The sequence below is a fragment of the Salmonella sp. A1325 genome, assembly GCF_056991255.1.
Genome location: NZ_JAMLWO010000001.1, coordinates 143300 through 200970 on the forward strand (window position 1 = coordinate 143300; position 57671 = coordinate 200970).

A 57671-nucleotide genomic window follows, 5' to 3' on the forward strand; every position below is an offset into this window, starting at 1 on the left:
CGGGCAATAATGCTGCGGGTTTCCATGCGAACTTCCGCAATAGTGACATCAATGACATCCGTCACTTTATAAACCGTCTCACCTTTAATCTGTACCGTACCGTTTTCCTGGCTGCATACCAGTTCATCGCGAACGGCGTGCAGGAACGGGGCAGGGATAAAGGCGATAGCGCCGTTATCGACCAGTCGCACACGCATACCACCGCGGCTGACGTCAATAATTTCTGCCGCAAAACGGGTATTTGTCCCCGCCTTATCGTTAAGGAAGCGTGCATATAACCAGTCGCCGACATCACGCTCCGCCATACGGTTCAGGCGACGGCGTTCCGCCATTTGCTGGGTGATATCTTCCTGCGGACGCGCAATAGCTTCCCCCTTGATGACCGCTTTCAGCAGGCGATGGTTAATCATATCGCCATACTTACGGATGGGAGAGGTCCAGGTGGCATAAGCCTCAAGACCAAGACCGAAATGCGGCCCCGGCTCGGTGCTGATTTCCGCAAAAGACTGGAAGCGACGAATGCGGCTGTCAAGGAAACCGGAGGGCTGCGCATCCAGTTCGCGACGCAGTTTACAGAAGCCTTCCAGCGTCAGCACCTCTTCGGCATCGACATGCAGACCATGCGTTTTCAGCAGCGCGGCAAGCGCGTCGGCATTCGCGGGATCGAAGCCCGTATGTACGTTGTAAATACCGAAACCGAGCTTATCGCGCAGTACGCGCGCGGCGCAAAGGTTAGCGGCGATCATCGACTCTTCTACGATACGGTTAGCGATACGGCGCGGTTCCGCCACAATATCCAGTACTTCGCCTTTTTCGCCAAGCACAAAGCGGTAATCCGGGCGGTCTTTAAAGACTAACGCATGATGATGACGCCACTCACTGCGGCTTAAACAAATACGGTGCAACAGACGAATTTGCTGGGCAATGCCTTCGTTATCCGGCTGCCAGGTGCCATTATTTTCCAGCCAGTCGGAGACATTGTCGTACGCCAGCTTGGCTTTCGATTCGATCGTGGCCGCAAAAAAGGCGATATCATCGTCAATGGTGCCGTCTGCGGCGATTATCATGCGACAGGCGAGCGCCGGACGCACTTCGTTGGCGCGCAGTGAGCACAGATCGTCAGACAGCTCACGCGGCAGCATAGGAATATTGAAGCCCGGCAGGTAGTTGGTGAAGGCGCGAATTTTCGCGGCGTTATCCAGCTTACTGCCTTCGGCAATCCAGGCGGTAGGATCGGCGATAGCCACCGTAAGCTGGAGTCTGCCGTCCGCTAATTCCTCAGCATAAAGCGCGTCATCCATATCTTCAGTGCTGGCGCTATCGATAGTGACGAAATTCAGCGCGGTAAGATCCTGGCGCTCCAGCCCTTCGTCCAGCATCTCCGTCGCTACGCCGTTCGGCGCTTCTTTTTCCAGGTTATGGCGGGCAAGCGTAACCCACCAGGGAACAAAGTGATCGTCGGCAAAGGTGATGTACTGCGTTAAATCGGCGTAAAACGAACGGTCGCCTTTAAGCGGATGGCGGCGCATTTCGGCAACCGCCCAGTCACCTTCTTTGAACTCATGCTGAACGCCGCGCGCGGCGCGGCAGGGAATCGCGTCTTTCAGCAACGGATGATCCGGCACGATGGACAGGCGGTCATTTTTACCCTGAACTTTTCCCACAAAACGCGTCAGGAACGGTTCGATCAGTTCTTCCGGCTCGGCAGACTCCCGTTCTTTTTCCGTGTGGATGACCGCGACGATACGATCGCCATGCATCACTTTTTTCATCTGCGGCGGAGGAATGAAATAGCTTTTTTGCGCGTCAACTTCAAGGAAGCCAAAGCCTTTTTCCGTGGCTTTTACGACCCCTTCAGCGCGCGGCGTCTGGGAATGCAGTTGCTGTTTAAGCTGCGCTAGCAGCGGGTTGTCCTGAAACATATTCGTCTATTTTCGTAGCCAAAAGAGCGGCTGACAGTTTTACGCGATTCTGCCTGGCGCAGCAAGCGCTCTTTCAGTAATGGATGAGTTAATAGGTTTCGCCCAACGCGATTTTTAAACGATTTAACCATCCGCACACGCCGCACCAGCCTAACATATTAATGGCCTGCTCCGATGAAACTCCCCTGGTGAGTAGCGGGAAAAAATGCGCGGCGCTAAAGCGATCGGGCGCTCTGGTGAGCCATTGTATCGCCTGTGTCAGCGCAGGCTCAAGCTCCCAACGAGCGATATCGTCGTCTTCCTGGCGTAACGTGATGACAGCGCGACGCCACGCGCCAGGTTGGGTTGCCTGTTCGTTAAAGCAGGCGGCGCTGCCGTTGATACGTGATGTGAGGAGCGTGATAAGTGGAAGTAAAGAAGGGGGCGATGCAGTGTGTAATGTGCTGGTCAGTATGCGTTCGAGTAACGCGAATGAAGACGGATCGCGCATGAGTACCGGCGCCATCATTTGGCATTGTGAAGACGAATATTGCCGCCGAACTTTGGTATGGGCTGGAGGATATTCTACCAGACTGGCGGCGGGCCGCCATATCGTCTGGGGGTTTTGAAACCGCGCGGCCCTGGCAAAGCGCTGCATCTCCTGGCCGGGCAGTTCGCGCACGGGCAGACGGCAAAACGCCTGAAATATCGCCGCTACCCGCGCCTGAAAACCGATAAACCCAATGATCTGATTGATGAGTACGGTATCCCGGGCGGTTAATCCCACCTCTGCAAGCTGTTCGCGGGCCCGCGTATTGATAACGGAGGGGGAGCCGGCAAGCTGACGAGCGTATTGCGTAATTTGCGCCAGCCGTTGATTGCTCTCTCTTGAGGCGTCAGGGCCAGGTAGCGGCGCCAGACGCGCGGCATAATGGCGGCACAAACGCTGAACCCCAAATACCTGAGCGGCGGTCAGCGCGGTGCTCATACGTTCATAGGCGCTAAACGTATGAAGCCGGTCGTTGAGAACCGTGTGGGGAAATAAGACATCCGCCAACTGGCGAGCGGGCTTTAACCATGATTCAAAAGGCGTCAACGCGGTTTCCGATACCGCTAAATCCAGTAAAAAACGATCGTTAACATACGCGGCTTCCGGCATCAGCGAAAGCGGGGTTTGTGACGACATAGTAGATTGTGTTTCATGATACCAGTGGCTTTTACCCGCTTTTCGGCATTGTTCCATAGGGTTTCCCGAGGATGAAATGGCGATCGATAATGATTCGGCGTCGGATCGTTTATGCTGGATTATCCTGGCGTATGCGGGAAAGGGATGAAAGATTGTTAGGTGATAACAAATATCAGAACGCTATATAACGAGATGAGTGGTGAGTGAGGGGAATGGGGCAGCACAGCCGTGCCGCCCGCTAATAAACTTAATGCGCTTACTTCAGTTCCAGTTCATTCATTGCCGCAATGCTGAACCCGCCGTCAACATGGACGACTTCGCCAGAAATGCCTGCCGAGAGATCGGAGCACAGAAACGCCGCTGAGTTACCCACATCTTCAATGGTCACGGTGCGACGAATTGGCGTAACGGCTTCACAATGCGCCAGCATTTTACGGAAGTCTTTAATACCGGACGCCGCCAGCGTGCGGATTGGACCCGCAGAGATGGCGTTGACGCGAACCCCTTCCGGTCCCATAGCGTTTGCCATATAACGCACGTTGGCTTCCAGAGAGGCTTTCGCCAGACCCATGACATTGTAGTTCGGGATGGCGCGCTCCGCTCCCAGATAAGACAAGGTCAACAGCGCAGAACCCGGATTCAGCATGGTGCGGCAGGCTTTCGCCATGGCAACAAAGCTGTAAGAGCTAATATCGTGAGCGATTTTAAAGCCTTCGCGGGTAACCGCATTAACATAATCGCCGTCCAGCTGATCGCCAGGCGCGAAACCGATCGAGTGTACGAAACCGTCAAATTTCGGCCAAACGTTACCCAGCTCTGCAAACATAGCGTCAATGCTGGCATCTTCAGCGACATCACACGGTAAAACGATGCTGGAACCCAGCTGGGCAGCAAATTCTTCTACGCGGCCTTTCAGTTTGTCGTTCTGGTAGGTGAACGCCAGTTCAGCTCCTTCGCGGTGCATCGCCTGTGCGATACCGTAGGCGATGGACAGTTTACTGGCCACGCCAGTGACCAGAATGCGCTTACCGGAAAGAAAACCCATAGCTTTAATCCTTATAGTCATTGCTTATTTTTTGCTTTTACGAACAATGGTTAACAGCAACTTTTCAACATTATTCGAAATTAGTCTGAAATTATATCCCACTCCTGACCCCGTGTGTCACGCTATTTTTCCGCCGCTATCTCCGGCAGGTGACGTTCTAAAACCACACGGTAGCGGAGTCCCTGAGGATTTTGAGCACTCCCCAGGGCCAAACTGGCAAATCAAAGAGTCTAATGGGACAGGCCCTACGGTGCAGTATACCAGCTGGTGTAAGGTTCGCCTCATCCAACCAGAGACACCGGGACGGATAGCAAGTACGATAGCGATGCGCCTTCCACCAGACAAATAAAGGTTCTGTAGGAAGCCTGAATATTCATCCGAATGGTTTACCTCACCTATTAGCAATGTTATGGACATGTAATTTTAACCAGCAAATGCTTAACAAAAATAATTTCTTTTTTTAGGTGCTGTAGGTTTTCTCTATTTATTGATACAGAGTAATACTGAATATGAAAAATTTTTGAAATCAGGTGATTACAGTAGTTACAAATCAGGTTTTTATATGTTTGCATGTGTATTATAATAAATTTCAGAGGATGATATATATGCCGTTTACATTTCATATCGGAAATCATAGTTGCCAGATATCAGAAAGGTATTTAAGAGATATCATCGATAATAAAAGAGAGCATGTTTTTTCAACGTGTGAGAAATTCATAGATTTTTTTCAGGAATATATTCACCAATCGAAGTTTAATTTCCGATTATAGAGAGATATATAATCTACTGTGCCAAAAAAAAGAGCATCCCGATATTAAGGGGCCTTTCTCTCCAGGGCCATTTTCGAAGCGAGATGAAGACTGTACACGATGGCGCCCCCTTATTGGATATATTAAACTTATTGATGCCTCCAGGCCTGAAACAAGAGATAAATACACTGTAGAAGTATTAGCACATCAAGAAAATATGTTACTACTACAGATGTTTTACGATGGAGTATTAGTGACTGAGACGGAGTGTTCTGAGCGTTGCGTCGATTTTTTAAAAGAAACGATGTTTAATTATAATACCGGGGAAATTACGCTTGCCGCTTTGGATAATGATAACCAGCCGCCGAGCGAAGCAGGTAGTGATGGGATCTATGAGGCTTTTGAGCAACGTTTGATAGACTTCCTGACCACGCCCGCCACGGCGTCTGGTGATGAGAGCGGCGCTATTGATCAGACGGATACATCACAACCAGCGGCAATAGAGGCGTTTATTAATTCGCCGGAGTTTCAGAAAAATATTCGCATGCGTGATATTGAAAAAAATAAAATAGGTAGCGGAAGTTATGGGACAGTCTATCTGTTAAATGAAGAATTTGTTGTTAAGATTCCAATTAATGAGCGGGGAATAAAAGTGGATGTTAACTCTCCGGAACATCGTAATTGTCATCCTGATCGTGTCAGTAAGTATTTGAACATGGCCAATGGCGACAAGGATTTTTCTCGTTCGGCCATCATGAATATTAATGGTAAAGACGTTACGGTTTTAGTTTCAAAATATATTCAAGGTCAGGAGTTAGATGTTGAAGATGAAGATAAAGATAACTATCGAATGGCGGAGGCGCTTCTTAAATCCCGAGGGGTTTATATGCATGATATAAATATCTTAGGTAATATTCTGGTTAAAGGAGGGGTTCTTTTCTTTGTGGATGGCGATCAAATCGTGCTGTCACAAGAATCCCGGCAACAGCGAAGCGTTTCTCTTGCAACAAGGCAACTGGAAGAGCAAATTAAGGCCCATCACATGATAAAATTAAAGCGGGCCGAGACCGAAGAAAATACTGAAGATATTGAATATTATAAGTCACTTATTGCGGATCTTGATGCGTTAATCGGAGAGGAAGAACAGACACCTGCGCCAGGAAGACGTTTTAAACTAGCCGCGCCTGAGGAAGGGACTCTTGTGGCTAAGGTATTAAAGAATGAATTAAAAAAATAGCATTTAGTTCGTTCTTTTCTGCGAATCGCCGGGGCTCATTCGCTACAGATTTACCGATCAATTATTGAGAGTTGCTATTCGTTTAAAGGTCGTTCGGGGGATCTGGACAGCCTGCAACGGAGATGCAACTCGCCATTAGGGTTGGCGATGCCGCGCTGCCATAGTGGGTGAAATGCCTCGCAATGGTGCAACACCATTAACTCGCCTTGATTTTTCCCCTCTGCCTGACAAGAAAAACTTGGCTTTACGGATGGTCTCATGCCGTCGTATTAGCGTTGTTCGGCGTAGTATGTAAATTTCCTTATAGCAATAGAAGAACATTCTCAAAACATAAAATTAGCAAGTTATCATGAAGTTAACATATATTGTTTTTTTCGATCATTTTTTATATATTGATCGTTTTTATTGATTGATTTGCGTTAAAAGCGCATTATCAGGGAGTTAAGATCAAGTGGAGTGGTCACATGCGCTATTTTTTTATGGCAGAGCCGATAAGGGCAATGGAGGGGGATTTACTGGGTGTCGAAATCACTACCCATTTTGCATCGTCGCCCGCTCGTCCGCTACACCCTGAGTTTGTTATCTCGTCATGGGACAATTCGCAGAAGCGCCGTTTTCTGCTTGATCTGTTGCGGACAATCGCGGCCAAACATGGCTGGTTTCTACGCCACGGCCTGTTCTGTATCATAAATATCGATCGGGGTATGGCGCAGTTTGTCCTTCAGGACAAAGATATTCGCGCATTACTACACGCCATGCTATTTGTGGAGCTGCAGGTCGCTGAACATTTTTCATGTCAAGATAACGCCTTAATCGATCCTTTAATACACGCGCTTCATAAGCAACCTAATCCATTATGGCTGGGCGACCTGGGCGTAGGGAACGCAACCGCTGCGCCATTAGTTTGCGGGTGTTTTAGCGGCGTAAAACTTGACCGCAGCTTTTTTGTCTCACAAATTGAAAAAATGACGTTTCCGCTGCTCGTCAAACATATCCGGCATTATTGTGACAAGATTGTGGTGGGTGGCCAGGAAAACGCACGCCATTTGTCGGCGTTAAAAACGGCAGGCATTTGGGCAAACCAGGGCACGTTATTTCCTTCCGTTGCGTTAGAAGAGGTTGAAACATTGCTGTTGGGCAGTCGCATGAACACCCTCAGAGAATCGAACTGAGGGTATTTGTTTCGCTTAGCGATCCTTTCGCCATGCGTCAGCGGTCAGCGCCTCGCCAAAATGGCCTGCGATTAAACGGCGGGTAAGCTCATGTAGCGGAGAGGCGAGCACATCGGCGGTGCTGCCGCGTTCAACCACTTCCCCCTGATGCATCACTAATACCTGATCGCTAATATGCTTCATCATGCCGATATGCTGCGTGACATAGATATAGGAGATGCCTTGCTTTTCCTGCAATTCAAGCATCAGATTGATGAGCTGCGAGCGCATGGACATATCAAGCGAAGCCAGCGCTTCGTCCGCGATAATGACTTTAGGGCGTAAAATCAGCGCGCGGGCCAGGCCCAGACGCTGTTTCTGCCCCGGCGCCAGCATATGCGGGTAGTAGCTCACGTGATCGGGCAATAGCCCCACCATACGCATCGTCTCGACAATCTGTTTGCGCCGCTGTTCCGGCTCCAGATCGGTATTAAGGCGCAGGGGGAAGTCAAGGATCTGCGAAATACGTTGACGTGGATTCAGTGACGTTGAGGGGTCCTGAAAAATCATTCGAATACGTTGGCTTCGAAACGAATAGTCGCCGTAATGCAGGGGATGATCGTCAATGAGAAGCTCGCCGCTGGTGGGTTCAATCATGCCGGCCAGCATCTTTGCCAGCGTGGATTTGCCGGAACCGTTTTCGCCGATAATGGCCAGAGTCTGACGCTCACGAAGCGTAAAGCTTAATGGTTTCACGGCGTCGACGGTCTGGCGGCGAAACCATCCTGTCCGGTAGCGAAAGGTTTTACTCAGGTTGCGCACTTCAAGCAGAGTTTCCACCATATCACTCTCTCTCCATATTCAGCGGAAAATGACAGGCATAGAGATGATTTTTCGCGCCGGTTAAGCGTGGCGTGATAATGCATTCTCGTTGCGCGTAAGGGCAGCGCGGCCCCAGACGACAACCTATCGGTAACTGTTCCAGTAGCGGGATCGCACCCGGCAGCGTATTCAGACGGCTTTTATGCGGCATCGCGCTGCCAAAATCCGGAATCGCGCGGATAAGCGCCTGCGTATAAGGATGATGTGGCGTCGTCACCAGATCTTTACTTGGCGCGGTTTCTACCGTCTGGCCGCAGTATAAGACGTTGATTTTGTCAGCCCACTGACTCAGCATTTGCAGGTCGTGGCTAATCAACAGAATGGTGGTATTACTGTTTTGATTCAGTCGGGTCAACAGGCGAAAAATTTGCGCCTGCGTCGTCGGTTCCATTGAGTTGGTGGGTTCATCAGCGATCAGGAGTCGCGGTTGATTCGCCAGCGCGATAGCGATCATGACTTTCTGACACTCGCCATCGGTCAGTTCATAGGGAAAACTGCGCATCGCGTCTTTATGATCTTTAATTCCCACCCGGTGCAGTAATTCAATTGCACGCCGTTTACGCCAGCCTAAACGCTGCCACCAGCGGCCTTTATAGGTCCAGGCGGGAATATTTTGCATTAACTGGCGGCCGACGCGTTCGGAAGGATCAAGGCACGACTGCGGCTCCTGGAAGATCATCGACACATTATGCCCGACCAGCTTACGCCGTTCACGAGAGGAGAGGCGCAGCAGATCGATATCATCAAAACGCATACGGTCGGCAGTGACTCGCCAGTTGTCTTTCGCGACGCCGCAAATAGCTTTAGCAATCAAGCTCTTTCCGGAACCCGATTCACCTACCAGGCCGCGAATTTCTCCTTCGCTTAATGTCATACTGACGCGATCGACCGCTTTTACCCAACCTTCGCTGGTTTTAAATTCAATGGTGAGATTGCGGATATCCAGTAACGGCATTATTCCACCCCCGCAATAATCGCACGACGAATCCCATCTCCGAGCAGGTTTACCAGTAAAACACTGAGCGTTATCGCCGCGCCGGGTAGCATAACGGTCCACGGCGCGACATAGATTAGCTCCAGCGCATCCCCCAACATGGCCCCCCATTCGGGAGAGGGAAGCTGCGCGCCAAGATCTAAAAATCCCAGCGCGGCGATGTCCAGAATCGCCATCGACAGCGCCCGGGTAATTTCGGTGACCAGACCGGCGGTAATATTCGGTAAAATGGCGAACCACAGAATATTCAGCGTTGTCGCGCCATCCAGACGGGCGGCAATGACGTACTCTTTTTCCAGTTCATCATGCACCATGCTATAGACGGAACGTACCATTCGCGGCAACAGGGCCAGCCAGACGGCAAACATCGCGTGTGACAGATGTGGGCCGGCAAATGCCACGACGATAATCGCCAGCAAGAGCGAAGGGATGGAAAGCAGCGTGTCCAGAATATGGTTCAGTACGGCAGAGCGTAAACCGTGCGTCGCGCCTGCCACTACGCCGAGGACTAATCCACATAGCGTAGCCGCCAGCGTTACGATAAACGCGCCGCCGACTGTGGGCGCCGCGCCGCTTAACAGGCGGCTCAGCACATCGCGCCCCAGATCGTCAGTCCCCAGAAAAAAGGAGACTTCGCCATAGCGTGACCAGGAGGGCGGCAGTAGCTGATAGCCCAAAAATTGCTGATCGATACCATAGGGCGCGATCCAGCCGCCAAAAATACACAGCAACGCCAGACCGGCGCATCCATACAGGCCCACCATCGCAGGCGCGTCGCTATAAAATTTGCGCCAGGCAGTACGCAGGGCGCCTGGCGGGCGCTTTTCGCTGTAGACGCTATCGTAAGGCATATTTACTCGTTTTATTTTTGTTTACCATGCTTTATGTCTTTTGAAATTTTCAAGTACTATCAATTTGTTATAGATTGTAAGCGTCTCAATTTTGTGTACTTTGCATTAAGGTGAAGGTTATCAATTTATGCAAAATGTATACACAGATGTATATATCCTCTCATGGAGTGTACACATTGCTTGCCGATACAAAATTAAGAAAGGCTCCTGGCAAAAAAAGAGACCAAATCAAGGTCATCTCAGACGCTCATGGTCTCAATGTCAGGCTCTCTACATCCGGCAGTATAACATTCTTTTACCGATACAGATGGAACGGGAACGCTGCTCAACTGACGATTGGCGATTATCCAACCATATCACTATCTCATGCAGGGAACGCCGTCAGTACTTTAGATCATGGTTAACTGAGGGACTCGATCCTCGTCACCAGATGGTACTGGAGAAGAAGAAAAAAACAGAAGCGTTAACCGTAAAAGAACATACGACTCCTGGGAGAAGTTTTAGCACTGTACGGAATTTGGGCCAGGGTCATTAAGACCGACAGTGGCGGCTGGCGCCAGTTTGGAGTATGGCGCGATCAGGATGTTGCGGTATTTGTAGAAGCGGCGCGCGGCGGCATCCGGGGAATAGTCCGGCTTAAAGTATCTGGCGGAGTTTGTGTTCAGTTGCGGCATTAGTCTCTGGGAGGTTCACAATAAGACAGATCGGAATACTCCGGCATGAGGTGTTGCGTCTTAAACCGCTGCAGCGGGTCAGCAGGGGGAATTATATTTATTAGCTCAGATGTGAGCTGACAGTTACCGATTATTTATGCAGTAACTGTCAGTTTACAATATCGTAAAAACCTTAACAAAAATATAATTTTGATGATAACCCCTTGATCTACCCAAAAGTAATAGAGCTGAGTTTATGATTTAATCTATAGGACTTTCCAGCGTTACTCTTACGGACTTTCTTTTTATAGTGATAGTTGGCGGGATCGTCGTGCTTCTAAGATGTGTAAATGGGATTTCACCAGCATAAAATACACCAGCACCATGATAACCAGAAACTTTGACATCTGTGTAGCCTCGACTCCAGATCTCATTAGCAACCCTCTCTATAAAAGTATCACGTTCTCCAAACACCATTCGCTCAAAGAAACCAGCATTTCTATTCGCTTTATCTATATCCTCCTTTCTAAAACTATTAGGTTCTCTTTTATCTGCGGAATAACAACTACTAATCCTTATATTCTTTATAACCTCTAAAACTTTATTAGCAACCAGAATATCAACCAGTTGTTTTGCAGAAAAAACAGAGTCGCCACTGGCTAGAACATTAGTGCCTGCTGCACCATGACCGGTAATATAGACCTTTTTAAACGCACTTAATGTGATCTCATCTAGTATGAGGTTTTCTTGCTGTCGTGCAACAATACCTACAGCTGCTCCGCAATTTACATCATTAGTGTATTGTTGCAGATCAATGTGACCCGAAAGAGTTTTATAATGAGTGCTGATTGTTTTTTCAAATTCGGACGCTGCGTCTTTACTTATAAAAACACCAGGATATAAGTGCTTCCCAGAAAAAACTCTGGATATTTGTTGTCCCAGCATATGCAGGCAAGCCGATTTGTTGAAGCCTTCTCTCCCGTTACTAACAAGAAACCACTTTTTTTCTCAACCTGTGAAATATCATAAGCAATATTAGCTACACTAATAATATCTTTGGCTAGGTTAGTTGCGCCATTTCCGATAGTGGCAGTGCCGGGGGCTGCCCCTCTAATATTGAGGATCGCGGCAGAAATATGTTTCATCATATTCACCTCTCATGTAGTGATAATGGTTATTATGTGATATTTACTTTTTAATATTTATTTGTTATCATTTACCTGCTGTCCAGTCAATATTAATACATGATTACGCCTATTTTTACATTAATTTTACTGGTGCGGGATTGTATGATCTTGTTATTACTCAATGTAAGCCTCTGTTTATATATAATAAAATTGGAGAAATCTGTTGACTGTATTTTATTTACATTAATATAGATATGCTATGAATTATTACACATGCATAATCTAACGTTATTAGATGCTATATCCGTAACCGGGTCTGAGGTGAGCATGGCTAACTTACCGCGCCGTAAATACAAAGTTTGCCGGGAATGGTTTTCTCCTGCTTACAGCAACGTTGTCTGGTGCTGTCCTGAACATGGCGCTATCTACGCGCTGGAACTGCGTGCCAGGCGTATCAGGGATAAACACCAGGCGGATAAAGCCGAACGCCAGGCGAACGGTTGCATGCTTAGAGAGCGTCAGGCAGTGTTGTATACACTCAGCAGGAAGATGTTCCGCAAACATCTGCGCTGAAGGCGGTGGCATAAGGGGATGGTCGCTGAAATCGAGCAGGTCATTGAGAAGTGGCATAACAAAACGGCTCCCTGTAGGGGAAGCCGTTATAGTGCCGCAGTTTAAGGATAGGCATTGTGTGATTACGGGGATTTTCGTGCCCGTAAACCAGGGAGATTTGTTTTTCTAATTTTATCCAGCGAGACGTAAAGTATGACTGAGCTATGGTTAGCACTCGGCTTAACACATTAGGTGGTTTGCCTGATAGTTTCTGTGGGAGAGGGTATGATAAAAAAGTAATATTATTTTTAGTGTTTTTCTGATTATGCAAGTGCCGTTGATTTTGTATATCGTGTTGACTCGAGACCTTCAGATGTGATTTTTCGGGATGGTTTTGCTTCTCACGGTAATAACAGGAATCTTCAGCAACATATAAGAGATGACTCCTGTGCATCCGGTAGTCGAGACAGTACTATATTGCGACTATCTCAGATATTAATGAGTCTTATAATATAGCACGATTATATTACTCCAGAGCAACATTTAGCGGCAGGTTGTACAGATACAGAATCCGTGCAGACAATAGTTTCTACAGCCTTCCGCCGTCTGTTGCTTATATTGAGTTATGTGGTATCCAGTTTGGTCATTTTGAGCGAGTGATGATGCGGTTACAAAGTGAGTATGTATCTGTAAATTCTATCCCAATTGAAAATATCCATGAAGCAGCTGAGCTTGTTTACGAGAGAAAGACAAGTATGGTAAATATTGTTGGAGTGGATTATGAAAAAGAAATTAAAGGTTTTGACTCTTGCTCTTGCGTCATTATCCAGTGTTTGTTATGCAGTTATGGCTGATTATGATACGTATGTGAGTAATGTTCAGATTAACAACCTGTCTTATGGTGTGTATACGTCAGGGGGTAAGGAAACTCAGTTTTTTTGTATCGGACTGAAGCGCGGGAGTGAAGCTATTAGTGTCAATGCCGTGTGTAAAGTGGATGTGTACGGGAATCATAAACAGGGGTTTGATAACATGCTAAATATAGCAAAGTATTATTATACAACAGGGGGGGATGTAAGGATATATTATAAAGAGAATGTTTGGCGCGACCCCGATTTCAAAAGTGCATTCTCTTCCAGGGAATTAATTGCGATAACTACTTGTAGCTCATCAAGTTATTGTATGGGGCCTGCGTCGACAAATTAAATGTTGCTGGGTATTAAACGCTCTAAAGAACAGGCTTAATCTTGTTGGTGAGACGATTATGTCTGAACCTTTATCAGGTTCCTGTATGGCTGTATCGCTCTGTGGGGCAACGATATTCAGACTGTTTACTGGAGCGGATTTTGGGATTGTATTTTGAGCATTTGCGGGAACGTTGTTCGTGGCAACAATGCCGCAGATACTGTCACCCCAAAGCACTCCTTCAAGCTTCTGACAATTGTGGGTGGTTTGTTTGATGGAGTGCCTCTTAAGATTAGAACTCTCACCATAAAGGCTACGCATTTACGTGGCCTTTTTCGTATTCAGCCTCACGGGAAACACTCACTACGCGCTTTGTTGGATAAATCCAGCCCGTGAAGCCTGCTCCTTTTAGTCAGGACGTTATCAGAAGGGGACACACTGGTTGTATGGAAGCTTGATCGCCTTGGTCACAGTATGCGTCATCTGGTCGTTCTGGTAGAAGAATTGCGCGAACGCAGCGTTAATTTCCGCAGCCTGACCGACAGCATAGACTCGTCGACGCCAATGGGGCGATTCTTCTTTCATGTCATGGGCACACTCGCTGAAATGGAACGTGCATTGATTGTGAAAAGAACCCGCGCTGGACTGGAAGCGACAAGGGCGAGGGGGTGTAATGGTGGCCGACGACCGAAACTAACATTGGAACAATAGGCGCAGGTCGGGCGTTTGATTGGGGCAGGAGTACCGCGACAGCAGGTAGCGATACGCAGTGAAACCCGGAGGCGCTGATAGAGAAGATAAATCTCCGGCAATCATCATCGAAGCATGGACTGCCGGAGAAAATAGAAAACAATATGTATATATTTGTGTACTAAAAAACGAACTTATCACAAAAATAAAAGCATAACTTTTTGATTTAATGATATTTTTTATTGTTTCTTATCGTAAGGCATACCATTCCTTATGTTTCAGAGGGTTAGCCATAGCACCCAAAATATCGGAAATCACATTGACCACAATAACCAGCGACCCAATGACCATCACGCCAGCGGAAATAGCGGCATAGTCCTGCTGACGAATGGCGTGAATTAACCATCGTCCCAGCCCTGGCCAGCTGAAAACCATTTCGGTAATCATCGCCAGCGTTAACATGGTTGAAAACTGCAGACCAAGACGGGGAATGACCGGCGGCAGCGCATTATGCAACACGTGGCGACGTAAAATCGTAAAGCGCGACAAGCCGCGCGTGGCCGCCGCTTTAACGTAGTTCTGATCGTAGACCTCAATAGTGCTGATTCGCATCAGGCGGATCACTTCTGTGGTCGGCGCGACGGAAAGCGTGAGCACCGGTAAAACCATATGCCGTATGGCGCTCATCACCATTTCATCGCGCCACGGCGAATCTGAAATCCAGGCATCAATGATGGCGAAACCGGTAACCGGTTTAACTTCATAAAGCAGGTCAAATCGCCCGGATACCGGCAGCCACCCCAGCGTGAGCGAAAAGAACAGTGTGAGCAGAAGGGCCAGCCAGAAAACCGGAATTGAGAAACCTAATAGCGCCAGCGCGCTGATAAAACGATCCGGCCATTTGCTACGCGTCACGCCAGCCAGCATCCCGACCGGGATGCCGACCATTAGCGCAAAACCAAAGGCGAGAATGCACAGCTCCATCGTGGCGGGAAACACCTCTTTAAGCTGTTCGGAGATCAGTTGGCCGTTAATGCTGGACACGCCAAAGTCCCAGTGCAGCAGACCGTTGAACCAGAAAACCCAGGCATTCCATAATGATGCGCCTTGTAGCGGCGCGTGCGGCGTAAAATAGCTCAGGCTAAAGCCGATAAAGGTCAGGAAGAATAGCGTCACCAGCAACAGCAATAACCGACGCAGGGTGAAGATAATCATGGTTTTTTCACCTCTTCGTGTTTTTCGCGGGAGACGCCGGCAAAAGACGCATTGCCGAAAGGGCTTAACACCAGCCCTTTAATATCGTAGCGGTAAGCCTGCAGGCGTAGTGATGATGCCAGCGGCAGTATCGGCAGCTCTTTCTCCAGGATATTCTGCGCTTCCTCATACGCTTCTATGCGCGAAGCCAACTGCTGCGACGACAGTGCCTTACGCAGCACGCTGTCAAATTCAGGGTTACACCAGTGGGCGAAATTGGTTTGCGAATTGATGGCTGCACAGCTTAACAGCGGTCTGAAAAAGCTATCCGGATCGTTGCTGTCCGTGGCCCAGCCGGATAAGGTCAGATCGTGATTCATATCCATCAGGCGCGCCTCCTGAAAACGACCTTCAACCGGCACAATGACCACTTTTACGCCAACCTGCGCCATATCCGCCTGAATAAGCTCCGCCGTTTTTAGCGGACTTGGGTTCCAGGCCTGAGAACTGGTCGGCACCCAGAGATGCAGCGTAAGATTCTCAATGCCCAGCGCTTTTAGCTGTTCGCGCGATTTTTCCGGATTGTACTCCGTAATTTTGGCATCGTTATCGTAAGCCCATGAGGCTCTCGGTAAAATGGAGGCTGCGGTTTCCGCCGTGCCGTAATAAATCGATTGCATCAGACGCTGGTTGTTGATCGATAAGGCCAGCGCATGGCGCACTGCGGGATTATTCAACGGCGGCTTATCGGTGTTAAAGGCCAGATAGGCGATATTCATCCCCGGGCGCAACGTCAGGCGCAAACGCGGATCGTCGCGTAAAATAGTTAGCTGGCTGGCGGCGGGCCAGGCCAGAACATCGCATTCACCGGTCAGTAATTTCGATAAACGCCCGGTACCGCCGGAGCCTAAATCCACCACCACTTGCGGCATCAGCGGTTTGCCGCGCCAAAACCCATCGTGGCGCTGGAGACGAATAAACTGCCCGGCACGGTACTCCGAAAGCTGGAAAGGCCCGGTGCCGACCGGTTGGCGGTCTAGCAGTTCCTGACGATCTTTTCGGCTAAGCTGCGCGGCGTACTCAGCGGACATGACGGAAGCGTAGTGTGTGGCCAGATGCCATAAAAAGGAGGCGTCTGGCTGCGTCAGGCGAAACTCAACGGTGTTATTGTCCAGCTTACGCACGCTTTTTACATTGTCGGCGAACTGTAGGCTATCAAAGTAGGGGAAGCTACTGCCGTTGATGTTATGCCACGGATGCCGACGATCGAAAATCCGCTGAAAGGTAAAGACGACATCATCAGCATTGAGTTTTCGGGTCGGCGTAAACCAGGCGGTTTTTTGAAAGGAAACGTCGCGGCGCAGGTGAAAACGGTACGTTGCCCCGTTATCCAGCACTTCCCAGCTTTCTGCCAGCTCTGGGACTAAACGATAAGTATAGGGATCGACATCCAACAGGCGGTCATATAACTGGGCTGCCAGGGTATCGACGATGAGGCCGCTGCTCGCTTTTTGCGGATTAAAGGTGTTGACCTGCCCGCTAACACAATACACAAAGCCGCTATCGCGAATATCTGCACTCGCAGTTTGTTCGGGCGCAGCCGCAGCCGTAGCCTGACTACTCAGTAGACCCGCTATCACGATCAGAGACGATAAAACCAGGCGCATAATAGTTAAGTTTTTGAAGTTCAATTTGCAAAGTGTATCGCACTTCGGCCCGCCACGTAAAAATGTCGGTGGATAACTGGCGTAAATGTCGTCAATTAGTCGGAGAAATAGCTAAAGCTGATGCTTTTTAAGCAAGGCGCGAAACTGGTGGTAGGTGAGCGCCAGCAAATCGGCGGCTCGTTTCTGGTTAAATTTCGCCTGCTGTAAGCTACGTTGCAGCAGCGCTTTTTCCTGTTGCAGTTGAAACTCACGTAATTTGAGCGGCAGGTCAGGCGTGACGGATGCCGCTGGCAGGGCGGGCGCGGGCGGTTCAGCGGGATGGCGTTGAAAAGGATCGATAACAATTTCATCCAAAGGATGTTCACTGCTGCCGTGGCGATACACTGAACGTTCGACTACGTTTTTCAGCTCGCGGACATTACCCGGCCAGGCGTAATGCAACAACGTTTCTTTTGCCCGATCGGTAAAACCGGGAAATAAGGGCAGACGTAGCTCACGACACATCTGAATAGCAAAATGCTCGGCCATCAGCATGATATCGCTCTGGCGTTCGCGCAGCGGCGGCAGTTGTACAACATCAAAAGCCAGCCTGTCGAGCAGATCGGCACGAAATGTCCCTTCCTTCACCATGGCGGGTAAATCGGCATTAGTGGCGCATACTAATCGCACATTAACCTGTAACGGCTGGCTGCCGCCGACGCGCTCTAGCTCGCCATATTCAATCACCCGCAGCAGCTTTTCCTGTACCAGCATCGGCGCTGTCGCCAGTTCATCCAAAAACAGCGTGCCGCCATCGGCGCGTTCAAAGCGACCGGGATGGCGTTTTTGCGCCCCGGTAAAAGCACCCGCTTCATGACCAAACAGTTCGGAGTCCAGCAGGTTTTCGTTAAGCGCCGCGCAGTTAAGCGAGATAAGCGGCCCCTGCCAGCGTGAAGAGAGATAGTGCAGGCGATTGGCGATAAGTTCTTTACCCGTCCCGCGTTCGCCAATAATCAGCACTAGCTTATCCAGCGGCGCGAGCCGGGAGACTTGTTCCAGTACTTCAAGAAAACGGTTTGCCTCGCCGAGCAGGTTATCTTTAAATTCAGCCATGATGAAAATCGCCACTTGTTAGTGTTTTTCACCACTTTATCCTTTTTTGCTGGCGAGGTAAAACGAAACAATTTCTTTATTATCAGTGATATGAAAAGTTGGCACGCAAATTGTATTAATCATGTAGCAGGGCATCGCCCGTTATCAGAACATTATGTGAGGATTGAATTATGGGTATTTTTTCTCGTTTTGCCGACATCGTGAACGCCAATATCAATGCGTTGTTGGAAAAAGCGGAAGATCCGCAGAAGCTGGTGCGCCTGATGATTCAGGAGATGGAAGATACGCTGGTGGAGGTTCGCTCGAACTCCGCGCGTGCTTTAGCGGAAAAGAAACAGTTATCCCGTCGTATTGAACAGGCTACGGCTCAGCAGATCGAGTGGCAGGAAAAAGCGGAACTGGCTCTGCGCAAAGATAAAGACGATCTGGCGCGCGCCGCATTGATTGAAAAACAAAAGCTGACCGATTTAATTGCTACGCTTGAACAGGAAGTCACGCTGGTGGATGACACGCTGGCGCGCATGAAGAAAGAGATTGGCGAGCTGGAAAACAAACTCAGCGAAACACGCGCTCGCCAGCAGGCGCTGATGCTGCGCCATCAGGCGGCAAGTTCTTCCCGCGATGTCCGTCGTCAGCTTGACAGCGGCAAACTGGATGAAGCCATGGCGCGGTTTGAATCCTTTGAACGTCGTATCGATCAAATGGAAGCGGAAGCGGAAAGCCATCGTTTTGGTAAGCAGCAATCGCTGGACCAACAGTTTGCCAACCTGAAAGCCGATGATGAAATCAGCGAGCAGCTGGCGCAGTTGAAAGCCAAAATGAAGCAAGATAATCAATAATGACAATGGCGGCGCCGGTACGCGCCGTCGCTCATCAGCTTTAGGTGTAAGGAGAACGCATGAGCGCGCTATTTCTGGCCATCCCGTTAACCATTTTTGTGTTGTTTGTGTTACCGATTTGGCTGTGGCTGCATTACAGCAACCGCGCCGGTCGGGGAGAACTGTCGCAAAGCGAGCAGCAACGCTTACTGCAACTCACAGACGACGCGCAACGTATGCGCGAGCGCATTCAGGCGCTGGAAGACATTCTTGATGCAGAGCATCCGAACTGGAGAGAGCGCTAATGGGTGGAATCAATCTGAATAAAAAACTATGGCGTATGCCGCAAAAGGGCATGGTACGTGGCGTTTGCGCCGGGATCGCCGACTACCTTGATGTACCGGTAAAACTGGTGCGTATTCTGGTCGTGCTGTCGATTTTCTTTGGGCTGGCGTTTTTTACCGTAGTGGCCTATATCGTTCTGTCTTTTGTACTGGACCCTATGCCGGATAATCTGGCCGCAGGCAAACCGCAGCCGACCAGCGGCGAACTGCTGGATACCGTAGACAGAGAGCTTGCCGCAGGCGAAAAGCGTTTGCGAGAAATGGAACGCTACGTCACGTCAGATACGTTCACATTGCGTAGTCGTTTCCGTCAACTGTAAGTGATATATCGGGAAGGTGAAGATGAATACTCGCTGGCAACGCGCCGGGCAGAAGGTGAAGCCCGGCTTCAAAATAGCAGGTAAGCTGGTTCTGTTGACCGCGTTACGCTACGGGCCTGCCGGCGTGGCGGGATGGGCGGTAAAATCCGTCGCCCGTCGTCCGCTAAAAATGTTGCTGGCGTTTGCGCTGGAGCCAGTACTTCGTAAGGCGGCGAATAAAATTTCGCAGCGTTACAAATAGCGAGTCTGGTCATAATATTTCGCAGCGTTACAAATAGCGAGTCTGGTCATAATATTTCGTTAAGCTCTGGCGTATAGTGTGTGCGAAATACATTACGTGTCAGGACGGAAGTATGTTGAAAAAAGGAATATTTGCGTTAGCGTTATTCATAGCCATGCCGCTTTATGCCGCAGAATACTGGATAGATGTCCGCATTCCGGAACAATATCAGCGTGAGCATATTCAGGGCGCGATTAATATCCCATTGAAGGAGATTAAATCTCATATCGAAACGGTAGTTCCAGACAGGAACGATACGGTAAAGTTATATTGCAACTCCGGGCGACAGTCGGGCATGGCAAAACAAATGTTGCTTGATATGGGGTATACGCACGCGATGAATATGGGCGGCATCAGTCGTCTTGATATGCCGAAAGTAAAAAAATAGATAATCTATTGCTCAATACTCATACTAACCGCGGCGCTTAATGCGCCGTTGTTGATCTCTCCGGGTAGTTGATAATAACGTTTTTGCACATATCTATAACGCAGGCTCGTTATTATTTTTTCTTCTCTTCAGACTCAACAGGATGTCAATGAAGCGACTTAAAACTGAACTCAACGCTCTGGTCAATCGTGGGGTAGACAGGCATTTGCGTCTTGCCGTAACCGGGTTGAGCCGCAGCGGTAAAACAGCGTTTATCACGGCGATGGTTAACCAGTTGCTTAATGTCCACGCGGGCGCGCGCTTACCGTTGCTCAGCGCGGTACGCGAAGAACGCCTGCTTGGCGTAAAGCGCGTGCCTCAACGTGATTTTGGTATTCCCCGTTTTACCTACGACGAGGGGATACTTCAGCTTTATGGCAATCCTCCCGCCTGGCCCACACCGACGCGCGGCGTCAGTGAGATTCGGCTGGCGTTGCGCTATCGCTCAAACGACTCGCTGCTGCGCCATTTTAAAGATACCTCGACATTGTATCTGGAGATTGTGGACTATCCAGGGGAATGGTTACTCGATCTGCCCATGCTGGCTCAGGATTATTTAAGCTGGTCCCGTCAGATGAACGGCTTGTTACAAGGACAACGCGCTGAGTGGGCCGCAAAATGGCGGCAACTTTGCGACGGGCTCGATCCGCTGGCGCCCGCCGATGAAAACCGGCTGGCGGAGATTGCCGCCGCCTGGACGGATTATTTGCATCAGTGTAAATCGCAGGGATTGCATTTTATTCAGCCTGGACGGTTTGTTTTGCCGGGCGATATGGCGGGTGCGCCAGCGTTGCAGTTTTTCCCGTGGCCGGATGTGGACGCCTTCGGCGAGTCAAAACTGGCGCAGGCGGATAAGCAGACCAACGCTGGAATGCTGCGCGAACGCTTTAACTACTATTGCGAAAAAGTGGTCAAAGGGTTCTATAAAAATCATTTTCTACGCTTTGATCGCCAGATTGTACTGGTCGACTGTCTGCAACCGCTTAATAGCGGGCCGCAGGCGTTTAATGATATGCATCTCGCCTTAACGCAGTTGATGCAAAGTTTTCACTATGGCCAGCGGACTCTGTTTCGCCGCTTGTTTTCGCCGGTGATTGATAAATTGCTGTTCGCCGCGACGAAAGCCGACCATGTCACCCTCGACCAACATGCCAATATGGTGGCCTTGCTCCAGCAGCTTATTCAGGATGCCTGGCAAAATGCCGCGTTTGAAGGCATTAGTATGGATTGCCTGGGGCTGGCGTCGGTACAGGCGACCACCAGCGGCGTGATTGAGGTCAACGGTGAAAAAATCCCGGCTTTACGTGGAAACCGTTTGAGTGACGGCGCGCCGTTAACCGTGTACCCCGGCGAAGTGCCTTCGCGTTTGCCGGGACAAGCGTTTTGGGATAGTCAGGGTTTTCAGTTCGAAGCCTTTCGTCCGCAGGTGATGGATGTTGATAAACCGTTACCACATATTCGTCTGGACGCTGCTCTGGAGTTTTTAATAGGAGATAAGCTGCGATGAGCGAACCGTTAAAACCGCGTATTGATTTTGCAGAACCGCTAAAGGAGGAACCTACGTCGGCCTTCAAAGCGCAGCAAACTTTCAGCGAAGCGGAGTCGCGTACATTTGCGCCTGCAGCTATCGATGAGCGCCCGGAAGACGAAGGCGTGGCAGAAGCGGCGGTCGATGCCGCGCTGCGCCCCAAACGCAGTCTGTGGCGTAAAATGGTGATGGGAGGGCTGGCGCTGTTTGGCGCGAGCGTGGTCGGGCAAGGCGTACAGTGGACAATGAATGCCTGGCAAACTCAGGACTGGGTCGCTTTAGGCGGCTGTGCCGCAGGCGCGCTGATCATTGGCGCTGGCGTGGGATCGGTGGTCACGGAGTGGCGGCGGTTATGGCGCTTGCGCCAGCGGGCGCATGAACGCGATGAAGCGCGTGAACTGTTACATAGCCATAGCGTCGGGAAAGGTCGCGCATTTTGCGAAAAACTGGCGCAGCAGGCGGGGATTGATCAATCACATCCGGCATTACAACGTTGGTATGCCGCTATTCACGAAACGCAAAACGACAGGGAAATCGTCGGTTTGTATGCGCATCTGGTACAGCCGGTACTTGACGCGCAGGCGCGACGTGAGATTAGCCGTTTCGCCGCGGAATCGACTCTGATGATCGCCGTCAGCCCGTTAGCGTTGGTGGATATGGCGTTTATTGCCTGGCGTAATTTACGCCTGATTAACCGTATCGCAACGCTGTATGGCATTGAACTTGGTTATTACAGCCGCCTTCGTCTGTTCCGTCTGGTGTTGCTGAATATCGCGTTCGCGGGGGCCAGTGAGCTGGTGCGTGAAGTCGGTATGGACTGGATGTCTCAGGATCTGGCCGCACGCTTGTCCACGCGCGCGGCGCAGGGGATTGGCGCAGGTCTCCTTACCGCTCGACTGGGAATAAAAGCGATGGAGCTATGTCGACCATTGCCGTGGATCGATAACGATAAACCACGTCTCGGTGATTTTCGTCGTCAGCTTATCGGTCAGCTAAAAGAGACGCTGCAAAAGAGTAAGTCGTCGCCTGAGAAATGACCTTCCACAGGGCGCTGATTGCCTGGCTTTACGCCGCAGCGCCCGTTTTTCCGCCATGCTGTCAATATTTGTTGACAGAATCCTTCCTGCCAGCCGAATAGTGGCTTATCATCTATTTAATGGTTCATTATTCAGGTGAAGGTTCCCATGCGTCTGGAAGTCTTTTGTGAAGACCGACTTGGTCTGACCCGCGAATTACTTGATTTACTGGTGTTACGTAGCATTGATTTACGCGGAATCGAGATTGATCCCATTGGGCGAATTTATCTTAATTTTGCTGAGCTGGAATTCACCGACTTTAGCAGCCTGATGGCCGAAATCCGCCGTATTTCCGGCGTAACGGATGTCCGTACCGTTCCCTGGATGCCGTCCGAACGTGAACATCTGGCCCTGAGCGCGCTGCTTGAGGCGTTGCCGGAGCCGGTGCTCTCATTGGATATGAAGAGTAAAGTGGAGATGGCGAACCCGGCGAGTTGTCAGCTTTTTGCCCAGAGCCAGGAGCGAATGCGGCACCATACAGCCGCACAATTAATCAATGGCTTCAATTTTCAGCGCTGGCTGGACGGTAATCCGCAAAGCTCCCATAACGAACATGTCGTGATCAACGGGCAAAACTTCCTGATGGAGATTACGCCGGTACATTTACAAAACGAAAATGACGAATACGTGTTGACCGGGGCGGTCGTGATGTTGCGTTCCACTATTCGTATGGGGCAGCAGCTACAGAATTTGTCCACGCAGGATCTGAGCGCGTTTAGTCAGATTATTGCCGTGAGCGCAAAGATGAAGCACGTCGTTGAGCAGGCGCGCAAACTGGCGATGCTCAGCGCGCCGCTGCTGATTACCGGCGATACGGGAACCGGCAAAGATCTTTTCGCCTATGCCTGTCATCAGGCAAGCCCTCGTTCAGCGAAACCGTATCTGGCGCTCAACTGCGCTTCAATCCCGGAAGATGCGGTAGAAAGCGAACTATTTGGCCATGCGCCGGAAGGTAAAAAAGGCTTTTTTGAACAGGCGAATGGCGGCTCGGTGCTGCTGGATGAAATTGGCGAAATGTCGCCGCGTATGCAGGCGAAGCTGCTACGTTTTCTCAATGATGGTACGTTCCGTCGCGTCGGCGAAGATCACGAAATTCATGTTGATGTCCGCGTTATCTGCGCCACGCAGAAAAATCTGGTGGAGCTGGTGCAAAAAGGACTGTTCCGCGAAGATCTCTATTATCGACTTAACGTTCTGACGCTTAATTTGCCGCCGTTGCGCGATTGTCCGCAGGATATTATGCCGTTGACCGAACTGTTCGTGGCGCGTTTTGCCGACGAACAGGGCGTTCCGCGACCGAAACTGTCTGCCGATCTGAGTACGGTTCTCACTCGTTACGGCTGGCCGGGTAACGTTCGCCAGCTTAAAAATGCGATTTACCGGGCGCTGACGCAACTGGAAGGGTATGAGCTGCGTCCGCAGGATATCCTGCTGCCTGACTACGATGCCGCGACGGTGGCAGTCGGCGAGGATGCGATGGAAGGTTCGCTGGATGACATTACCAGTCGTTTCGAACGTTCTGTCCTGACCCAGCTTTATCGTAGCTATCCGAGTACGCGTAAACTGGCGAAACGGTTGGGGGTATCGCACACCGCGATTGCCAATAAGCTGCGTGAATATGGTCTGAGCCAGAAGAAGGGTGAAGAGTAGGAAAAAGAAGGCCTCCGGATAGAGGCCTTCTTGTGACAAAAGAGCACCGCCTGTAGCACTGACAAACGTAGCGCCAGCAGTCGCTGGCTTATGCCTTCAGGACATTAAGCGCGGCGTCGTAATCCGGCTCGTGGGTGATTTCATCCACCAACTGGCTGAAAATAACGTTGTCGTTTTCGTCAAGCACGATGACTGCGCGCGCCGCCAAACCTTTCAGCGGGCCGTCAACGATTTCGACGCCGTAGTTTTTCAGAAACTCGTTATTACGCAGAGTGGAAAGCGTAATAACGTTGCTCAGGCCTTCCGCGCCGCAAAAACGCGACTGTGCAAAAGGCAGGTCAGCAGAAACGCACAATACGACGGTATTCTCCACTTCTGTGGCCAGTTGATTAAACTTACGAACTGATGCGGCGCATACGCCAGTATCAATGCTTGGGAAAATATTCAGCACTTTGCGTTTGCCTGCATATTGGCTGAGGGAAACGTCAGACAAATCTTTTGCGACAAGAGTAAAAGCCTGTGCTTTGCTACCAGCCTGCGGAATAACGTTGGCAACGGTGACCGGGTTACCCTGGAAATGTACAGTCTGTGACATAATTATGTTCCTATTTACTTATAGTTAACGTCGAAATCCAGTTTAAGTCATTATTCATTAACACGGCAAATACTATTTGTAGCAAGCCGCGTCCGGCGCTATCAGAGGGGAAGAGATGAGATCTGTTAAGGTATATGAGGAAACCTGGCCGTTACATACGCCTTTTGTTATTGCGCGTGGTAGCCGAAGCGAAGCGCATGTTGTCGTTGTCGAACTGGAAGAAGAGGGCGTAAAAGGCATCGGGGAATGTACGCCATATCCACGTTATGGTGAAAGTGATGCCTCGGTCATGGCGCAAATCATGAGTATTGTGCCTCAGTTGGAAAACGGGCTGACTCGCGAAGCATTGCAGAAACTGTTGCCGGCAGGCGCGGCGCGCAACGCGGTGGATAGCGCCTTATGGGATTTGCAGGCCCGCCAGCAGCAGCAAAGCCTTGCCGGGCTGCTCGGCGTGACGCTGTCCCCGGTTTTTACTACCGCGCAAACGGTAGTGATAGGCACGCCGGAACAGATGGCTGCCAGTGCGGCGGCACTATGGGAAAAAGGGGCGACGTTACTGAAAATCAAACTTGATGCTCGTCTGATTAGCGAACGTATGGTGGCGATCCGCTCGGCGGTGCCGGAGGCGACGCTCATTGTGGACGCCAATGAATCGTGGCGTCCGGAGGGGCTGGCGGCGCGTTGCCAGTTACTGGCGGATCTGAATGTCGCGATGCTGGAGCAACCGCTGCCCGCGCAGGATGACGCCGCCCTGGAAAATTTTATTCATCCGTTGCCCATCTGTGCAGATGAGAGCTGCCATACTCGCAGTAGTCTGAAAGCCCTGACGGGGCGCTACGATATGATCAACATTAAGCTGGATAAAACCGGCGGTCTGACTGAGGCGCTGGCGCTGGCAACGGAGGCGCGGGAGCAAGGATTCGGCCTGATGCTGGGCTGTATGCTCTGTACATCAAGAGCGATTAGCGCCGCGCTGCCGCTTATGCCGCAGGTGAGCTTCGCCGATCTTGATGGCCCAACATGGCTGGCGGTTGATGTTGAGCCCGCGCTACGCTTTACGACGGGTCAACTCCATCTTTAGGATGCCAGCGAAGCAGATTCGACATCGCCTGCAAGTATTTTTCGCTGGCTTCATCGGCGGAAACAGGGGGAAACTCGGCGGTAATGCAGTGCAGGTTGAGATCGGCGCACCAGCTGCCAAACGAACCGGGCGTTTCGTAACCTACGCTGGTCACCAGCGGCAACGCAAAAGCATCGGCCAGCCACTCGCCTAGCTCGCTGCGACGTGGATCTTCAATGCAGGCTAGCGGATCGTGAAAAGAGACGACCCAGGAGGGTTGGAGTCGATGAATTAACTGGCAAAGCGCCTGGGTTTCCGGTTCTGAGCCGGGATGGTCGCCGGTTAGCAGCACGACATCACGCTCTTGCGCGCGGCTATTCCAGCGATAAACTGTCTCACCCGCTTTCCAGTTGGCGGCGGGAAAGTTACGGTTTAGATCAATGCCATTCGCATTTGCCCTTAACCCCAGTTGACAGCCATCAGGATTAACGGCAAGTACGACATGATGACGGCGAAGGGAAGGATTTAAGGTGCGTAACGCACAGGAGAGCGTCACCACGGATGAGGTTTCATCCCCGTGGGTGCCAGCCAGTATCAGGCCGCTTTCGCGATCGGCGGCAGGCGCCGGAAACCAGATTAGCGGTGCGCCTAGTAGCGAACGTCCATAATGTTCAGTGCCTGGCGGAAATGCGCCGCGCTCGGCACGGGGGCGGGTGACAGTCATACATGTTTCCCGAAGCTGAGACCAGTAGGGTAATCATCGTAGTGTTGTGTAAAACCCGCCGATTATCAAATGGTTTCTATTTACCCTCTTGTATGGCGCGATATCAACTTTCTGGCGGAAGATAATTGCATTTCTTTCTGCTGAAACAAATAATTACGTTGTCATTTAACTCATCTTTGAGGAACTTCTATGAGGCATTCTGTTTCAGTAACCTGTTGTGCGCTGTTGGTTAGCAGCTTTTCACTGGCATATGCTGCGGATGTTCCCGGCGGAACGGTACTGGCAGAGAAACAAGAACTGGTGCGTCATATCAAAGATGAGCCCGCTTCGTTAGATCCAGCGAAAGCCGTTGGGCTGCCTGAAATTCAGGTGATCCGCGATCTATTTGAAGGGCTGGTTAACCAGAACGAAAAGGGTGAAATTATCCCTGGCGTCGCCAGCCAGTGGAAGAGCAATGATAATCGTATCTGGACGTTTACGTTGCGGGATAATGCGCAATGGGCCGATGGAACGCCGGTGACCGCCCAGGATTTTGTCTATAGCTGGCAACGTCTCGTTGATCCCAAAACGCTTTCCCCCTTCGCCTGGTTTGCCGCTCTGGCTGGCATCACTAATGCGCAAGCCATTATCGACGGTAAAGCCACGCCGGATCAGCTTGGCGTCAGTGCCGTGGACGCGCACACTTTGCGTATTCAGCTTGACAAGCCGTTGCCTTGGTTTGCCAGTCTGACCGCCAGTTTTGCCTTTTATCCGGTCCAAAAAGCGAATGTTGAAAGCGGTAAAGACTGGATGAAGCCGGGAAAACTGATCGGCAATGGTGCGTATGTGCTTAAAGAGCGCGTGGTAAATGAAAAACTGGTGGTCGTGCCTAATACGCATTACTGGGATAACGCGAAAACGGTACTGCAAAAAGTGACATTTTTACCCATTAACCAGGAATCGGCTGCGACGAAACGTTACCTTGCCGGTGATATTGATATCACCGAATCTTTCCCTAAAAATATGTACCAGAAATTATTGAAGGATATTCCAGGGCAAGTTTATACGCCGCCGCAATTAGGGACTTATTATTATGCGTTTAATACGCAGAAAGGGCCGACGGCGGATTCCCGCGTTCGTCTGGCGCTAAGTATGACCATTGATCGCCGTTTGATGGCGGAAAAAGTCTTAGGTACCGGTGAAAAACCGGCCTGGCATTTTACACCGGATGTCACGGCAGGATTTAAGCCCGATCCTTCACCGTTTGAACAAATGAGCCAGGAAGAACTTAATGCCCAGGCGAAAACATTGCTGCGTGCAGCAGGCTACGGATCGCAGAAGCCGCTTAAATTAACCCTGCTTTACAATACCTCAGAAAACCATCAGAAAATCGCGATTGCGGTGGCGTCAATGTGGAAGAAAAATCTGGGGGTGGATGTGAAATTGCAAAACCAGGAGTGGAAAACGTATATCGACAGCCGGAATACCGGTAATTTTGATGTTATTCGCGCCTCCTGGGTGGGGGATTACAACGAACCGTCGGCTTTCTTATCCTTATTAACGTCCACGCATACGGGGAATATTTCACGCTTTACTAATCCGACTTATGACAAAATCCTGACGCAAGCGACGATGGAAAATACCGCCGAAGCGCGTAACGCGGATTACAATGCAGCGGAGAAAATTTTAACGGAACAAGCGCCTATAGCGCCTATTTATCAGTATACCAATGGCCGGTTAATTAAACCGTGGGTAAAGGGATACCCCATTACTAACCCGGAAGATGTGGCCTATAGCCGTACGATGTATATTGTGAAGCACTGATGCGTACTGGTTGCCTTTTGATGAAAGGTAACCACGCCCGCCGCCTGATGCCGCCGTTCTCATTGCTGTGTTTTCAGCCAGGCGGCAATATCCTGTGTCGGCAGATGATGTTGTGCATTCCAGGTGTCACTCATCGGCCACCACATACCGTCACCACGCGCGAAGGCGACGCGATAGCGCAGCATTGGGTCATGCGGATGTAAACGGAGCTGCTCCTGTAAGTCAGGTAGCGTCAATACGCCTCGGGTAAAAGTTTGCTGCGTCACGCGTTCGACCGTTTCCGCCAGTTTTGCATAAGAGGTCGTTTCCCCCGCAACAAAGACGACTTCGTTAGTGATACGCGGCTGATGCAGATAAATTTCAGTGGTCAGGCGACCAATATCCGCAGGCGACGTGACGGTGACCTGCATTTCCCATCCGCCGAGGGCATTGATGGTTTTTTGGGCTAAGTTGACCACATCAAAGGCCGGTTCGAAGAGAAAAGAGGTAAATATACCGGTTGAAACAATCACCCACTCTGTGACGTTTTGCTCGCGCAAAAACGTCCTGACGTCATACTGTTCGTCCCACACCGGCTGGCCGCTGCCTTTGCCGACCACATCGTAATTCACGCCAAACTGCCAGGGGAAATAGCGCTTAACGCCCGCCTCCAGTACCGCGCGGGTGATTTTTATCTGGGTACCCGCACCGGCGACAAACCCCATACAATTGATGATCGTATCAAAAACGCGGAATTGATCTTTTAACGCTGCAACCGAACTGCCCGCGATGTCGACCGGGATAAACCGCGCACCGGCATCTGCCAGTTGTTGATGAATGCTGGAACGTCGTTTGCTCTGTTTATCCCTGGATCGCCCTGACACAATAACGCAAACGGAACCATTACGCTGTGTGACCGCCGGAACCAACGACGCCAGCACTGACGCCCCCAGTTGTCCCGCGCCCAGCACCAATACTTTTTCACCCACCTGATTATTGGATTGTTTCATTTGCCCCTCTCTGTGTTGATTCACCTGTAGATAGAGATTACGTCAGGGATCTGCGTTCGATAAGACGCCGAAGACGGGTTAGACTGTTCTGATAAATGGGATAATTGGCGGGGGGAAAATGGACAAGCTGGAAGCGATGCAGGTCTATGTTTGCGTAGTGGATACCCATAGTTTTATCAGAGCCGCCGAAGTGCTGGGCGTGCCGCGCTCAACGGTATCGCGGGTGGTTAAAGAACTGGAATCTTGGCTTAAGATTCAGCTTTTGCAACGTACAACTCGCAAACTTAGTGTGACCGCAGAGGGGCGGCGTTACTACGAAGAGTGCAAAAGAGTGCTGGCAGATATCGCGGCCATGGAGTCGTCATTTCCCGGCCGGGCGGCACAACCCAAAGGGCGTTTTAAAGTGGGGATGCCGCAATCTCTCGCCCGGCATTGCATTATTCCCATGCTCCCGGCCTTTTTGCGCCAGTATCCGGAGCTGGAGCTGATACTTTGTTCCAGCGATAGCGTGGAGGATATTATCCTGCAAGGGTATGACTGCGTAATTCGGGCCGGCAGGATCGATGATTCCACCACGCTGGTTGCCCGTCCGCTCGCCAGTTTTAACTGGGTGATAGCAGCATCGCCCACTTACATTGAGCGTTACGGTAGCCCTGAAAATTTAGATGATCTGCAAAAACACCATGCGGTCGGCTACCTGAACCACCGCACCGGGCGTACCACCGACTGGTTTTTTACGCGTGAGGGGGAGGATTACGCGATGCGGATGCAGGAGACGCTGGTTGTCGATGATACGGACGCTTATATTCAGGCCGGAATACAGGGGCTGGGGTTAATTCGCGTCGCCAGCTATCTGGTTGCGCCGTATCTGCACAGCGGGGCGCTGGTGACCTGCATGGACAACCATTCTTATGATTTGCCGCTTGCGCTGGTCTATCCGCAAAACAGGTTTCTGCCGCCTGCGGTACGCGCTTTTTATGACTGGTGCAAAACGGCGCTGAGCCAGCCGGAGCCTCTTCGCTAAAAAATATTATTCCGGATATCGCATTGCCTGTTCAGAAAACTTTTTCACAGACGGTCAAAATGACGGTACTGGTTTTTGACGCATAAGTAAAAGGCATTATCAAACAGGGGGCTACACGGCGAGTATATAGCAAGCACTGAACGTTTGGATGCAATAAAAAATCTGTACAACTGTTATTAATGAACTTTTTGTATAAATATAATCGGATTTAACAATACTCATTGTACCTGTCTTTTGCTCTTATCATGGCGTCTTTACGACGAAAGGGTGCTTTAGCGTGGAATATTCAATATTAAGTAACAACCTTAAAATGCCTATGGTGGGTTTTGGCGTTTTTAAGGTAACCGACAAAGAAGAATGTCAGCAGTCAGTGTTAAGCGCTATTCGCAGCGGTTATCGTCTTATCGATACCGCTGCGGTATACGGCAATGAAGATGCCGTTGGTGATGCTGTTCGTGAAGCCATCGCGACAGGCCTGTGTACCCGTGAGGAGTTATTTATTACTTCTAAACTGTGGGTGCAAGATATGGCTAACTACGATCTGGCCAAAGCAGGTATTGAAGCGTCGCTGAAAAAATCCGGGTTAGATTATTTTGATCTCTATTTATTGCATCAGGCAATGGGCGATTATTTTAGTGCGTGGCGCGCGCTGGAAGACGCTTATGAAGCCGGTAAACTAAAAGCCATTGGCGTGTCCAACTTCTATGCGCATGTGTTAGCCAACTTCTGTGAAACCGTCAGAATTACGCCAATGGTAAACCAGGTCGAATTGCATCCATACTTTGCACAACCCGCTGCGCTGGAAACCATGAAGCATTATAACGTTCAGCCTGAAGCGTGGGCGCCGTTAGGCGGCGGGAGACATAAACCGTATGAAAATGAAATGCTTCAAAGGATTGCCGATGCCCATCAAAAAACCATCGCGCAGGTTGTCCTGCGTTGGAACGTGCAGCGTGGCGTCACGGTTATTCCTAAATCCACTCGACAGGAACGTATTGAAGAGAACTTTGCCATCTGGGATTTCTCACTAACGGATAACGAAATGGCTCAAATCAACACACTTGATTTAGGCTATGTTGGCGAAGCGGTGAAGCATTTTAATCCCGAATTTGTTCGCGGTTGTCTTGGCGTTAAAATCCACGATTGATCCCGGCGCTTGCGGATGTTTTCTCGCATGAACAGCTTCTAACACGGTTGCCGGAGCGTAGACGGCAACCGTATGATATTCGCCTGGCCGTCAGGCGCCGAAGGCACCATCGATGGTGTGCATCGCGCCGGTGACGAAAGAGGCTTCCGGACCGGCAAGCCATGCCACCATTCCAGCCACTTCTTCAGGTCTTCCGTGTCGTTTGATCGCCATGAAACTGTGCATCAGCTCTTTCATGGGGCCATCTTCCGGATTGATGTCGGTATCAATGGGGCCTGGCTGCACCACATTTATCGTAATCCCGCGGGGGCCAAAATCACGGGCCAGGCCGCGCGCCAGCCCTTGCAGGGCTGATTTACTGGCGGCGTACGCGGCCATTCCCGGTACGGGCATCCGATCGCCATTCACGGAACCGATAATAATAATGCGTCCACCTTCCGGCATGTTGCGGGCTGCTTCGACTGACGCATGGTAAGGCGCATGGATATTAATGCGGAACAAACGATCTATCGCATCGCTATCTTGTTCCAGCGCATCGCCGAAGAGAGCGACGCCCGCATTGACGACCAGAATATCCAGCGGTCCGTACTCACGCACGAGGCTGATGACGGCATCACGATCGGCGCTATCCGTCTGGATGGCGGTGCTTCCAGTTTCCGCTGCCAGTTTTTCGGCGGCTTCACGCGATCCGGCGTAGCTGAAAACGACCGATGCGCCGTCAGCGCTAAAGCGTCGTACAATAGCCGCGCCGATACCACGACTTCCCCCTAAAACCAGTACAGATTTGTTGCGAAATAGCGTCATCAGGATGTCCTTTATGATATTGTAGTAGTCACTACAATATGCGTAATGAAATCATGCCGTCAAGGAGTTATGTAGTAATGACTACAAAACATAGCCGAACGCCGGGTCGCCCTCGCCAGTTCGATCCGGAGCAAGCCATTGAAACCGCTCAACACTTATTTCATTCGCGCGGCTACGACGCGGTGAGCGTAGCGGATCTGACAAAAGCGTTCGGGATCAATCCTCCCAGTTTCTATGCGGCGTTTGGTAGCAAGCTGGGGCTGTATACTCGCGTATTAAAACGTTACAGGATGACCGACGCGATTCCGCTCGGGGCGCTTCTGCGTCACGATCGCCCGACCGCGAAGTGCCTTATCGATGTGCTAATGGAAGCGGCAAGACGTTACGCTGCCGATCCTGATGCCACCGGATGTCTGGTTCTGGAGGGCGCTCATTGTAACGATAAACCGGCACGAGAGGCCGCCTGCGAGTTTTACATCGCTGCTGAAAACCTGATTCGCACTTATGTCGCCATGCGGTATCCGCAAGAGGCTGACCGGATGACGGACTTTATGGGGACGCTAATGGCGGGACTTTCCGCCAAGGCGCGAGCGGGGTATAGCCTGGAGCGTCTTCAGGAGAGCGTACTTCTGGTTGGAGATGTGCTGGAGCGATTACTGCCGGATTAACGCAGCGCATCAAAAAACCTGAGCCAATCAGATACGGGCAAACAGGGAGCAATAGCCCTAATCATCCATCTTGCCGTTGCGGTATTCGGTAAAGTACATCAAAAATAGAGGTGTCAGGGAAACGAGAGATGCAAAAATGTAGTCTTATTACGGTACTTAGCTTATCAGTGTTGATGCTAGCCGGATGTACAACGACCTATACCATGACGACCCGGACGGGAGAGATTATTGAAACGCAGGGTAAGCCAGAGGTTGACACCGCAACCGGAATGACGAAATACGCTGATGCTTATGGTTATCATCGCGTCATTAAAACCAGTGAAATAGTGCAGACGACAGAAGGCGCATCGAAGCTGGACTGGTAATGCGCTAAAGCAGTTGGGAGGCCGTGTCCAGTATGGGTACCGGACTGTTTCTGTGCCTGAATTGAATAGAGCGCCTGTATAGCCGAATACAGGGTCTCGGCTTGATTTGTGTCGTCAGTTATTTGGTTGTTCCCTGTATAGTGAAGATAAACAGTACTCATGGATAACGGTCTGTTTTGGATTGCTAACTATCCCGGATTCTGCGCGTTTTATTTAGTCACAACCATGGTTAAGAATATTTTGGGTCAGACTTACACGCCGGGTATTAAGATAATCCGTCGCATAGAGAGCTTGATCGGCATCATTCGGTTCAAGAAGAAATGGCGTGACTTTAGGTATGAGATCAGCAAACAGGTTATATTGATCCACAGAAGCAAAATGCTGGGTAGCGCTGGCCCAGGGCATTCGCATCAGCTCTGCGTAAGAAGGGGATAGTTGAACAGGCAAATCAAATTCTTTCAGATTAGCAAGCATCTCCTTACTCATATAAAATGTGACCCTGTTTCGCGAAAAGGTGTTAAGCACTGCCTTCAGTCGTTTAACTTTTGCTTCTTTACTCATGCTATTATCAAAAAAACGTGGTGAAAGCATAATAGCAATCGATGCATTTGGTGAAATAACATTATGTAGTGGTTTCAGGGCTACAACAATCTGATCGTTTGTGAAGATACGCTGCGTACCAGAAGAGGTAGTATAGTTTCCACCCAGCCAGATCACATAATCCGTTGTTTTGAGGGGAAGCGCTTTTTCCGGTATATTACCCCTGTCAGGTGCCACTGTTTCAATTGCTAGTGAGTCTTGTCCCCAGACATTATTTACTTTAGAACTCAAAAAATTATATTCTGAAATGTTCCTTAGTTTTAGTAGAGTTATCTGCGAGCGGGTAAAAAAGAGATTGAATCTCACTTTGTTCTGCAATTTCCGAAGTAATCTGAGCGTGTTCTGATCGATCAGATGAGTATAAAGACCAACAGTTTTTCCGGAAAGTATTGCTGAGGCATTGTTCGCATGAAGCATCTCTTTTATAGCTCCTTGCCCAATAATCAGTACGCAACTGTATTTTTCTGGTCTGATTTTATCTATGGGGATATCGGTAAGATTGACCAGGTCAGGAGTGCCATGCCGCCAATTATCATGAATGACTGTGGCTCCGGAGGCGTCTCCTCCGGCTCCCCTGGTGATAATAAGAGGAGGGTGGGTACTGGCATGTGCGATATACGAAAAACAAGCTACCATTGCTAGCGCTGTGTTTCTGATGGTTGTATACATATCGTCTGCCCTGATTTCGAAAATATGAATAATGTCTCCTCTTATAATGTACATCAAAAAGAGAGTATTTTAATTAAACGTTATCTCAACGAGATAAAAGGTTAGCACAGTAAAGTATAGAGAGAATGTAATCATATCAACATTATAGATGTGGGAGCATGAGGGCCCCGCAAGCCGCCCGGCCAGCATACTCCCATTAATAGTTAAAGTATGGACTTTGCTTTTACCGTAAACTGTAGCCAATATTACCTGATCACTACACCGTACAGTACTGTCAGAAATCTGTCCACGGCGTCGCGTGCACGCAAGTTATTTTCTCAATCCTTTCAAAACGTTAATTTATTTAATAGTCACTTATTTTATCAGAATCAATACTGAGAGTTTTATTACCGCTCTGAAAAGAGAAGGCTTTTCAGATGAAATACGTGGATGGTACAACGTCATTACAGTACAGGGATGTAATAATAAAGATCGACAATGGATTCATTATTCTGTTGCTTTTGGACGGATGCCAAATGGAAGTATTCAATATCTTCTCCTTCTCTCCTGATAAGATTCAGTTTTGGCAATATACACATATATATTGTATTGGAAAATTGTTGATATTGTTCCTTATGACCAACGAAATGGAATTTTGCATATTTACCACATTTTATTACCCTCGACATGGGTATTTTGCCTCCATCGACGGAATTATGTTCCATACCAAAAAAACTGCTTACGGCGATGACCTGGTCTTTGGTATTATCCGGCTTAAAAGACGAGAGACAATACACATTTTCGCCCCACGTTCTGAGCGTCTCATGAATGATTTTCCATTTTATAGGCGACGCTTTTTTAGGAAGGTCATTTGTTGCGATCTGATGAGATGTTTGAAATCCGAAAATTTCTTTTGACGTAAGCTGACAAATTTCGAACTGATAATGCTCATCACAGTCAAGCCAGTAAGGAGGCCGTAGGTTTCTGAGATCCCAGAAATCAGCCTTGCGATAGTTATTGGGATTGACGCCAAATGTTTTTTTGAACTCTCGACTATAGGACTGCACTGAATCAAACCCCATTCTGAACGCGATATCTGTGACCGACTGAGAGGTCAGCTTTAGCAGAGTGGCGCTTCTGCTCAACTTGCGTTGTCTGATATATTTTCCGATAGAGACGCCACACTTTTCTTTAAAAAAATCCTGCAAACTCCTTCGCGAATAACCTGTTATAACAACCAACTTTTCAATATCAATCCTCTCTTCAAGATTTTTTTCTATTTGCTCTAATACTGAGACTATTATGGCTCTTTTCATCATCATTCCTCTTTATTGAAGCCGAAAATATAAACATTTAAGGTGTTTGACATACTGTGTTATTAAACCAGTGGGGGTTGTTAGCTTTTCTGGCAAAACAAGAAAGATTTAAATTGCTTGACGTTTCTGAATAAACTTTACACTTGGAGATCGGCTTTTGCCAGTAAAGCTAAGTAATTGGCATGGCGAAGGGCATAATTTCACAGGCGGTTAAAATGATTGAATAATCCTGAATTTTTAGCCCGTGAGATTATAAATCTCATAATTATTTCTAATGATTTAATAAAAGGGATGAATTGTTTTGTACTTCAAAAAATCTTTATTAGCTTTAGCGATTTGTGCATCCGTGGTCTCAGTAGAGGCGGTGGCGAATATCAGAGCCAATGATATGGCTTCTTCTGCTACGCCTGCTTCTGTTGGTCACCGTCCTGTGGCAACTACTAATGCAAAAAAGATAGAAGTGTCTGGGGAACTGACGACCGGTTCAACCCTCCAGATAGCGGATGTTTTTATTAGGGATGAGGATGGGGATCCCTTATCGCTGGATAAAATGAATAATGCCGACGATATTAAATGGTATCTGGTGGATAATGAGGCCGCCGATCCTTCTGGAACCCCGGTGGCAACCGGGACGGCTTTTACCATTCCTGCTGATGCAGGCGGTAAAAAAATTAAAATCGTTTACCGGATTAAGACGGCAACGGGGACGCCGGATAGTGCATTCTTGCCTGCCACTGTCTTATTAACTTCTGCATCTTCTGGGGTGGGCGGCGACTCCGCCGCAGACGGTACAATTTCTAATAAGCTACGTTCTGTCACTATCAATGTGGTGAATGAAAGTGGTAAACCAACTGATGAACTCAACGGTACCAATGACGCCAACACTCCAGTGGTGGGCGGCACCCTTGAAGCGGTACTGGAATGTGCCGCCACAGCGGCGGCTGAGTGTGAGGTCAGTAATTATAACTTTACCTGGCAGATGGCGGATGCCGGGACACCAAATAAGTTCACCGATCTGAATAATACCAACGCTGAAAAGCATAAATATATTATTAAGGGAACTGAGCAGAATAAACTGTTCCGTGTCCACGTTACGCCTAAAACGACGAAAGCCACGCCGGAGAATAAACGCGCTATCCGTCGCTGATGGTTATCGCTAAATAAACCTCTTATTTAAATACTCCCTCTGCCAGGCAGGGGGATATAGCAGGAGACAATAAAGTGGTTTTTTCTAAAAAACCCATTACTAAATATATAACCTGGGCCATTGTTACCAGTCAGATTCCACTCCCGGTCATTGCTGATAGCGATAATGAAATTCAGTCGTGGATTGCGGGGACGGCATCGTCTATTTCTCCGCATCTGCAGGAGGGGACGCTGGAGGATTATGCCAAAGGAAAAATAAAGGCATTACCAGGGCAAGCCGCTAATCATTTGGTGAACGAGGGGATGAAGAGCGCTTTTCCGGAGATTATTTTCCGTGGTGGCGTCAATCTTGAAGATGGCGCGAAATATCGTTCATCAGAGTTCGATATGTTTATTCCCGTCCAGGAAACGACATCGTCTTTACTCTTTGGCCAGCTTGGCTTTCGCGACCACGACAGCAGCAGTTTCGATGGCCGCATCTATGCTAACGTTGGTGTGGGTTACCGCCAGGAGGTCAATGGATGGCTGCTCGGCGTCAATACGTTTCTGGATGCCGACATCCGTTATTCCCACTTACGTGGCGGCATTGGCGGGGAAGTCTATAAAGACAGTCTGGCCTTTTCCGGCAACTATTATTTCCCTCTCACCGGCTGGAAAACGTCAGCAGTTCATGAATTACATGATGAGCGTCCGGCATATGGCTTTGATCTGCGAACAAAAGGCACGCTCCCCGATTTTCCCTGGTTCAGTGGCGAGCTGACATATGAACAGTATTACGGGGATAAAGTTGATCTATTGGGTAACGGTACATTAAGCCGGAATCCCCGCGCCGCAGGTGCGGCTCTGGTCTGGAATCCTGTCCCCTTGCTTGAGGTCAGAGCAGGATATCGGGACGCCGGTAACGGCGGATCGCAGGCTGAGGGCGGTCTGAGAGTCAACTATTCCTTCGGTACGCCGTTACATGAACAGCTTGATTACCGCAACGTTGGGGCGCCGTCAAATACGACTAATCGGCGTGCCTTTGTCGATCGTAATTACGATATCGTCATGGCGTATCGGGAGCAGGCCAGTAAAATCCGCATTACGGCAATGCCAGTGTCAGGCCTGTCCGGGAGGCTGGTGACATTAATGGCGACGGTAGATAGCCGTTACCCGATTGAGAAGGTTGAGTGGTCGGGTGATGCGGAGCTTCTCGCCGGGCTCCAGCTTCAGGGGAGTCTGGGCAGCGGCCTTATCCTTCCACAACTTCCGCTGACGGCGACCGACGGTCAGGAGTATAGCCTTTATTTAACGGTGACTGACAGCCGGGGTACTCGCGTGACCTCCGAGCGTATCCCGGTAAGGGTGACACAGGATGAGACCAGTTTCCGTTCCTGGATAAATGTTATCAATGACGATGTTCAGGTTGAGGATGGCAACTTTGTTGTCAGTACGCCGCTTCCCGCCGGAGAAGAGGGGAAGGTTATTGAGTGGCACTACGTGCGCGAGCGCTCTGAAGAGGAGTGGGCGTCGCTCAAACCACGTAATATTAAGTATCAATCAGATACGCCGGGTCTGGCATTTAAAGCGCTCGGTGGTAGAGAGCGTGACGGCCATTGGGTTGAACGGGTTCTGGTGACCCATATCGGCGATGATGCCCGCTCGCTCAAATTACATATTGAAGCAAGCGGACCAGACGATAAACATCCGGTGAAGGGTACCGTACTACTACAAGCGCAGTCAGACAGTATTGCGCAGAAGGTCACTTCTGTGGAGGTGCTTTTTACGCCGGGTACTGAAGAAGCCAACGGAAGCGTTACCGCGCCAGTCGTCGGAACGGAAATGCGAGCCAGAACGCTTTGTATAAATAACACGGACTGTACTGATGCGTTTAATTATCAGTGGGAAATCTCGGATGAAATGAAATCCTGGCAATCCGTACCGGGGGCGACAAAAGCCACCTGGCTTATCCCTTATAGCCTTAACGGGGAATCGCTACAGAATAAATATATTCGCGTCAGAATTATTTCTGATAAAGAAAATGCTAAGAGTTCTACCGCAGCATCTGATGCGAATTAATGTTTTAAAAAGGATCAACAGTGCGTATGTCGAAACATAATCTTATTATCTATAGCCTGCTTCTGGCGGCTGCGCCGATAAGCGTCTTGGCGGATTCGTCGACAACGTCCGCGGCAACCGTCGGGATGTTTTCTCCTCCTACGGCGCCGAGCGTTGGGCACAGGCCTAGTTCGCCGTTGAGTGATTATGGGTTGGAATTGAATGGGTATTATGGATATTTTGAATCATATATACCTATACCAGGCATGCTTTTAAAAGCAAGAATGGTTGGGAGAGTCAGTGATCTTGATTCTGAAAAATATCAAGCTAATGAAACGGCTACCACAGTATGTACGTATTATCGCGTTGAGAAAGATGACTCACAGCATGAGCTTCTACGTGAAAAGCCGTGTAAATATGAAATTGTTATCAGCGAGGATAATGTAGGTTCGAAGATAAGAATTGAGCATTATAACGAAACAGATATGGTCTCAGCACCAGGATATACGCCTGTGCCGATGGTTTCTGAACTCCATTCTATTGAAACAAAACGTATAGTTAAATTGAGTAAAGATTTATCTGTCATTAGTGCAGATAAATCTTTACTGATGCCAGGAGAGAGTGCTGTTGTGAAAATTATTGTTAAAGATATAAATAATAACCCCATATCTAATCTCAATCTCCAGTGTGGGCATTTTTCAACAGGAAGTTGGAATAGTCGATGCGATATCAAAGCCGGGGGTAATCCCGGAGAGTATCTTCAGACGGTAACTTATAATGGAGGTTCAAATGGAGAGTTGAAATTGACATATAAATATTTTGGGGAATTGATTAAAGATAAATTTACTATCTCCGGGACAATAAAAAAGTAGAGTAAAAACAGCAATGAATAATGGGTTGGCTTTTATTTCACTGCTCTTATTATGGATGTTGACTTGGTTCTTTAGTAGATTGCTAAATAATTATTATGGCTAAAATAATACAAACGTTAAAAGGAGAACTTTTTATGACACCAGCAACAACACAAGATTATATCTCATTGGGTCAGGAACACGCTGTCACCTTTGGCAAAACGCAGCTGACCCTCAAACCCGGTATACTGGCTGAAGGCAAACCATTACCCTGCACAAAGGGGCTGGTGAGCCATAATTTATTACCGGGTTACTGTATCCCGGGGATAAAAAAGCGGATTATTGTCGTCCCGTCACTGGATACGCCGGTTTGTGAATGGCAGGTAAAAGACTATAGTGACCGCCTTAAATCAGCGGGTAGCCACTCAAACCGGGCGGTATATGTGCTGAGTATGGATACGCCATTTGCTCAGGCTCGTTTTATTCGGGAACATGATATTCATCCCGGCATAACCTTTTTTTCTGACTACGCTTGCCGCCAGTTTTTGGATAATTCCGGGCTGAAAATTAATGAGCTCAGTATTTTTGCCAGAGCGTTGATAGAGTGCGATGAAAACAATGTGGTTACGCGTGTTAGTGTACCACGAGATATCACTCATCTTCCTGTTTACTAATCACTTATATCAGCACCGCCCCTGCACAGAGAACCGAATAACCGGCAATGCAGGGGCGCAGGCATTCTCTTGTGTGCCCCCACATTTAATACATATACTATTGCATCACGCATAAGGAACTGAAAATGATGCCAGCGGATGGGGCAGGTTAACGTTATGGCACCCCTGAATTTCTGCAATAATCGTCTGGTAACCGGAAAGCCACTTATGACTTTGTGATTTGGCCTGCTGGTGCTGTAAATTATTTATCAATAGCTCCATTGATTCGCGGGTCTGCCAGTAATAATTATTAACCATTCTTCCGCTGGCGGCATCGGTATAGCTTTCCATCCCAATATAGCCATCAATAGACTGTGTATAGCGCTCAATCCAGCCATCCAGTTGATAAAACTCTTCGTCGTACTCTTTTTTTTCGAAAATAAAACTTGTCAGAAACAGCGACATGGTATTTCTCCTGTTACGCAATATCAATCAAACACCCATCAACGTGGATTCAAAACGTAAACCTGGCATCATTTTTTCAAGGCCGTCAGTCAGCATGTTTCCTGCCGCGTACAATTCATCAACCGGCATTTCCGGCAAGCTTTCAAGGATAAACCACATCGCTTTATCTGAAGCGCTTAGTCGGGTACGTACTCCCTGACGCCAGTTCCAGCGCCGACAGGTGACGCCTCTGTCATCGCGCCAGATAACTTCGCCCGGTTCTGGCGACTCGGTGGCGGGTTGTCCTTCTTTCAGAGTATCAAATGTTTCACTACCGTCTGCGAAAACCAGCCGCGGCGATCCACAATAAGCCGCGCTATTTTCGCCGCCTACCGGTACGGCATAGCGCAGGCTCACCGCGTTATAAAGATCAACGACCGGGTCCAGCGCCGCCATTGTTCCATCCTTCAACACGCGTTTTCGTAGCGCTTCAGCCGAGCAGGGGGTGCGCTTTGGTTTTGCGCCGAATGCTTTAAACACCGCATTCCAGGCGTCTATATGCGCCTGTGCCCACGTCGGTTGGCCGTTAATTACGGCCTGACAGGCCTCTTTTAGCGCGATTTCTCCGACCTGCGCATCGCGAACCGGAGCGGCAATAACATTAATACTTAATGCACGAAAGCCGGGAGCGATACGGGCCAGTTCCGGGCTGATTGACGGTAACATAGAAGACATCGCATAATCCTGTAATGACTATTTTCTTCTATGATATCGACCAATGACCAAAAAAGTCAACTTATCGACCACGGCGGGCGCCGACGTCAGCACAATAAATGAAGCTGTTTCCCAACGTATCAAACAATTTCGTAGCCAAAAAAAGATGTCGCTGGATGAGCTTGCGCGGCGTTCCGGCGTCAGTAAAGGAATGCTGGTGGAAATTGAAGGCTGTAAAGCCAATCCAAGCATTGCGCTGTTATGTAAGATCGCGGCGGCAATGGGAGTGTCCGTGGCGGATGTTGTCAACGTCGCCAGCGAGCCGATGGTCCATCTTATCGACCGGGATGCTATTCCGGTGTTGTGGCGCGGCGAGAAAGGCGGCAGCGCAAAACTGATGGCGGGAACCAGCGGGCCGGATATGCTGGAACTCTGGCAATGGATAATGCATCCTGGTGAACAGTTTGAATCGCCAGGGCATCCGGCAGACACCTGTGAATTACTGTTTGTTAATCAGGGAACACTGACATTAACAGTCAATGGTAGACGCTTTATTATTCGGGAGGGCTGCTCCGCTGTAGCCAGAACCGACATGCCTCATGCCTACGTTAACGACACTAATGAGGTGCTTGAATTTACCATGACGGTGAATGAAAAGAGCCGTTGATCACCGTAAGGTGCTAACAACTCGTCATCCGGACAGGGAAGCCTCGGTGCCCGATAACGCTTATCGGGCACCGGCTATCTTTTATTTTGTCGCAGGCGCGGCCTCCGGGTCATCGATATAGAGCGTCTGGCTTGGGAAGGCGAAGTCAGCGCCGTTTTCCTGGACAATCGCAATAATTTTCAGGTAAACATCCTGCTGTACGGCAAGCCATTCCTGCCATACTGTTGTTTTGGTAAAGCAATACACCATAATATTCAGCGAAGAGTCGGCGAATTCATTAAAATAGACCAACAGCGTCTGTTTCTGATCGATATCTCTGTGCGCCTGCAGCATGTTTCTGATAGCGTCAACAATGAGGCCAATTTTGTCGGCATCTTCGTAACGTAATCCAATAACCGTTTTTATTCGACGGTTGGTCATCCGTCCCGGATTCTCAACGCTAATGGATGAAAAGACGGAATTAGGCACGTACAACGGGCGGTGGTCGAATGTGTTAATTCGTGTAATTCGCCAGCCGATTTCGGCGACCGTACCTTCGATATTTCTGTCAGGAGAACGAATCCAGTCTCCGATACTGAAGGGGCGATCGAAATAGAGCATAATACCGGAGAAAAAATTGCTCAGGACATCTTTGCCCGCCATACCAACAGCGATACCGCCGATACCGCCAAAGGTCAGCAGACCGGACAGACTCATGCCAAAATGTTCGCCATACAGTAAGACAATCGCGACAATAATGGTTATTTTTATGACCCGTGCCAGAATACGGGTACTGGTCACATCTCTACCTTTATTGACCTGTGCTTTTTCAAATTGGTTAATAATCAGGAAAAGTTTTATCGTCAGAATAAGCGCAATGAGTGAGGTGCAGATAAAATCAATGACCCCGGAAGAGATAAAACGCAAATTATAATCTTCGATAGCATTATTCAGGATGCTCCCGATGGTCCCAATAATAATTGCATAAATAAAAAACTGTGCCGCATGGAACGTGAATCCTTTCTTCCACTGTACGTTACGGCTGAGCCAAAATCTCACGACCAGCAACGCCATACCGCAACTGAAAAGTATCGCCAGATTAAATGCGTTTTTGAGAAAAAATTCAGTGAACATTATTGTTTTCCGCTCCTTCCTACGATAACAGCTCAGAATGACCTGATTAACAGGTATTTTACCCAGGATAAACGCGTAGATCATCGATAAGTAAAAAGAAGAAATAGTGCTATCAGCTTTAATCTCAGCGGTTTACTTTTTATGTAAATACAATGTCACATTTTATGGAGCAGACATCGCGTGATTGTCATGGTATTGTTGCTATCAGGTAACAAAGTCATCTGTAAAGGACAATACTATGATCATGATGAAGCTGAAATCGGCGAAGGGGAAAAAATTTCTGTTATGCCTGCTGGCAGTGTTTATCGTTGCGGCATCGGTGGTAACGCGCGCGACTATCGGCGGTGTGATTGAGCAATATCATATTCCACTGTCCGAGTGGACAAGCTCTATGTATGCCATTCAGTCGGCAATGATTTTCGTTTACAGTCTGGTATTCACTATTCTGCTGGCGATTCCTTTGGGGATCTATTTCCTCGGCGGAGATGAGTAACAGGAATGAGGTATTGGCCGGATGGCAGCGCCATCCGGCAGGACGCAAGAGGGATTAATCGTCCTCGTCGTCCAGTTCAACCGGTGTTTGATATTCATCAGGCTTAATGACTAACAGGTCGCAGCGCAGATGGTCAATGACCTGTTCGGCCGTGTTCCCCAGAAACGCGGCCGAGAGTCCGGTACGTCCAACGGTGCCAAGCACAACGATCCCCGCCTGGAGATGTTCGGCAAGATCCGGGATAACTTCTTCAGGCAAGCCTTTTTCTACATGCGTAACTTTTTCATCGATGCTGAATTTCTGGCGCAGCGCTTTCATCGCCAGTAAATGCTGGCCTCTGATGGCGTCGTTATACACGCTGGGATCAAATTCCGGCAGCTCAATGGCGATATTGATTGGCGTAACGGGGTAGGCGCCGACCAGGTGCACTTCGGTATGATTAACCTGCTCCGCCAATTGTAAGGTCTCTTTTACCAGCTTTTCGTTGAGAGCATTATGATAGGGCTCTTCGCTTGCCAGGTTCACGGCGACCAGGGCTTTGCCGCCCTCTGGCCACGGCTGATCTTTGACCATCCACACGGGACTTGGGCATTTACGCAGCAAATGCCAGTCGGTAGGGGTAAAAATGACCGCTTCCAGTCGATCGTGCTGATGCGCCATTTTCAACACCAGATCGTGACTGCCGGCGATAACCTCCTGGATGATGGCCTCAAAGGGACGATTGTGCCAGACCACTTTAATTTCAATGGGGACACCGGCTTCAAGATAATATTTCGCCTGCTCACGTATCCAGGCTGTGCGTTGACTTATTACGCCCTGACGCATTGCGGTGCGTTCGTCAGGAGAAAGCAGGGTGGTCATCTCATACGAGAAATCGTAAATAGGCAGGAAAGCTTTAATTTTGCCGCCAATCCGTTGATGCAAATAAACTGCTCGCCGTAATGCGGGTTGGTCGTCCTGATTGGGATCGATGACCACCAGCATATTTTGATACATAGCCATACAGGGTCTCCTTACAACTGTCATCGCAGTTTGTAACTAAAGAGTAACTCAAATATGGTGAATGAAACAGAGGAAGCGCTTCTGCCAGATCAATAAATGAGAAAAATTTAACGATATGGCAGAAGATAACATCAATGGTTTAGCTGACGTTTAAGCGACGTTGCGGGTATGACCGGCGAGGGCCGCCAGCGCATCGCTGTTTTCAATAGTAATATACTTACCTTTCACCGCCAGCATACCGCTTTTCTGGAAACGCCCCAGCAGACGGCTAATGGTTTCGACCGTTAAGCCCAGATAGTTGCCGATATCGCCACGGGTCATCGTCAGGCGGAATTCACGCGGTGAAAAACCACGCTGCGCAAAGCGGCGGGACAGGTTGTAAATAAACGCAGCCAGACGTTCTTCGGCGTTTTTCTTCGACAATAACAGGATCATATCCTGATCGCCTTTAATTTCACCGCTCATCAGACGCATCATTTGCTGACGCAGGTTAGGCATTTTGCCGGACAGGTCATCCAGTGTCTCAAAGGGTATTTCACATACCATTGAGGTTTCCAGCGCCTGCGCAAAGCTCGGATGATGACCGCTGCCAATGGCGTCAAAACCCACCAGGTCGCCTGCTAAATGGAATCCAGTAATCTGCTCATCGCCTTGCTCGGTAATGGTGTAGCTTTTAATCGTTCCGGAGCGGATAGCATAGAGCGATTTCAATTCATCACCTGCTTTAAACAGAGTTTGCCCTTTCTGAATGGGCTTTTTGCGCTCGATGATATTATCAAGCTGATCAAGCTCATGCTCGTTAAGTGTGAACGGGATGCAAAGCTGGCTGATACTGCAATCCTGGCAATGGATAGCACAACCGCCAGACTGAATGCGCCGTATAATTCGCTTTTCCGGGATCATAGGTCTGCTCAAGCCGTAATTGATATTTGTCAATTTTAACATCTTTTTGGTGAGCGCGTAAGTCTGAGCTATCCCGGAGAAGGAATAATTCAAGTATAAGTTTGATGAATATTTTTATCTATTTGAAAATACGAAATTTATTTGTTGTTGCTTTACATAAAAGTGTGACCGATAAGGCACTTTTTGCCTGTATATTCATAATAAAAGATAGCCTTCATGGCGTAATAGCCACTCTTTTCGCTGCACGCCACCGGCGTATCCGGTCAGAGTGCCGTTACGCCCGATGACGCGATGGCAGGGAACAACAATACTGATGGGGTTCGCGCCATTCGCAGCACCGACTGCGCGTGCGGCGCCCGGTCGTCCCAGTTGCGCCGCCAGTTGACCATAGTGCATCACCTGCCCGCAGGGGATAGCGCGCAACGCCTGCCATACTTCCCGTTGAAAAGGTGTGCCCCCCGTGGCGGTTTCCAGGGTATCAATTACGGCGAGATTGCCTGCAAAATAATCTGCAAGCTTATCGCTGAGTCCACCGGGGTTAGTCGCAGAAACGCGTTCATAGCCTTCGTGACGGTAGTGGATATTTAGCAGTTGCTCCATACGATTGCGGTACTGTTCCCACTCAATGGCCCGCAGTCGAAACTGCTCATCGCAAACCACCCATAACGGTCCTAATGGCGTGGCTATCTTCTCTTCAAGTAATCTCAGCATCCGTTCTCTCACATCGTCTTAATCTAACGTAAGAGACAAGATATCATGCCAGGAATACCCGCAACCATACTCCTTAAAAGATAGTCAGGGATAACACATTTAGCGACAGTAATATCGTTGGCGGAGAAAAAGAGAGCCGGGCGAGGCGGTTAATTGCCTTACATTGTCGCTGTTATTGGAAATAACTGTAAACCGTTGTCGCTATAACAGGGCACGGTTATGATAACGGCAGTCGCAAAAACGCTGGAGGATGAACCATGAACCTTGACGATAAAGCGCTGTTTCTTGACGCCATGGAGGATGTCCAGCCGCTGAAACGCCATACTGATGTACACTGGCAGCCAACGCGTAATCTTAAAACGCCCCAGCGTATCGACACGCTTCAGCTTGATAATTTCCTGACGACGGGCTTTCTGGATATTCTGCCGCTGAATGAACCGCTGGAATTTCGTCGGGAAGGATTGCAGCAGGGTGTCATCGACAAGTTACGCAGTGGGAAATACCCTCAGCAGGCCAGCCTCAATTTGTTACGCCAGCCGGTCGAAACGTGCCGAAAAATGCTGTTTCGTTTTATCCTGGAGGCGCAGAAAGAGGGGTTGCGTAATGTCCTGATCATTCATGGTAAAGGGCGAGAGGCGAAGTCGCATGCCAATATCGTCCGAAGCTATGTGGCCCGCTGGTTGACAGAGTTTGAGGATGTACAGGCTTATTGTTCGGCGCTGCCGCACCATGGCGGCGGCGGGGCATGTTATGTCGCGTTACGTAAAACGGTGCAGGCTAAACAGGATAACTGGGAGCGCCATGCGAAGCGTAGTCGGTAAATCGTTGCCGCTGGCGGACAGGACCGCCAGCGCAAGCTCGCGCGAACCCGATTTTATGCCTGATATAACGCCTCATCCAAATGTTCAGGATTCTGCAAGAGAACGGGCGATAACGCTGTCCGCGGTAATAATACGGAGAAACAGTCATTCGCTTATTTAAGCGTCTATTAAAATATACTGGCTTTCGACTTAACTGTTAAGCAGAAAATGGTGATAAGTACATCACTTGTCAATATGGATGGATGAATATCCTGGCATAGCGAATATAGGTGATTTTATCTGTTGCACTAAGGGAAATGGCGATGGTCTGGTATTGAATATGGAGAATGTCAAAGAAACGAATGGCAATAGGTATCTGAAATGCTATAAAAATAAAACCTGTCTCCTATCCTGGTTGTAGGCCGTCAAAAATGTTGAGAAATATCAGCGTCAGGACATGCATTATTCTATTCATGGTATGTACGTTTCTTTTGGTGGATACTTTACAAATAGCTTTTCTGCACGATCTCCCTATTTTAATTACGTGTAATATCATTTATCTGATCTCGGCATTACTGCTTTGGTGGTATATGACCTGCTATCTGGTAGTGCCAATTAATACCGTGAAGAAAAGTATTGAAGAGGTCGCAGCAGGAAACTTGTCTATTCATATCTCCGAATTTGGCAATAATTGCGCCGGGCGACTCATCCCCGGGATTAATAGCCTGTCGGATAATATTTCCGCGCTGGTACGCGAAATCAGATCCTCTTCGCAAACGGCAATGACCCTTTCCGAACAACTGGCGGCGCGCAGTATGTCGCTATCCGTAAAGACGGAACAGCAGTCGGCCTCGTTAATTCAAACTGCCGCCAGTATGGATGAAATGGCGGCGAGTACCAAAAACAATGCGGATAATACCCGAATGGCGAGCATACAGGCGGATTGTGCAACCCAATGCGCCCGTAAAGGCGGTGAATTAATGGGGCGGGTTACAGAAAATATGCGTTCTATTACCGACTGTGCCTCGCAGATGACGGAGATTATTTCATTGATTGACGGTATCGCATTCCAGACTAATATTCTGGCGCTTAACGCGGCGGTAGAGGCTGCGCGGGCGGGCGATCATGGAAAAGGTTTCTCCGTGGTGGCCGGGGAAGTGCGTAATCTGGCGCATCGTAGCGCCGAGGCGGCAAAAAGTATCAAGGCGCTGATCGACGTTACGCATGACAATGTGCGGCAGGGGGCCGCCATAGTGCAAGAGGCTGAAAAAAATATGCAGGAGATTGTTGGCGGCTCCGGGCAATTAAACGTGCTGATGAGTGAAATTTCCACCACCACGCGGGAGCAGGAAAAAGGCATTAACCAGATAACCCTGGCGTTGAGCGATCTGGAAAGCGCAACCCATAGCAATGTCTTAATGGTTGAAGCGCTATCTGCTTCTTCGGATGTTTTAAAGGCGCAGGTGATCGAGTTACAGACTAAAACCGACAAATTTCGTTTAAGCCAGCCGGGTTACAGTGAACATGCGCTGACACGCTCTCATGTATCATCTCTTTCGACCATCACCAGGCGCGGCCAGGCCTGATAATACATGTTTGGTAAGCGCCTGTTGCTAAGGCACTTTTTTCGCACGTTCCCGTCATTCTTTTTGCGCAATGAGAAAATGAGAGATTGCTTAACCTTTCCCGAAAGCTAGACTAACGGCATGAGAGTTGTAACGTGGAGGCGCTGTGGAAGCCATTAAGGGATCGGATGTGAACGTGCCGGATGCCGTTTTCGCATGGCTACTGGATGGTCGTGGTGGAGTAAAACCGCTCGAAGATAATGATGTGATCGATAGTCAGCATCCCTGTTGGCTACATCTTAATTATACCCACCCGGACAGCGCCCGCTGGTTGGCTTCAACGCCTTTACTCCCCAATAACGTGCGTGATGCGCTGGCTGGTGAAAGCTCGCGCCCGCGCGTAAGTCGTATGGGGGAAGGGACGCTCATTACGCTGCGCTGTATTAATGGCAGTACTGACGAACGCCCGGATCAATTAGTAGCAATGCGTTTATATATGGACGAACGATTCATTGTGTCTACCCGTCAGCGAAAGGTTCTGGCGCTCGACGATGTGGTCAGTGATTTGCAGGAGGGCACCGGGCCTGTAGATTGCGGCGGCTGGTTAGTGGATGTGTGCGATGCGTTAACCGATCACGCCAGTGAATTTATTGAAGAGCTACACGATAAAATTATCGATCTGGAAGATAATCTTCTCGACCAGCAAATCCCACCGCGCGGTTTCCTCGCATTGCTACGTAAACAGCTAATTGTTATGCGCCGTTATATGGCGCCGCAGCGCGACGTCTATGCCCGGCTTGCGAGTGAACGGCTGCCGTGGATGAGCGACGATCACCGGCGCAGAATGCAGGATATCGCCGACAGGCTGGGAAGGGGGTTGGATGAAATTGACGCTTGTATCGCGCGTACTGGCATCATGGCGGATGAAATTGCCCAGGTGATGCAGGAGTCTCTGGCGCGCAGAACTTATACCATGTCGCTTATGGCGATGGTTTTTCTGCCCAGCACCTTCTTAACGGGGTTATTTGGCGTTAACCTGGGCGGTATTCCCGGCGGCGGATGGCGGTTCGGCTTTTCTCTGTTTTGTATTCTGTTAGTTGTCCTGATCGGTGGTGTTACTTTATGGTTGCATCGCAGTAAATGGTTGTAACAAAAGCGCTTTTCAGGCCATTTCGTATGAAAAAACGCCGAGAAATTTGAGCGAAGTCAATAAACCATCTACCTATTCGGGGCAATATCTCTCTCGCAGGTGAATGCAACGTCAAGCGATGGGCGTTGCGCTCCATATTGTCTTACTTCCTTTTTTGAATTACTGCATAGCACAATTGATTCGTACGACGCCGACTTAGATTAGTCGGCTTTTTTTTGCCTGTAGGATATCAGCGTCTACCCTTTAAGAGTCTGATTGACATTCTGGAGGGTAATATGAGCTGTCTTTTGACCTTATTATATCTACACTCGTCCTTGTCGGACCCGATTCCCACTGACCCTGTTCCCATTCCTGAGCCGCTTCCCCGTCCTCAGCCGATGCCCGACCCGCCGCCGGACGAAGAACCGATTAAAATGTCGCATCAAACGCCCGGATCTGCGAGGATACGCGCCTGCTGACTATGAGTCGTTACCGCGAGAGTAAATTGTGACCGCTTTTTCAACCCTGAATGTTTTGCCCGCCGCCCAGCTCAATAACCTTACTGAGCTGGGCTATCTTGAGATGACGCCTGTTCAGGCCGCAGCATTACCCGTCATTCTGGCGGGAAATGATGTGCGTGTGCAGGCCAGGACCGGTAGCGGCAAAACGGCGGCGTTTGGTCTTGGGCTCTTGCATCGAATTGACGTCAGTCTGTTCCAGACACAGGCGTTAGTGCTGTGTCCGACGCGGGAGCTGGCGGATCAGGTTGCCGGAGAGTTACGTCGCCTGGCCCGTTTTCTGCCAAATACCAAAATTCTGACCTTGTGTGGCGGGCAGCCCTTTGGTGTACAGCGCGACTCGCTTCAGCACGCTCCGCATATCATTGTCGCGACGCCGGGGCGCCTGCTGGATCATTTACAAAAAGAAACCGTATCGCTGGATGCGCTGCACATTCTGGTAATGGATGAAGCAGACCGAATGCTGGACATGGGATTCAGTGACGCCATTGATGAGGTGATCCGCTTTGCGCCTGCGACGCGCCAGACGTTATTGTTTTCAGCAACCTGGCCTGAGGCCATTGCGGCGATTAGCGGTCGTGTACAGCAGCAGCCAATACGTATTGAAATCGATACGGTAGATGCGCTACCGGCTATCGAACAACAGTTCTTCGAAACGTCTGCGCATGAAAAGATTTCGCTGCTACAAACGTTGCTTAGCCAGCATCAGCCAGCGTCCTGCGTGGTGTTTTGCAATACCAAAAAAGATTGTCAGGCCGTTTGTGATGCGCTTAATGCGGTAGGACAAAGCGCGTTGGCGCTCCACGGCGATCTGGAACAACGCGACCGCGACCAGACGTTGGTGCGTTTTGCAAATGGTAGCGCGCGCATTCTGGTTGCCACCGACGTTGCCGCGCGAGGATTAGACATTAAATCGCTCGAACTGGTGGTTAACTATGAACTGGCCTGGGATCCAGAGGTGCATGTCCACCGTATTGGCCGTACGGCGCGCGCGGGAAGTAGCGGCCTGGCGATCAGTTTCTGCGCGCCGGAAGAGGCGCAGCGGGCGAATATTCTTTCAGAAATGCTGCAACTCAAGCTGAACTGGCTGAATGCGCCCGCCCGGCAGCCGTTACTCCCTCTGGCCGCAGAGATGGCTACCCTATGCATTGACGGCGGCAAAAAAGCGAAAATGCGTCCGGGAGATATTTTGGGCGCGCTGACCGGCGATATTGGATTAGACGGGGCGGATATTGGCAAAATTAACGTGCATCCCATGCACGTTTACGTCGCCGTACGTCAAGCAGTAGCGCAAAAAGCCTGGAAGCAGTTGCAAAACGGGAAGATCAAAGGCAAGTCATGCCGGGTACGGCTATTAAAATGATCGATAGCATGGCGTCTCAGCGGGTGCTGAGACGCCTGCAGATTATTTCACTTCGATAACATCAAGCCGCAACGCCTCTAAGGAGGTGTCATCTTCTTCCGGCTGCCAGCCAGCGGGCTGCAATGGAATCTCTTCACGATCGAACGCTAAATCGCCGCCGTCGACGACCTCGGAACCGTGAGTGATCCCTTTGAAATCGAACAGGTTAGTGTCACAAAGGTGAGACGGCACGACATTCTGCATGGCGCTAAACATCGTCTCGATCCGTCCAGGATAGCGCTTATCCCAGTCGCGTAGCATGTCGGCAATCACCTGGCGTTGCAGGTTGGGTTGCGAACCGCACAGATTACAAGGAATGATAGGAAAGGCTTTGGCCTCAGCAAAACGGATAATATCTTTCTCGCGGCAGTAAGCCAGCGGGCGGATCACGATATGTTTGCCGTCATCGCTCATCAGCTTCGGCGGCATCCCTTTCATTTTTCCGCCATAGAACATATTCAGAAACAGGGTTTGCAGAATATCGTCGCGATGGTGGCCCAGGGCGATTTTGGTCGCGCCCAGTTCAGTCGCAGTACGATACAGGATACCCCGACGCAAACGCGAGCACAGCGAGCAGGTGGTTTTTCCTTCCGGAATCTTCTCTTTCACAATGCCGTAGGTGTTTTCTTCGACGATTTTATATTCTACGCCCAGCTGCTCAAGGTAGGCTGGCAGGATATGCTCCGGAAAACCTGGCTGCTTTTGATCGAGATTGACGGCGACCAGTGAAAAATTGATCGGGGCGCTTTGCTGCAAATTACGTAAAATTTCCAGCATCGTATAGCTATCTTTGCCGCCAGAAAGGCAAACCATAATGCGATCGCCTTCTTCAATCATATTAAAATCGGCAATCGCTTCGCCAACGTTACGGCGCAGGCGCTTTTGCAACTTGTTCAGGTTGTATTGTTCTTTCTTTGTATTCTTTTGAATTTCTTGCATTATTTCAGTTCTCTGGTACTAAATGGGGCAAATTGGGGGCAAACTTTGCAACTACGATAACCGCACATTCAACATCGCTACTTGTTCGTCGTTCATGTCATCAATCTACATACCGTAAATTTCATACACCATCTGTGCAGTTTCATGCCCCATTTGGCTGGCGATAAATGCCGGTTCGCTCCTGCCGTCAACAGCCAGCAGGCAAAAGTATGTCGCGTATGGTACGGATTACGGCGACGAATGCCAGCACGTTTTAATAGAGATAGTACCTTCGGATATTGTCAACTGTATACATCATGCAGACAGGCCCGTTAAGAAGTGACGGGCTCAACTGAAATTCAGGCGCTGCTGCGTCCTGATGATGGTACGTTTCAAGTGGTTCCGTGGGGTGAACCGGGACAGGTGTAAAGTGATATTCGGCACACCCTTTTTGCTCTTTTATTGGCGATATAAAATACGGTATCAGTATTTTATTATCTAATAAGATAATGCAGAGTGTTTAATTATCGTTGGGTAAGATCAGTTTACCGTATGCTATTTAAAATTTTCTTGCCTATTCTGATGGTCGTATTGAATTAAAAATAGCCTGTTTCATATATACAGTTCAGACAAATGATTTGCGATGAGAATTGCTACCTGATATCTACATCTTATGATGTATACCATAATTCTGACTGGAGAACGTAATGCGTATAACAGTAAGTGATATATCAACCAGAGAATCACAGCAGACGGTACAGATACAAGCTATCAGAAGTTGGGATACCATACCGTACCTTTCAATGTTGGATGGACTTTATCAGGACGATATCTTTCATGAACAAGTGTCTAATTTACCAGTAGAATATATTAAGCTGGATGAGATGGCCAAAGATGAAGAAAAGAACAGCTTAAATATTTATGACTTCTTCTTTGAGCCAATACATGAAATTATATGTGAAGATATTAAATCAACATTGGATTTTTATTATTCAAATAGTGCAACCTTCCGTAGGTTGGTTAATTATAAAGTAGAGCGCAGCATAAATGACGATGTAGACACCAATAAATGTGAGGTAAAGATATCTCCAGATTATAGTTACGAAAATATTGATGAGGGGCGAGGATATTTATCGCTTCCATTTGATAAAAACGGTTATCCAATTTCCCCTGACTTTCACAACTGTGTAAATGGAATCACATCAGAAAAATTGTTGTTAGATCTATTTCTAAAATATATTTTGCACGATCATTTAAATGCAAACGGTGAAGTTACAAACATTTACGCCAATGTTATTTATAAAGAGATTGATCCCGCTGCAATTGCACATACATCGGCGTGTTTTTCTCAGGTAACGATGAGTGGTGAACATGAGCTATTTAATGTGGATAGCGTAACTGTTCCACCTAAAAGTACTGAGCAAATTATATCTGAGGGAAAGGAAATTCAAAGGCAAATTTTCTTATCTTCTCATAGCCGCAATCATGCTCAGTCAGTAACTGTTCATAAAATGGACAGGAGTATTAAAAAAATTGCAGTAACTGGTTTGTTATTATCATCAAGATTAGCAGTAACATCTGGTGATTATAGGATAAAAAATGGTAATTCAGAAGGTGAGAATGATTTTTTACCCGTTAAAGAATTACAGAGATATGAAAGGGCTCTCCCGGAGGACCATACTGCCCCAAATACGGAGCCTCATCCGCTAGGTAAGGTGTTAGATGGCATATTTGATCATTTGACATCTGTAGCAGGAGGACCTCTTATCGCAATACTCAAACTACTTGGAAAAGAACAAGAGGCAAATAGTTATAAAAGAGGCTATCATGAATTACTTGCATTTTCTCAAACTGGGCAGTGGACGCATGATGGAAGAGCTATTGCTGCTGAATATATGTTTAAAGGTCTTTTAGTCCATTTAAGTGATCGTCTCATTGTTCTCGGTGAGGGAAGTTTCGTTTCTTTTTTATCTTTTGTAAGAGAAAACATTCAACACCAATATAAAATATATGAGCTAATGGCGCGTGATATGCTGGTTCATCCTTTGCCTTTCAGCACTGATTCTGCACCACCCATGATAGACAGGCCTTTATGGACAAGGGAAAGCCATTATACGAAAGTCCTGTATGAAAAGTTTCCTGACATTTCTGGTTCAAGTTTTGAGGTTTTCTATGGTAAGGAGGCTATTATTACAGCGTTAGAAATAGTATCCTTCAATAGACAAGAAAGAGGAAAGAGCGCTTTTAATAAAAAAAGGATGAGTCATCTTTATAAGCTAGTTCAATTAGTGATACACCATTTATCCAGCAATGGTGGTGATAGAGTATTGCTTAGCCCTAAAGGCATAAAAAATAATTTTATTATTATGCGTCATATTATTTTTTGGTGTGCAAAGATAAAGGTACCGGTTGATGATAAAAAAATAAACACAATAGCAAGAAAAATTGTAGTTAATAATAAATTTTCCAACGGTGTTAAATCAATACTTCCCAAAAGCAACGATCCTTTAATTTCGTTAATGAAAGCCGCGATCAATAAGCAGCTAAACTGGGCGGAGAAATATTATCGAGCAGAGACTCATATGAAGGAACATATGCAGGAGTGTGATATTTTAGGACTAATGGACACCAACAAAATGGTGCGAGAGGCCGTTATTGGGCTTATTCATGAGATCAGTGATATTGCGCAAAGCAGCTGGCTGACATTAGAAGAACAACATGAGAAACAGGCTCAGTCTCTCGAATCGTTCAAGGAGAAAGTTTCCTCCATGAATGGCGGTCAACAATTCGTTTATGGATTTAATAAGATTATTCAGGAGGGGTTGGGAGGATTAATTGAGCTGAGTTTTGATCTTGATGATACTATACATCATCGCACAACTTCCTCATTAAGTCCGGCTGCAAGAGCAGGACTTCACCTCTTAGGAACGGTCTGGAATATTGTAATGAGTATTGTCCCTGGTTTTAACGCACTGGCTGGTACCAGCAGTATTCTTAACCGGGCTGTTGTGGAAAACTCTGCGGATGTATGCGGTTACGTACAGGATATTATTCGTATCGGTATGGAGGCTGTTCCTGTTGCAGGAGCGAAGTTCACAGAAAGAGCCGCAAATGCAAAGTATACGGGTCTCCGATTTGTTGAAAATAAAATACAAAGAGGTGTAATACGAGCGCCGATTCAAAAAGGGAGTAATTATAAAATTATAGAGTCAATAGAAAATACAGATTTTATTTATCAAAAAAGTAGTCAGAAAGTTCTTGAGTTAGGTCCAGCGGGAAACGATGGGCTCCATCGCGCTACCGGTTTTGATAAACAAACGTATGGTTATTACAAACCGTCAGGAGAAGGCTTTTACAGAAAACAAGCCTCATATCCACCGCTGTCAACGGAAGCGCCTAATACGATAAAATATGGCGATAGAGAGCTCGTTTTAACTAAAGAACCAAATTCACAAACGTATCAGGCAACCTATTCGGATAGCGGAAAAAATTCAGCTATGACATTTTACCGATCTTCTGATGGACGATTTTATCAGGCGTCAGGGCTGAAAGGTGGGGGGCTTATTCGCCATATTGATAAGCCTTATTCAGAGTTAAGAGAAGGAGACGTGGGTTATGATGAAGAACTTCTGGAAATTTCGGATGATTCACCCCTACTGGAAGATATACTGGCCTCCCTGTCAGAAGATTTATACCCTACATCAGAAGAAAATGTACAAAGTATTTATAAGAAATACCAGAGTGGGGATGCAGCAGCAGGGGAGACCGAAGTTGTGTTATGCCGAGGTACAATAGGTCCGCAGGCTGAAAATATTGTTAGCTTTAAAACTGCAGGAGGTATTGAGGGGACCGATGTAGAGGTATTGCCTGTCTCTGCTGAAATAGCCAAAGAGCAGGTTCGAAGTGGAAGAATCGTACCTGAATATACCACGGATCTTAGTGTTGCAGACAGGTTCAGCAGGGAACATTATCTTATTATCGTTAGGGCAAAAGTCAAATATCTTACACGAGGTAGCGTCAGTGAAAGCGGCTGGGTTATGCCAAAAAACACACCAGTGGACCCTGTTGGTATAATTGACAGGACATATGGTAATGCAGAAAATATAGGGCAGGCAAACGCTTCTAAGTAATCATAAATCCTGAACGGGTTTATTGTAGTTATCCCTCGTGTATGAAAGATTGCTTTTATATTCTAAATAATTCGAGTTGCAGGAAGGCGGGAAGCGAGCGAATCCCCAGGAGCTTACTCAAGTAAGTGACTGG

Annotated in this window: 53 protein-coding genes and 10 pseudogenes (1 of these 63 cut by a window edge); 34 read left to right on the plus strand and 29 right to left on the minus strand. The window is 48.7% G+C overall.

The features are described from left to right. The 5 genes and pseudogenes from NAZ64_RS00745 to NAZ64_RS00765 all read right to left on the minus strand — a co-directional run. Nucleotides 1-1922, minus strand: partial view of an exoribonuclease II gene (locus tag NAZ64_RS00745; protein WP_000485041.1) — the 5' portion only. The gene continues 13 nt to the left of window position 1, outside the view; the window shows 1922 of its 1935 coding nt (coding positions 1-1922); its start codon is at nt 1920-1922; its stop codon lies off the left edge, out of view. Nucleotides 1923-2166: 244 nt separating this feature from the next. Next, nucleotides 2167-3144, minus strand: a pseudogene (locus NAZ64_RS00750) (carboxymuconolactone decarboxylase family protein); the annotation flags it as partial. 199 nt (nt 3145-3343) lie between these two features. Beyond that, complete coding sequence (gene fabI, locus NAZ64_RS00755) at nt 3344-4132, minus strand: enoyl-ACP reductase FabI (RefSeq protein ID WP_000506501.1); 789 nt, start codon at nt 4130-4132, stop codon at nt 3344-3346. Between the two features lie 117 nt (nt 4133-4249). Continuing rightward, nucleotides 4250-4549, minus strand: a complete 300-nt coding sequence (locus NAZ64_RS00760) for a hypothetical protein (protein ID WP_078057588.1) — start codon at nt 4547-4549, stop codon at nt 4250-4252. Next, a pseudogene (locus NAZ64_RS00765) lies at nt 4524-4704 on the minus strand (hypothetical protein). Before NAZ64_RS00765 ends, NAZ64_RS00760 begins: the two are co-directional and overlap by 26 nt. Before the next feature lie 33 nt (nt 4705-4737). Here NAZ64_RS00765 and steC point away from each other — a divergent pair. Both steC and NAZ64_RS00775 read left to right on the plus strand, forming a co-directional pair. After that, nucleotides 4738-6118, plus strand: a pseudogene (steC, locus tag NAZ64_RS00770) (SPI-2 type III secretion system effector kinase SteC). Nucleotides 6119-6582: 464 nt separating this feature from the next. Beyond that, the gene (locus NAZ64_RS00775) at nt 6583-7290 is read left to right on the plus strand and encodes an EAL domain-containing protein (protein ID WP_220569858.1); all 708 of its coding nucleotides are present in this window, start codon (nt 6583-6585) and stop codon (nt 7288-7290) included. A gap of 15 nt (nt 7291-7305) precedes the next feature. Here the strand turns inward: NAZ64_RS00775 and sapF are convergent, their stop codons facing one another. Genes sapF through sapC form a run of 3 tightly spaced genes read right to left on the minus strand, consistent with a single transcriptional unit; the run spans nt 7306 to nt 9996 of the window. Next, nucleotides 7306-8112: a peptide ABC transporter ATP-binding protein SapF gene (gene sapF, locus NAZ64_RS00780; RefSeq protein WP_000230462.1), complete on the minus strand. Its 807-nt coding sequence runs from the start codon at nt 8110-8112 to the stop codon at nt 7306-7308. 1 nt (nt 8113) lies between these two features. Then, nucleotides 8114-9106, minus strand: a complete 993-nt coding sequence (gene sapD / locus NAZ64_RS00785) for a peptide ABC transporter ATP-binding protein SapD (protein WP_001128869.1) — start codon at nt 9104-9106, stop codon at nt 8114-8116. Beyond that, nucleotides 9106-9996, minus strand: coding sequence for a peptide ABC transporter permease SapC (gene sapC, locus NAZ64_RS00790; RefSeq protein ID WP_001146139.1), 891 nt, complete (start codon nt 9994-9996; stop codon nt 9106-9108). Before sapC ends, sapD begins: the two co-directional genes overlap by 1 nt. Before the next feature lie 146 nt (nt 9997-10142). Here sapC and NAZ64_RS00795 point away from each other — a divergent pair. Continuing rightward, a pseudogene (locus NAZ64_RS00795) lies at nt 10143-10497 on the plus strand (Arm DNA-binding domain-containing protein); the annotation flags it as partial. Here NAZ64_RS00795 and NAZ64_RS00800 read toward each other — a convergent pair. From NAZ64_RS00800 to NAZ64_RS00810, 3 genes are all read right to left on the minus strand, one after another. After that, nucleotides 10497-10670 (minus strand): hypothetical protein, encoded by a 174-nt coding sequence (locus NAZ64_RS00800; protein ID WP_162784888.1) that lies wholly within the window; start codon nt 10668-10670, stop codon nt 10497-10499. The pseudogene NAZ64_RS00795 and the gene NAZ64_RS00800 overlap by 1 nt on opposite strands. A 240-nt stretch (nt 10671-10910) precedes the next feature. Then, nucleotides 10911-11594, minus strand: coding sequence for a hypothetical protein (locus NAZ64_RS00805; RefSeq protein ID WP_447399370.1), 684 nt, complete (start codon nt 11592-11594; stop codon nt 10911-10913). Then, nucleotides 11531-11797 carry a hypothetical protein gene (locus NAZ64_RS00810; RefSeq protein ID WP_483640842.1) on the minus strand — a complete coding sequence of 89 codons (267 nt, stop codon included), beginning with the start codon at nt 11795-11797 and terminating at the stop codon, nt 11531-11533. Before NAZ64_RS00810 ends, NAZ64_RS00805 begins: the two co-directional genes overlap by 64 nt. 306 nt (nt 11798-12103) lie before the next feature. On the opposite strand from NAZ64_RS00810, the pseudogene NAZ64_RS00815 reads away from it, so the two are divergent. Beyond that, nucleotides 12104-12253, plus strand: a pseudogene (locus tag NAZ64_RS00815) (recombination protein NinG); the annotation flags it as partial. A gap of 15 nt (nt 12254-12268) precedes the next feature. Here the strand turns inward: NAZ64_RS00815 and NAZ64_RS00820 are convergent. Next, nucleotides 12269-12406 (minus strand): annotated as a pseudogene (locus NAZ64_RS00820) (IS4 family transposase); the annotation flags it as partial. 179 nt (nt 12407-12585) lie between these two features. On the opposite strand from NAZ64_RS00820, the pseudogene NAZ64_RS00825 reads away from it, so the two are divergent. From NAZ64_RS00825 to NAZ64_RS00840, 4 genes and pseudogenes are all read left to right on the plus strand, one after another. Beyond that, a pseudogene (locus NAZ64_RS00825) lies at nt 12586-13089 on the plus strand (pertussis toxin-like subunit ArtA); the annotation flags it as partial. Between the two features lie 19 nt (nt 13090-13108). Then, nucleotides 13109-13534, plus strand: a complete 426-nt coding sequence (locus NAZ64_RS00830; protein ID WP_220569860.1) for a subtilase family AB5 toxin binding subunit — start codon at nt 13109-13111, stop codon at nt 13532-13534. Nucleotides 13535-13592: 58 nt separating this feature from the next. Beyond that, a pseudogene (locus NAZ64_RS00835) lies at nt 13593-13763 on the plus strand (putative holin); the annotation flags it as partial. Nucleotides 13764-13921: 158 nt separating this feature from the next. Beyond that, nucleotides 13922-14221: pseudogene (locus NAZ64_RS00840) on the plus strand (recombinase family protein); the annotation flags it as partial. Between the two features lie 231 nt (nt 14222-14452). Here NAZ64_RS00840 and sapB read toward each other — a convergent pair. The 3 genes from sapB to pspF all read right to left on the minus strand — a co-directional run bounded on the left by sapB (nt 14453) and on the right by pspF (nt 18156). Then, on the minus strand, nt 14453-15418 hold the full coding sequence (sapB, locus tag NAZ64_RS00845; RefSeq protein ID WP_000583298.1) for a peptide ABC transporter permease SapB: 966 nt from the start codon (nt 15416-15418) through the stop codon (nt 14453-14455). Next, nucleotides 15415-17064 carry a peptide ABC transporter substrate-binding protein SapA gene (gene sapA, locus NAZ64_RS00850; RefSeq protein ID WP_001241620.1) on the minus strand — a complete coding sequence of 550 codons (1650 nt, stop codon included), beginning with the start codon at nt 17062-17064 and terminating at the stop codon, nt 15415-15417. Before sapA ends, sapB begins: the two co-directional genes overlap by 4 nt. Before the next feature lie 111 nt (nt 17065-17175). Next, nucleotides 17176-18156: a phage shock protein operon transcriptional activator gene (gene pspF / locus NAZ64_RS00855; protein ID WP_483640843.1), complete on the minus strand. Its 981-nt coding sequence runs from the start codon at nt 18154-18156 to the stop codon at nt 17176-17178. A 170-nt stretch (nt 18157-18326) separates the two neighbouring features. On the opposite strand from pspF, the gene pspA reads away from it, so the two are divergent. From pspA to tyrR, 8 genes are all read left to right on the plus strand, one after another. After that, nucleotides 18327-18995 (plus strand): phage shock protein PspA, encoded by a 669-nt coding sequence (gene pspA / locus NAZ64_RS00860; RefSeq protein WP_000510996.1) that lies wholly within the window; start codon nt 18327-18329, stop codon nt 18993-18995. Between the two features lie 59 nt (nt 18996-19054). Then, nucleotides 19055-19279: an envelope stress response membrane protein PspB gene (gene pspB, locus NAZ64_RS00865; protein WP_001274953.1), complete on the plus strand. Its 225-nt coding sequence runs from the start codon at nt 19055-19057 to the stop codon at nt 19277-19279. Then, entirely contained in the window at nt 19279-19638 is a 360-nt protein-coding gene (gene pspC / locus NAZ64_RS00870; protein WP_000508938.1) for an envelope stress response membrane protein PspC, read from the plus strand. The genes pspB and pspC overlap by 1 nt, the downstream gene beginning before the upstream one ends. 22 nt (nt 19639-19660) lie before the next feature. Next, the gene (pspD, locus tag NAZ64_RS00875; protein WP_001097607.1) at nt 19661-19879 is read left to right on the plus strand and encodes a phage shock protein PspD; all 219 of its coding nucleotides are present in this window, start codon (nt 19661-19663) and stop codon (nt 19877-19879) included. A 112-nt stretch (nt 19880-19991) separates the two neighbouring features. After that, the gene (gene pspE, locus NAZ64_RS00880; protein ID WP_000913428.1) at nt 19992-20306 is read left to right on the plus strand and encodes a thiosulfate sulfurtransferase PspE; all 315 of its coding nucleotides are present in this window, start codon (nt 19992-19994) and stop codon (nt 20304-20306) included. Nucleotides 20307-20454: 148 nt separating this feature from the next. Continuing rightward, on the plus strand, nt 20455-21852 hold the full coding sequence (locus tag NAZ64_RS00885; RefSeq protein WP_220569861.1) for a YcjX family GTP-binding protein: 1398 nt from the start codon (nt 20455-20457) through the stop codon (nt 21850-21852). Further along, a complete protein-coding gene (locus tag NAZ64_RS00890) occupies nt 21849-22910 on the plus strand; it encodes a YcjF family protein (RefSeq protein ID WP_001294463.1) in 1062 nt (353 codons plus the stop codon). The genes NAZ64_RS00885 and NAZ64_RS00890 overlap by 4 nt, the downstream gene beginning before the upstream one ends. Nucleotides 22911-23057: 147 nt before the next feature. Next, nucleotides 23058-24599 (plus strand): transcriptional regulator TyrR, encoded by a 1542-nt coding sequence (gene tyrR / locus NAZ64_RS00895; RefSeq protein WP_001235493.1) that lies wholly within the window; start codon nt 23058-23060, stop codon nt 24597-24599. A gap of 88 nt (nt 24600-24687) precedes the next feature. Here the strand turns inward: tyrR and tpx are convergent, their stop codons facing one another. Further along, nucleotides 24688-25194 (minus strand): thiol peroxidase, encoded by a 507-nt coding sequence (tpx, locus tag NAZ64_RS00900; protein ID WP_000084401.1) that lies wholly within the window; start codon nt 25192-25194, stop codon nt 24688-24690. A gap of 115 nt (nt 25195-25309) precedes the next feature. Here tpx and ycjG point away from each other — a divergent pair, with 115 nt between their 5' ends. Next, nucleotides 25310-26275, plus strand: a complete 966-nt coding sequence (ycjG, locus tag NAZ64_RS00905) for an L-Ala-D/L-Glu epimerase (RefSeq protein WP_001258068.1) — start codon at nt 25310-25312, stop codon at nt 26273-26275. On the opposite strand, the gene mpaA is transcribed toward ycjG, so the two are convergent. Continuing rightward, entirely contained in the window at nt 26250-26978 is a 729-nt protein-coding gene (mpaA, locus tag NAZ64_RS00910) for a murein tripeptide amidase MpaA (RefSeq protein WP_220569862.1), read from the minus strand. The two genes, ycjG and mpaA, sit on opposite strands and share 26 nt — an antisense overlap. A gap of 189 nt (nt 26979-27167) precedes the next feature. Between mpaA and NAZ64_RS00915 the strand changes: the two genes are divergently transcribed. Continuing rightward, entirely contained in the window at nt 27168-28781 is a 1614-nt protein-coding gene (locus NAZ64_RS00915) for a peptide ABC transporter substrate-binding protein (protein WP_001216560.1), read from the plus strand. Between the two features lie 59 nt (nt 28782-28840). Here NAZ64_RS00915 and NAZ64_RS00920 read toward each other — a convergent pair whose 3' ends face one another. Beyond that, nucleotides 28841-29770, minus strand: coding sequence for an aromatic alcohol reductase (locus NAZ64_RS00920; protein ID WP_220569863.1), 930 nt, complete (start codon nt 29768-29770; stop codon nt 28841-28843). A 118-nt stretch (nt 29771-29888) separates the two neighbouring features. Here NAZ64_RS00920 and NAZ64_RS00925 point away from each other — a divergent pair, with 118 nt between their 5' ends. Both NAZ64_RS00925 and NAZ64_RS00930 read left to right on the plus strand, forming a co-directional pair. Next, a complete protein-coding gene (locus NAZ64_RS00925) occupies nt 29889-30794 on the plus strand; it encodes a LysR family transcriptional regulator (protein WP_076935234.1) in 906 nt (301 codons plus the stop codon). Between the two features lie 277 nt (nt 30795-31071). Next, nucleotides 31072-31941 (plus strand): aldo/keto reductase, encoded by an 870-nt coding sequence (locus NAZ64_RS00930; protein ID WP_000456772.1) that lies wholly within the window; start codon nt 31072-31074, stop codon nt 31939-31941. A gap of 90 nt (nt 31942-32031) precedes the next feature. Here the strand turns inward: NAZ64_RS00930 and bdcA are convergent, their stop codons facing one another. Next, entirely contained in the window at nt 32032-32745 is a 714-nt protein-coding gene (bdcA, locus tag NAZ64_RS00935) for an SDR family oxidoreductase (RefSeq protein ID WP_020839314.1), read from the minus strand. A 77-nt stretch (nt 32746-32822) separates the two neighbouring features. Here bdcA and NAZ64_RS00940 point away from each other — a divergent pair, with 77 nt between their 5' ends. Together NAZ64_RS00940 and NAZ64_RS00945 are read left to right on the plus strand one after the other, a co-directional pair. After that, nucleotides 32823-33413, plus strand: coding sequence for a TetR/AcrR family transcriptional regulator (locus NAZ64_RS00940; RefSeq protein ID WP_220569864.1), 591 nt, complete (start codon nt 32823-32825; stop codon nt 33411-33413). A gap of 128 nt (nt 33414-33541) precedes the next feature. After that, nucleotides 33542-33778: a YgdI/YgdR family lipoprotein gene (locus NAZ64_RS00945; RefSeq protein ID WP_001168016.1), complete on the plus strand. Its 237-nt coding sequence runs from the start codon at nt 33542-33544 to the stop codon at nt 33776-33778. Nucleotides 33779-33991: 213 nt separating this feature from the next. Here the strand turns inward: NAZ64_RS00945 and NAZ64_RS00950 are convergent, their stop codons facing one another. After that, nucleotides 33992-35101: a hypothetical protein gene (locus NAZ64_RS00950; RefSeq protein WP_220569912.1), complete on the minus strand. Its 1110-nt coding sequence runs from the start codon at nt 35099-35101 to the stop codon at nt 33992-33994. 389 nt (nt 35102-35490) lie between these two features. Then, nucleotides 35491-36348 carry a GyrI-like domain-containing protein gene (locus NAZ64_RS00955; protein ID WP_077248414.1) on the minus strand — a complete coding sequence of 286 codons (858 nt, stop codon included), beginning with the start codon at nt 36346-36348 and terminating at the stop codon, nt 35491-35493. Between the two features lie 295 nt (nt 36349-36643). On the opposite strand from NAZ64_RS00955, the gene zirU reads away from it, so the two are divergent. The 4 genes from zirU (at nt 36644) to NAZ64_RS00975 (ending at nt 41050) form a co-directional block, all read left to right on the plus strand. Next, complete coding sequence (gene zirU, locus NAZ64_RS00960; RefSeq protein WP_220569865.1) at nt 36644-37489, plus strand: two-partner-like secretion system exoprotein ZirU; 846 nt, start codon at nt 36644-36646, stop codon at nt 37487-37489. 74 nt (nt 37490-37563) lie between these two features. After that, nucleotides 37564-39546 (plus strand): two-partner secretion translocator ZirT, encoded by a 1983-nt coding sequence (gene zirT / locus NAZ64_RS00965; RefSeq protein WP_220569866.1) that lies wholly within the window; start codon nt 37564-37566, stop codon nt 39544-39546. Nucleotides 39547-39572: 26 nt separating this feature from the next. Further along, complete coding sequence (locus NAZ64_RS00970) at nt 39573-40397, plus strand: ZirS family two-partner secretion-like system exoprotein (protein WP_001527813.1); 825 nt, start codon at nt 39573-39575, stop codon at nt 40395-40397. A 95-nt stretch (nt 40398-40492) separates the two neighbouring features. Then, entirely contained in the window at nt 40493-41050 is a 558-nt protein-coding gene (locus NAZ64_RS00975; RefSeq protein WP_001062618.1) for a redoxin family protein, read from the plus strand. Between the two features lie 105 nt (nt 41051-41155). Here NAZ64_RS00975 and NAZ64_RS00980 read toward each other — a convergent pair whose 3' ends face one another. Together NAZ64_RS00980 and NAZ64_RS00985 are read right to left on the minus strand one after the other, a co-directional pair. After that, nucleotides 41156-41494, minus strand: coding sequence for an antibiotic biosynthesis monooxygenase family protein (locus NAZ64_RS00980; protein WP_000051812.1), 339 nt, complete (start codon nt 41492-41494; stop codon nt 41156-41158). Nucleotides 41495-41521: 27 nt separating this feature from the next. Beyond that, nucleotides 41522-42208 (minus strand): B3/B4 domain-containing protein, encoded by a 687-nt coding sequence (locus NAZ64_RS00985; RefSeq protein WP_220569869.1) that lies wholly within the window; start codon nt 42206-42208, stop codon nt 41522-41524. A 43-nt stretch (nt 42209-42251) separates the two neighbouring features. Between NAZ64_RS00985 and NAZ64_RS00990 the strand changes: the two genes are divergently transcribed. Next, nucleotides 42252-42854 carry a helix-turn-helix domain-containing protein gene (locus tag NAZ64_RS00990; protein WP_000163373.1) on the plus strand — a complete coding sequence of 201 codons (603 nt, stop codon included), beginning with the start codon at nt 42252-42254 and terminating at the stop codon, nt 42852-42854. Nucleotides 42855-42935: 81 nt separating this feature from the next. On the opposite strand, the gene NAZ64_RS00995 is transcribed toward NAZ64_RS00990, so the two are convergent. Continuing rightward, a complete protein-coding gene (locus tag NAZ64_RS00995) occupies nt 42936-43967 on the minus strand; it encodes a mechanosensitive ion channel family protein (RefSeq protein ID WP_000493665.1) in 1032 nt (343 codons plus the stop codon). A 238-nt stretch (nt 43968-44205) separates the two neighbouring features. Here NAZ64_RS00995 and NAZ64_RS01000 point away from each other — a divergent pair, with 238 nt between their 5' ends. Next, entirely contained in the window at nt 44206-44460 is a 255-nt protein-coding gene (locus NAZ64_RS01000) for a DUF2534 family protein (protein WP_000605645.1), read from the plus strand. A 54-nt stretch (nt 44461-44514) separates the two neighbouring features. Here the strand turns inward: NAZ64_RS01000 and uspE are convergent, their stop codons facing one another. The 3 genes from uspE to ogt form a co-directional block, all read right to left on the minus strand. Next, nucleotides 44515-45462: a universal stress protein UspE gene (gene uspE, locus NAZ64_RS01005; protein WP_001262138.1), complete on the minus strand. Its 948-nt coding sequence runs from the start codon at nt 45460-45462 to the stop codon at nt 44515-44517. 150 nt (nt 45463-45612) lie between these two features. Next, the gene (gene fnr / locus NAZ64_RS01010; protein ID WP_000611914.1) at nt 45613-46365 is read right to left on the minus strand and encodes a fumarate/nitrate reduction transcriptional regulator Fnr; all 753 of its coding nucleotides are present in this window, start codon (nt 46363-46365) and stop codon (nt 45613-45615) included. A gap of 195 nt (nt 46366-46560) precedes the next feature. Next, nucleotides 46561-47076, minus strand: coding sequence for a methylated-DNA--[protein]-cysteine S-methyltransferase (ogt, locus tag NAZ64_RS01015; RefSeq protein WP_023203164.1), 516 nt, complete (start codon nt 47074-47076; stop codon nt 46561-46563). 257 nt (nt 47077-47333) lie between these two features. On the opposite strand from ogt, the gene smrA reads away from it, so the two are divergent. From smrA to dbpA, 5 genes are all read left to right on the plus strand, one after another. Beyond that, nucleotides 47334-47897, plus strand: coding sequence for a DNA endonuclease SmrA (smrA, locus tag NAZ64_RS01020; protein WP_001046799.1), 564 nt, complete (start codon nt 47334-47336; stop codon nt 47895-47897). 410 nt (nt 47898-48307) lie between these two features. Then, nucleotides 48308-49462 (plus strand): methyl-accepting chemotaxis protein, encoded by a 1155-nt coding sequence (locus tag NAZ64_RS01025; RefSeq protein ID WP_094915043.1) that lies wholly within the window; start codon nt 48308-48310, stop codon nt 49460-49462. A 145-nt stretch (nt 49463-49607) separates the two neighbouring features. Next, on the plus strand, nt 49608-50591 hold the full coding sequence (gene zntB / locus NAZ64_RS01030; protein ID WP_000387373.1) for a zinc transporter ZntB: 984 nt from the start codon (nt 49608-49610) through the stop codon (nt 50589-50591). A gap of 275 nt (nt 50592-50866) precedes the next feature. After that, nucleotides 50867-51049 (plus strand): proline-rich small protein YnaL, encoded by a 183-nt coding sequence (gene ynaL / locus NAZ64_RS01035; RefSeq protein ID WP_001670836.1) that lies wholly within the window; start codon nt 50867-50869, stop codon nt 51047-51049. 28 nt (nt 51050-51077) lie between these two features. Further along, nucleotides 51078-52451, plus strand: a complete 1374-nt coding sequence (dbpA, locus tag NAZ64_RS01040) for an ATP-dependent RNA helicase DbpA (RefSeq protein ID WP_220569871.1) — start codon at nt 51078-51080, stop codon at nt 52449-52451. 42 nt (nt 52452-52493) lie between these two features. Here dbpA and ttcA read toward each other — a convergent pair whose 3' ends face one another. Both ttcA and NAZ64_RS01050 read right to left on the minus strand, forming a co-directional pair. Beyond that, nucleotides 52494-53429 carry a tRNA 2-thiocytidine(32) synthetase TtcA gene (ttcA, locus tag NAZ64_RS01045; RefSeq protein ID WP_001156210.1) on the minus strand — a complete coding sequence of 312 codons (936 nt, stop codon included), beginning with the start codon at nt 53427-53429 and terminating at the stop codon, nt 52494-52496. A gap of 105 nt (nt 53430-53534) precedes the next feature. Then, a pseudogene (locus tag NAZ64_RS01050) lies at nt 53535-53686 on the minus strand (tyrosine-type recombinase/integrase); the annotation flags it as partial. A 429-nt stretch (nt 53687-54115) separates the two neighbouring features. Between NAZ64_RS01050 and NAZ64_RS01055 the strand changes: the two are divergent. Then, a complete protein-coding gene (locus NAZ64_RS01055) occupies nt 54116-57538 on the plus strand; it encodes a DUF4765 family protein (protein ID WP_411022297.1) in 3423 nt (1140 codons plus the stop codon). The last annotated feature ends 133 nt before the right edge of the window (nt 57539-57671 follow it).

Coding starts and splice junctions, on each gene's coding strand:
- tyrR (WP_001235493.1), top strand. CDS start 23,058: ATGCGTCTGGAAGTCTTTTGTGAAGACCGACTTGGTCTGACCCGCGAA.
- uspE (WP_001262138.1), bottom strand. CDS start 45,462: ATGGCTATGTATCAAAATATGCTGGTGGTCATCGATCCCAATCAGGAC.
- sapA (WP_001241620.1), bottom strand. CDS start 17,064: ATGCGCCTGGTTTTATCGTCTCTGATCGTGATAGCGGGTCTACTGAGT.
- sapC (WP_001146139.1), bottom strand. CDS start 9,996: ATGCCTTACGATAGCGTCTACAGCGAAAAGCGCCCGCCAGGCGCCCTG.
- NAZ64_RS00940 (WP_220569864.1), top strand. CDS start 32,823: ATGACTACAAAACATAGCCGAACGCCGGGTCGCCCTCGCCAGTTCGAT.
- ynaL (WP_001670836.1), top strand. CDS start 50,867: ATGAGCTGTCTTTTGACCTTATTATATCTACACTCGTCCTTGTCGGAC.
- NAZ64_RS00950 (WP_220569912.1), bottom strand. CDS start 35,101: ATGTACATTATAAGAGGAGACATTATTCATATTTTCGAAATCAGGGCA.
- NAZ64_RS00970 (WP_001527813.1), top strand. CDS start 39,573: ATGTCGAAACATAATCTTATTATCTATAGCCTGCTTCTGGCGGCTGCG.
- NAZ64_RS00890 (WP_001294463.1), top strand. CDS start 21,849: ATGAGCGAACCGTTAAAACCGCGTATTGATTTTGCAGAACCGCTAAAG.
- NAZ64_RS01000 (WP_000605645.1), top strand. CDS start 44,206: ATGATCATGATGAAGCTGAAATCGGCGAAGGGGAAAAAATTTCTGTTA.
- NAZ64_RS00805 (WP_447399370.1), bottom strand. CDS start 11,594: ATGCTGGGACAACAAATATCCAGAGTTTTTTCTGGGAAGCACTTATAT.
- pspD (WP_001097607.1), top strand. CDS start 19,661: ATGAATACTCGCTGGCAACGCGCCGGGCAGAAGGTGAAGCCCGGCTTC.
- bdcA (WP_020839314.1), bottom strand. CDS start 32,745: ATGACGCTATTTCGCAACAAATCTGTACTGGTTTTAGGGGGAAGTCGT.
- NAZ64_RS01025 (WP_094915043.1), top strand. CDS start 48,308: ATGTTGAGAAATATCAGCGTCAGGACATGCATTATTCTATTCATGGTA.
- fnr (WP_000611914.1), bottom strand. CDS start 46,365: ATGATCCCGGAAAAGCGAATTATACGGCGCATTCAGTCTGGCGGTTGT.
- pspA (WP_000510996.1), top strand. CDS start 18,327: ATGGGTATTTTTTCTCGTTTTGCCGACATCGTGAACGCCAATATCAAT.
- NAZ64_RS00955 (WP_077248414.1), bottom strand. CDS start 36,348: ATGATGATGAAAAGAGCCATAATAGTCTCAGTATTAGAGCAAATAGAA.
- ycjG (WP_001258068.1), top strand. CDS start 25,310: ATGAGATCTGTTAAGGTATATGAGGAAACCTGGCCGTTACATACGCCT.
- NAZ64_RS01055 (WP_411022297.1), top strand. CDS start 54,116: ATGCGTATAACAGTAAGTGATATATCAACCAGAGAATCACAGCAGACG.
- NAZ64_RS00980 (WP_000051812.1), bottom strand. CDS start 41,494: ATGTCGCTGTTTCTGACAAGTTTTATTTTCGAAAAAAAAGAGTACGAC.
- fabI (WP_000506501.1), bottom strand. CDS start 4,132: ATGGGTTTTCTTTCCGGTAAGCGCATTCTGGTCACTGGCGTGGCCAGT.
- sapF (WP_000230462.1), bottom strand. CDS start 8,112: ATGGTGGAAACTCTGCTTGAAGTGCGCAACCTGAGTAAAACCTTTCGC.
- mpaA (WP_220569862.1), bottom strand. CDS start 26,978: ATGACTGTCACCCGCCCCCGTGCCGAGCGCGGCGCATTTCCGCCAGGC.
- NAZ64_RS00915 (WP_001216560.1), top strand. CDS start 27,168: ATGAGGCATTCTGTTTCAGTAACCTGTTGTGCGCTGTTGGTTAGCAGC.
- NAZ64_RS00945 (WP_001168016.1), top strand. CDS start 33,542: ATGCAAAAATGTAGTCTTATTACGGTACTTAGCTTATCAGTGTTGATG.
- sapB (WP_000583298.1), bottom strand. CDS start 15,418: ATGATTATCTTCACCCTGCGTCGGTTATTGCTGTTGCTGGTGACGCTA.
- NAZ64_RS00830 (WP_220569860.1), top strand. CDS start 13,109: ATGAAAAAGAAATTAAAGGTTTTGACTCTTGCTCTTGCGTCATTATCC.
- tpx (WP_000084401.1), bottom strand. CDS start 25,194: ATGTCACAGACTGTACATTTCCAGGGTAACCCGGTCACCGTTGCCAAC.
- smrA (WP_001046799.1), top strand. CDS start 47,334: ATGAACCTTGACGATAAAGCGCTGTTTCTTGACGCCATGGAGGATGTC.
- ttcA (WP_001156210.1), bottom strand. CDS start 53,429: ATGCAAGAAATTCAAAAGAATACAAAGAAAGAACAATACAACCTGAAC.
- NAZ64_RS00990 (WP_000163373.1), top strand. CDS start 42,252: ATGACCAAAAAAGTCAACTTATCGACCACGGCGGGCGCCGACGTCAGC.
- NAZ64_RS00810 (WP_483640842.1), bottom strand. CDS start 11,797: ATGATGAAACATATTTCTGCCGCGATCCTCAATATTAGAGGGGCAGCC.
- NAZ64_RS00920 (WP_220569863.1), bottom strand. CDS start 29,770: ATGAAACAATCCAATAATCAGGTGGGTGAAAAAGTATTGGTGCTGGGC.
- ogt (WP_023203164.1), bottom strand. CDS start 47,076: ATGCTGAGATTACTTGAAGAGAAGATAGCCACGCCATTAGGACCGTTA.
- pspF (WP_483640843.1), bottom strand. CDS start 18,156: ATGGCTGAATTTAAAGATAACCTGCTCGGCGAGGCAAACCGTTTTCTT.
- pspE (WP_000913428.1), top strand. CDS start 19,992: ATGTTGAAAAAAGGAATATTTGCGTTAGCGTTATTCATAGCCATGCCG.
- NAZ64_RS00975 (WP_001062618.1), top strand. CDS start 40,493: ATGGCTAAAATAATACAAACGTTAAAAGGAGAACTTTTTATGACACCA.
- sapD (WP_001128869.1), bottom strand. CDS start 9,106: ATGCCGTTACTGGATATCCGCAATCTCACCATTGAATTTAAAACCAGC.
- pspB (WP_001274953.1), top strand. CDS start 19,055: ATGAGCGCGCTATTTCTGGCCATCCCGTTAACCATTTTTGTGTTGTTT.
- NAZ64_RS00995 (WP_000493665.1), bottom strand. CDS start 43,967: ATGTTCACTGAATTTTTTCTCAAAAACGCATTTAATCTGGCGATACTT.
- NAZ64_RS00760 (WP_078057588.1), bottom strand. CDS start 4,549: ATGTCCATAACATTGCTAATAGGTGAGGTAAACCATTCGGATGAATAT.
- NAZ64_RS00925 (WP_076935234.1), top strand. CDS start 29,889: ATGGACAAGCTGGAAGCGATGCAGGTCTATGTTTGCGTAGTGGATACC.
- NAZ64_RS00885 (WP_220569861.1), top strand. CDS start 20,455: ATGAAGCGACTTAAAACTGAACTCAACGCTCTGGTCAATCGTGGGGTA.
- NAZ64_RS00800 (WP_162784888.1), bottom strand. CDS start 10,670: ATGCCGCAACTGAACACAAACTCCGCCAGATACTTTAAGCCGGACTAT.
- pspC (WP_000508938.1), top strand. CDS start 19,279: ATGGGTGGAATCAATCTGAATAAAAAACTATGGCGTATGCCGCAAAAG.
- NAZ64_RS00985 (WP_220569869.1), bottom strand. CDS start 42,208: ATGTCTTCTATGTTACCGTCAATCAGCCCGGAACTGGCCCGTATCGCT.
- NAZ64_RS00775 (WP_220569858.1), top strand. CDS start 6,583: ATGCGCTATTTTTTTATGGCAGAGCCGATAAGGGCAATGGAGGGGGAT.